The sequence below is a fragment of the Mesorhizobium sp. B2-3-2 genome (assembly GCF_006442295.1).
Lineage (GTDB): Bacteria > Pseudomonadota > Alphaproteobacteria > Rhizobiales > Rhizobiaceae > Mesorhizobium.
Genome location: NZ_VFWA01000017.1, coordinates 1 through 56,189, shown reverse-complemented (window position 1 = coordinate 56,189; position 56,189 = coordinate 1). Strand labels below are relative to the sequence as shown.

Genomic DNA, 56,189 nt, shown 5'->3' with positions numbered 1-56,189 from the left:
AGGTCGAGCAGCGACTTGGGCAACTGGTCGGCCTTGAGCTTGGTGGTATTGTAGGCAAAGACGGTGCTGCGCGCGGCAACGCCAACCCATTTGCCGCTCGCTGCCTGATAATCCTGCGGAACCTGCGCCAGCGTGTCCGCATCGACCGGCGCGAACAGGCCGGCATTCTCGACCAGCACCATGGCCGGCGAATTCTCGGTCAGGAACACGTCGGCGGGCGAGGCGGTGCCCTCCGCGACGATCTGGTTGGAGAAATCGCTATCGCCGCCATTGCGCAACGTGACCTTGATGCCGGTTTCCTTGGTGAAGCCGTCGGCCCATTCCTTGGCGAGGCTCTCGTGCTGGGCATTATAGACGATGATGCCCGTATCCTCGGCCATCGCCTGGCCAGCGATCAGGCTGACCGCCACCGCCGCGGCGCCGGCAAGGGTGGAAAGAGCGTATTTCATGGGCATCGTCCTCGATCTCGTTGAACTGGCACGCAGCACCTACCGATACATGACAGGTGTAGTCAACATTTTTGGCCTGCTTCAATCGGCCGCTGGCGGCATAGGCCCTATGCCAGGTGGACAATTCCGCGTGATGGCCGCGCGGGATCGCGGGAGCGACGGTTCGGGGTCGCCGTCAACGGTCTGCGCGCCCAGCCCGCATTCGTCCGCAATCTTTCGTGACTTGCCGGTAGTTTGCCTTGGACATTATTTCGCCGGCCACGTAACAAATCAGCGCCGAGGCGCGAAGATCGGGGAGTGAACTCTTGTGAGCGGCAAGGACGAGGCCGAGCTTTCCCGGCTGATGCGAGCCGCGATCGCGGGAGATGAAAGGGCCTATGCCGACTTTCTGCACCGGACGGCCGCTCTGGTTCGCGGTTTTGCCAGGCGCAAGATCGTCAAAGGCGGGGTCGATCCCGAGGATGTCGTGCAGGAAACCTTGCTGGCCATTCATGTGAAACGGCACACCTGGCGTCAGGACGCACCTGTGCTGCCCTGGGTCTATGCCATCGCGCGCTTCAAGCTGATCGATGCGTTCCGGCGGCGCGGACGGCGCATCGAGATCGATGTGGACGATATTGCCGAAACCTTCGCCGAGCCGGAAACGGAAACCGTCAGCGAACGCGACATCAACCGGGCACTCGACGGCCTGCCGCCGGCACAGCGCTCCGTGGTGTCGTCCGTGTCGGTGGAGGGGCGCTCGATCGGCGACACGGCGGCCAAGTTCGGCATCAGCGAAACAGCGGTGCGGGTTTCCTTGCATCGCGGACTTGCAGCCATTGCCAAGCGGTTCGGGCAGGGGCGGTTTGGGCGGGAATGACATGAGGACCGAAGATCTCATCAAGGCGCTTGATGCCGACGCCCGCAGCAAGGCGATGCCGCTGCGCTCGGCCTGGTGGCTGGCTGCCGGCGGGGCCGCCGTGATCGCGGGCGCGGTTTTCATGATGACGATCGGTCCGCGCCCCGACTTCATGGCTGCCGCGCATACGATGCGCTTTCTTTCGAAGTTCCTGTTCACCATCGTGCTCGCCGCCAGCGCCTTCGCCTTCGTCAGGGCATTGTCGACACCGGGAGCATCGACAGGCAAGGCGGCGGCCTGGATGGCGGCTGCGCCCGTGCTCGTCGCGGCGGCCGTGGTGCTGGAGCTCTACGCCGTGCCCGAGGCCGACTGGGGCAGGCGGCTCGTCGGTTCCAACATGATGGTCTGCATGGGGCTCATCCCGCTGATCGGCATCGGCCCGCTGGCCATCTTCCTGTGGATGCTGCGCTATGGCGCTCCGACACGGCCGGTGCTGGCCGGCACGGCCGCGGGCCTGCTCGCCGGTGGGCTGGCGGCGACCTTCTATGCCGCGCATTGCTTTGATGATTCGCCGCTTTTCGTCGCCACCTGGTACACGATCGCGATCGCTGCGCTGGCGCTGCTAGGCGCACTCGGCGGCCGGTTTTTCGTGCGCTGGTAGCGCGACGCCCGCTCCTGCATTCCGCGCATACCGATCCTTAATCATGCCGGCAAATGTTTGCCGGCCGGCGACATCCCCGACCCGCGACGCAACCTTTCCTTAAAACCGATCCGTCAGGATTTTCACGGGAAATGCGATTGCCCACGGGGTGGTACAAATCGTGGCAATACGAAGGATCATCGGGCCGGCACCGCACAGACATGCGGGGTTGGCTTTGCTCGTGGGCGGGACAGCGGCGATTGCAGTATCGGTCCTGCTGTCGCGACTCAACCCCGGCGTCGAGACGCTCGAATTATGTGTGCAGGCGTCGGTCGGTGTGGCGGCCGGCGCACTTCTCCTGGCCGGCCTGTTCGCGCGCGTCATCCGCGAAGGCCGCCGTCAGATCGCCGAGAGCGAGCAGCGCTTCCGCCGTGCCATGGAGGATTCCTCGATCGGCGTCGCGATCGTCGGCCTCGACGGGCGCATTATCGAGGCCAACCCTGTCTTCGCCGCCATGCTCGACTACAGCCGCGAAGAGATTGAGGCGCTGACGTTCATTCAGATCACGCATTCCGACGATCATCAGATCGGGCGGGAGACGATGGAGAGCCTGAAGGCCGGCAAGATCGATTCCTTTCATTTCGAGAAACGCTATCTCAAGAAGGACGGCACGCCTGTCTGGGCCCGGCTGGCCGGTTCTGTCATTCGCGACGGGAACAGCGGCCAGCCGCTGTATCTTGTCTCGCAGATAGAGGACATCGACGCGCGCAGGCAGGCAGAGGCGCGCATCGCAGAGGCCGAAACGCGCTGGAACTTCGCGCTGACCAGCGCCGGCCAGGGCGTCTGGGACTTCGATATGCGCAAGGGCGGCACCACCTATTCGGCGACCTGGGTCAAGATGCTGGGTTACGACGATGGCGAACTTGACGGTGACCCCGATCGTTGGCTGGCGATGATTCATCCCGACGACCGCGAGGCCGTGGCCGAGGCGGACCGTATCCATCTCGAAGGCCGCACGCCGTTCTTCGAGGCCGAATTCAGGATGCGCCACAAGGACGGCCACTGGATATGGATCCTCGACCGCGGCAAGGCCCTCGAGCGTGACGAAGAGGGGCGGCTGATCAGGGCGATCGGCAGCCTGACCGACATCACTCGGCGCAAACAGGCCGAAGAACGCCTTACGGTTTCGTCGGCGATGCTGGCCGACGAAAAGGAGCGCCTTAAAGTGACGCTGCAGTCGATCGGCGATGCCGTCATCTGCACCGATGCCGCGAACCGCATCACCTTCATGAATCCTGTCGCCGAAAAGCTGACCGGCGTCTCCTGCAATGATGCCCTCGGCAAGACGCTTGGCCACGTCTATTGGGCAGTCGACGAGGAGACCGGCCACAGGATCGGCGTGGCGCGGCCTGCGATCGGCGGCGAGGCAGCCGACGACCAGAACAGCCGCGCGGTCCTCATCCGGCGCGACGAGACGCGCTGCAGCATCCGGCAGGTCGTGTCGCCGATCATGAACGAGCGCAACGAATTCTGCGGACTGGTCATCGTCTTCCAGGACTTCACCGATGCGCGCGCGCTGCAGCGCCAGCTTGCCCACGCCGCCGCGCATGATGCGTTGACCGGCCTTGCCAATCGCGCGAGTTTCATCCGCGCCATGGAAGACCTGGTCGATCAGGCCCGCAAGGATGGGATCGGACATCAGTTCATGTTCATCGATCTGGATCATTTCAAACTGGTCAACGACACAGGCGGCCACGCGGCGGGAGACGCATTGCTCAAGCGCGTTGCCGAGGCCGTGCGGGGCGTGCTTGGTCCGCAGGACATGGTCGCGCGTCTGGGCGGCGACGAATTCGCGGTCATTTTGAAGTCGGGCTCGGCCGCCGGGGCCAGGATCGCGGCGCGATCCATCATCGATGCGATACAGGGCCTCGACTTCACCTGGGAAGGCCGTTCTCATTCGATCGGAGCCAGCATCGGACTGGCTCCTATCAACGCCGATTGTGGTGCGGTCGACGAGATCATCGCCAGGGCAGACGCCGCCTGCTACGTGGCCAAGGCTGCGGGTCGCGGATGCGTGTCCATGGCGCCGGAGAACGATGCGAAGGACGACAGGGTCGAAATCGAGACGCCCAAGCCCCTGGCCGCCGCGTCGTAAACCCGCGCGGCCAGGCCGTGATCAGTCTGGCGGGTCAGCGTGTCGGAACCGGATGCTCGCCGCGATAATCGTAGAAGCCGCGACCGGTCTTGCGGCCGAGCCAGCCGGCCTCGACATATTTGACCAGCAACGGGCAGGGGCGGTACTTCGAGTCCGACAGGCCGTCATGCAGCACCTGCATGATCGATAGGCAGGTGTCCAGGCCGATGAAATCGGCCAGCTGCAGCGGCCCCATCGGATGGTTGGCGCCGAGCCGCATGGCGGTATCGATCGCATCGACCGTGCCGACGCCTTCATAAAGCGTGTAAATCGCTTCGTTGATCATCGGCAAAAGGATGCGGTTGACGATGAAGGCCGGAAAGTCCTCCGAGACCGTGATCGTCTTGTCGAGCTGCTTCACATAGGTCTTCGCCGCCTCGAAGGTCTGGTCCTCGGTGGCGATGCCGCGCACCAGTTCGACCAGCTTCATCAGGGGAACCGGGTTCATGAAATGGATGCCGATGAAGCGCTCGGGGCGGTCGGTCTGCGCGGCTAACCGCGTGATCGAGATCGACGAGGTATTGGTCGCCAGTATGGCCTCGGGATTGAGCTGCGGACAAAGCTGAGCGTAGATCTTGCGCTTGACCGTCTCGTCCTCGGTCGCCGCCTCGATGACCAGGTCGGCACCGGCGAGATCGGCCATGGACGGTGCCGCGGCGATGCGCGCCATCGCCTGGTTGCGGAGCTTCTCGTCGAGCTTGCCGGACCCCACCTGGCGGGCCATGTTGCCGCTGACGGTGGCGATGCCCTTCTCGATGCGGTCGGGCGATATATCGTAGATCAGCACCTTATAGCCCGAAAGCGCGGAGACATGGGCGATGCCGCCGCCCATCTGGCCCGCGCCGATGATGCCGATCGTTTCGATCTTGCTCATTACACCGATCCCGTCGAAAAAGGCCTTTGCGGCCTGCTTTTTGTGCGGTGCAAACTAAAAGGGCGGGGCGACTTCGTCTACCCCACCCCTCACAATTTAATACGCTTTGCGGCAGGGCGTCAAAGCGCCTTCTGCAACTCCGGCAGGACGACGAAAAGGTCGCCGACGAGGCCATAGTCGGCGACCTGGAAGATCGGCGCTTCCTCGTCCTTGTTGATGGCGACGATGACCTTGGAATCCTTCATGCCGGCGAGGTGCTGGATGGCGCCGGAGATGCCGACGGCGATGTAGAGGTCGGGGGCGACGACCTTGCCGGTCTGGCCGACCTGCCAGTCGTTCGGTGCGTAACCGGCATCGACGGCAGCACGGGATGCGCCGACGGCAGCGCCGAGCTTGTCGGCGACCGGCAGGATGACCTCCTGGAACTTCTCCGAGGAGCCGAGCGCGCGGCCGCCCGAGATGATGATCTTGGCCGAGGTCAGTTCCGGACGATCGGTCTCCGATAGCTTGTTCTCGACGAAGGAGGAGAGGCCCGGATTGGCCGCAGCGCCGACGGTTTCGACAGCGGCCGAACCGCCCTCGGGCGCCGCCTGGAAGGAGGCGGTGCGCACGGTGATGACCTTTTTGGCATCGGTCGACTGTACCGTCTGGATGGCGTTGCCGGCATAGATCGGCCGCTTGAAGGTATCCGGCGAGACCACTTCGATGATCTCGGAGACCTGCGCCACGTCGAGCAAAGCGGCCACGCGCGGCGCGACGTTCTTGCCCGACGAGGTTGCCGGCGCGACGATGGTGTCATAGGAGCCGGCCAGCGACACGACGAGCGCCGCGGTCGGCTCGGCGAGACGCTCGGCAAGCTCGTCGGCTTCGGCGAGCAGCACCTTGCTCACGCCCGTCAGCTTGGCGGCGGCGTCGGCTGCGCCCTTGGCGCCCTTGCCGGCCACCAGCACATGCACGTCCGAGCCGATCTGCAGCGCGGCCGACAGCGCCTTGGCGGTCTGGTCCGAAAGGGTTGCGTTGTCGTGTTCGGCGATGAGGAGAATGGTCATTTTATCTGTTCCTTCCGATCTCAGAGCACGCCGGCTTCGTTCTTCAGCTTGTCGACCAACTCGGCGACGCTCTTGACCTTGACGCCGGCCTTGCGGCCGCCCGGCTCCTCGGTCTTGATGACCTTCAGCCGCGGCTTGACGTCGACGCCGTAGTCGGCAGGGCTCTTCTCGTCGAGCGGCTTCTTCTTGGCCTTCATGATGTTGGGCAGCGAAGCATAGCGCGGCTGGTTGAGGCGAAGGTCGGCGGTGACGATCGCCGGCATCTTCAGCTCAACCGTCTGCAGGCCGCCGTCGACCTCGCGTGTCACCTTGGCCTTATCGCCTTCGAGCACCACCTTGGAAGCAAATGTGCCCTGCGCCCAGCCGAGAAGGGCCGCAAGCATCTGGCCGGTCTGGTTGGAATCATCGTCGATCGCCTGCTTGCCGAGGATGACCAGGCCGGGCTGCTCGGCCTCGACCACGCCCTTCAGCACCTTGGCGACGCCCAGCGGCTCGGTCTGCTCGTCGGTCTTGACCAGGATGGCGCGGTCGGCGCCCATGGCGAGCGCGGTGCGAAGCGTCTCCTGCGCCTGCTGCGGGCCGATCGACACGACGATAATCTCTTCGGCCTTGCCGGCTTCCTTGAGCCGGATCGCCTCTTCCACCGCGATCTCGTCGAACGGGTTCATCGCCATCTTGACGTTGGCCAATTCCACCGCCGAACCGTCGGCCTTGACGCGAACCTTCACATTCGCATCCACAACCCGCTTCACGGGCACAAGGATCTTCATTTTCCTGTCACCTCTCTTGAGATAGTGGGGACGCGCTATAACAGCGTGAACCCCGTCAGAGTTGTCGAAAGCCGACATTCCGGATGGAAATTCTGCTCTTCAACCGCCTAAGGCGGGCGGAGACGCTTCCGTAGTTGCGGCAAACCCGCACGTCAATATGCTACGGCATCGGGCAATTCACTCAAATCGGTTCAGTCGGGCCGGGGGGTACTTCCCCGTCCCCATCGTGGCGCCGGCTGCGCCGCAATCGGTTCGCTCACTGCCGGATCGGCGGCGATGGCGGGCTGGTCGGCCGTCGCGGCCTCTTCGTCCGCGCCCGCAAAAAGCGGCACGCCGCGGCTGCGCAGCACGAGCACCAGCACGGCGCCGGCGATGATGCCGCCTATGTGGCAGGCCCAGGAAATCTGGTCCTCGCCACCGGCGGCGAACATGACGATCTGGAACAGCACCCACAGGACGAGCGGGATGAAGGCCGGGATGCGCAGCGGTATGCGGGCAAAGGCCAGCACCCAGACCTTCACCCTGGGATAGAGGATCAGGTAGGCGACGACCACCCCGGCGATGGCGCCGGAGGCGCCGATCAGCGGAACCTGCGAGTCCCACGCGATGAGGCCCTGGAAGGCGGCTCCGGCGATGGCGCACAGGAGGTAGAAGATGAGATAGCGGATATGGCCGAGCGCGTCCTCGACGTTGTCGCCGAACACCCACAGGAACAGCATGTTGCCGCCAAGATGGAAAATGTCGGCATGCATGAATGAGTAGGTGAGATAGCTCAGGCTTGAGGGAATGACGACAAACCGCGGATCGAGCTCTGCCGTGTCATGCACGACGGAGGGGATGAAGCCGAGGCCGAGCACGGCGGCATTGGTGAAATTCTCGCCGCCGAGCGCGGTGGCGCAATAGACCAGCGCGTTGGCCAGGATCAGCCCGATCGTGACATATTGCAGCCTGATGTGCCGCAGCCTGTTGGTGTCGTAGAGCGGGATGAACATCGGTGCCTGGCCTCTCCCGCCTTGGCATCATTCAGCGGTTCTTGCCGGGAACCCATAACACGTCGGCGCTTCCATTGTCATTGACCGCCCTGGCGGCGACGAACAGGAAATCGGACACGCGGTTGATATATTTCAGCCCGTCGCGGTTGACGTGCTCATCAGGATGCTGTGCGAGCGCCACCATCAGCCGCTCGGCCCGCCGCGCCACCGTGCGGGCGAGGTGGAGCGCGGCGGCGGCCGGCGTGCCGCCGTTCAGCACGAAGGATTTGAGCGGCTGGAGGTCGTTGTTGAGGAGGTCGATGTCGTGTTCGACGCGCTCGGTCTGCGCGGCAATGATGCGCAGCGGTTCGTAGCCGAGCGGTTTGCCGTCGTCGGGCACAGCCAGATCGGCGCCGAGGTCGAAGAGATCATTCTGGATGCGGGCAAGCATGGCGTCAATCGCCGGGTGGCCCGGCGCGGTGTGAACACGAGCCATGCCAATGCAGGCGTTGGCTTCGTCGACGGTGCCGTAGGCGTCTACCCTGAGATCGGACTTCAGCCGCCGCTCACCCGTGCCGAGCCCGGTGGTGCCGTTGTCGCCCGTGCGGGTGTAGATCTTGTTGAGCTTGACCACGTCGCCTCCCGAACGGCCGGTCCTCATTTGCGGGTGAAATACACGGCCAGCAGGATCAGCGCCAGCGCCACGGCCTGCAGCACGACGCGCGTCTGCATCAGCTTGTTGGAGGTGATGCCGGAACCGCCGCGCATCATGTTGATCAGACCCCGGACCAGCACGATCACCACGGCGACCATGACCAGGATGGCAAGGATGTTGAATACGGATGCCATTTGCGTTTCCAGTCCTTTTCTTGTTCAGGCGCGTTTGGCGAGCAGGCGGTGAAGCATCGATGCCGGAAGGATGCGTTTGAGCATGGCGCCGAACCTGGCCGGCACTGTTACCACATAGTGTGGGCGCGGGCGCCGCGACAGAAGTGCATGGCGAAGCGCCTTGTGGACCACTTCCGGGCCGGGCTTCAGCGCCGATTTGCTGCCGCCGGTGCGCATCCGTTCCAACTGCGCCTCATAGTCGGCGCGATGCACGGAATTCTCATGGTCGATATTCCTGAGGAACCAGGCGAGGCCATTGCTGGCGATCTTCGATTTAACCGGCCCCGGCTCGATCAGCGAGACATGCACGCCGCTGCCGGCCAGTTCCTGGCGCTGACAGAGCATCAGCGCCTCCAAAGCGTGTTTGGATGCCGAATAGGCGCCGCGAAAACGTACCGGCACCAGGCCAAGGATCGACGAGCAATGAACGATCCGGCCACCGCCCTGGCGGCGCATCACCGGCACGAGCCGGCGGGTCAGGTCGTGCCAGCCGAAGAAATTGACCTCGAACTGCTCCCGCAAGGCGGCCACCGGCAGATCCTCGACCGCGCCCGCTTGCGCATAGGCGCCGTTGTTGAACAACGCATCGATCCTGCCGCCGGTCCGCTCCAGCACTGAAGCCGCAAGCGCTTCGATGGAGGCAGGTTCGCGATAGTCGAGATAGAACGCCTCGATGCCATCCTTTTCCAGGGCCGCGATGTCCTCGGGCTTGCGGGCCGTGGCGAACACCCGCCAGCCTTCCGCCTTGAGCGCCCGCGCGCAATAAGCGCCTATGCCCGACGACGCGCCGGTGACGATGATGACGCGCAACGCGCGCGCCGGCGGATTCGTCTTATGACCAAGGGTTGCCATTTGCCGCATTCCCTTCCCATATTCGCGGCGTCGAGACAATCGAAGGGGAGCGCGGTTCTTGTTGCGGAATATCGTCGCCCTGCGCCGCGTGCTCTACGACGCGATCGGTCATTTCAACACCGATGACGGCTGGGCGATGGCCAGCCATTTGGCAATCACCTCGCTGATGGCGCTGTTTCCGTTCCTGATCTTCGCCACCACGCTGGCGAGCTTCCTCGGCGCGCAAGCCTTCGCCGACACGGCGGTGCATCTGGTCTTCGACACCTGGCCGGAGCAAATCGCCAAACCGATCGCGCGCGAGGTGCTGAACGTGCTCACCGTGCGACGATCGGATCTGCTCACCTACGGCGTGCTGCTGGCCGCTTATTTCGCCTCGAACGGCATCGAGGCGCTGCGCACCTCGCTCAACCGGGCCTATCGCGTCACCGAGACGCGCGGCATCATCTATCGCCGTGTGCAGAGCATCTTCTTCGTGCTGATCGCCACGGCAGGCTTCCTAGCGATCAGCGTGCTCCTGGTCTTCGCACCATTGCTGGCGCGGCTGGCCGAGGCGCATTTCGAGTGGATAAAACCCTATACGGGCACCATCACGCTGTGGCGCTACGTCATCGCCTCGACCGTCATCGTCGGCGGTCTGTTTTCAGTGCATTACTGGCTGCCGGCCGGCAAGCGCCGTTTCGTCTCGCTGATCCCCGGCATCGTCTTCACGCTCGCCGCATGGCTGATCGGCTCGACCATTTTCGCCACCTATCTCGACCATTTCTCGTCCTATGTGACGACCTATGCCGGGCTTGCCTCGATCATGATCGCGGTGGTCTTTCTTTACATCGTGTCCGCGATCTTCATTCTTGGCGGCGAACTCAATGCAGCGATCAGCCGCTATCTCGAGGCGCGCGCGCGTGTCGGCTGAGTCGATACCGGCCGGATCGAAGAACTGAGGAATTGAAGAACTGGAGAACTGGAGAACTGGAGAATTGAAGAAGAAGGAGCACACAGCGCCAGATATGTCCGCTTTTCCCTCAATTCCTCAGTTCTTCAATTCCTCCCTTGCCCGGCCGGGCAGTAGCCAGACCAACGCCCAACGTGGCAATCGCCATGCCGGCAATCTGAAGCGCGTTGAGCTGCTCGTCGAACAAGGCCCAGGCGATGACGGCCGTCACCGCCGGCACCAGATAGAACAGCGAAGCGACCTTCGACATCTCGCCGTCGCGGATCATCACCATCAGAAGGAAGATGGCGCCGATCGACAGCACCAGCACCAGCCAGGCCATGGCGAAGATCAATTCGCCGTTGATGACGACCGTGCGGGTCTCGAAGGCCAGTGAAGCCAGGATCATCACCGAAGCGCCGCCGACATATTGCCACATGGTCGCGGCGACAAGGTCGCCGCCGGAAGCAAAACGCTTCTGCCATATGGTGCCGGCGCTCATGCCGAGCACCGAGACGAGCGAGGCTGTCAGCGTGGCTGACGTCACGCCGCCGCCGAGCGCACCGAGCTTTGGCCAGAGCACGATGACAACGCCGGCCAGGCCGACCGCGAGACCGGCCCAATGGCGTGGCAGGATCGCCTCGCCGAGAAATTTGCCGGCGAGTACCGCCGTGATCAGCGGCTGCAGGCCGACAATCAGCGCCGACAGCCCGGCGGGCATGCCCCTGTGGATAGCCCAGAAGACCGCGCCGAGATAGACGCCATGCATCAGAATGCCGGCCCCGGTGGCGTGCAATGCCTCTTCGCGGGAGGCTCTCTTGGAGCCAAGCACGACGACCAGGCCGGCGAACAACGCCGCCGCCAGGACGAAGCGCGCGGCCAGGAACGTAAACGGTTCCGCCCACGGCATGGCATAGCGGGCGCCGATGAAGCCGGTTGCCCACAGGACGACGAAAGTGGCGGGGATGAGCCGCTTGACGCTGTGCATTTTCTGGGAACCGCGCTTGATGAGAATTGAGCCGTGGCGAAGCTCTAGTCCGGTTCAAGCCGGCGCGCAAAACGAAACGATTGATCCATGCATCACCGGAATTCAACCGGCCGTGTTTTCTGCAAGCTGCCCCTTCGGCCTTCGTCTGCGTCAGAGACCGACCATCCGCCTGACATCGTGAGCCGACACGCCCGCTTCGCGCAAGACGGCAAGGCCGGTGTCCTTCAGGCTTTTCGACAGCTTGCGTCCGTCGGGTCCCAGGATCAGCCGGTGATGGAAATAGGCTGGCTGCGGCAGGCCAAGCAGTTCCTGAAGCAGCCGCTGTATCCCGGTGGCGGAATAGAGATCCTGGCCGCGCACGACATGGCTCACGCCCTGCAGCGCGTCGTCGACGACGACGGCGAGATGGTAGCTGGTCGGGATTTCGCGGCGCGCCACGATCACGTCGCCCCAATCGCGCGGGCGGGCCTCGACGATGCGCGTCGCGGAGAGCGATTCGTCTGAAAATTCATTCCATGACAAATCCTTGCCGACGCGTGCCATCGCCGTATCGACATCCAGCCGCCAGGCGAAGGGAGCGCCCTCGGCAATGCGGCGCCGGCGTTCCTTCGCCGGCAGCGCCTTGTCGACGGCGGGATAGACCGGCACGCCATCGGGATCGCGCGGCCAGTCGCGCTTTTCGCTGTCGGCGATGAAAGCCCGGATTTCGCTTCTGCTCATGAAGGCGGGATAGACGAGATCCTCCCGGATCAGCCGGTCAAGCACTGTCTCATAACAGGCGAAGTGCTCGGATTGCCGTCGTACAGGCTGTTCCCAGGCAAGTCCGAGCCATTTCAGATCGGTAAAAATGCCCGCCTCGAATTCCGGCGAGCAGCGCGTGGTGTCGATATCCTCGATGCGCAGCAGCAGGCGGCCGCCGACCGCCCGCGCCAGTTTCTGGTTGAGCAGCGCCGAGAAGGCATGGCCGAGATGCAGTTCGCCATTGGGACTGGGCGCGAAACGGAATGTCAGGAGCGTCATCTCTTGAGCGGCAATCGGGTTGTGCGGCGGTTTTGCCAATTGCTACCGTGCGGCCGGTTCAGGAACAAGAAACATGCAACGTATCGCCACATTGGACGACATCGCCCGGGGGCTCGACGCGCTTTGCGCGATCGACCCGAGATTGGAAAAGATCCGCGGCATGGCGGGCGAGGTGCCGCTACGGCTTTCCCAACCGGGATTCTCGAGCCTTGCCTCGATCATCGTCTCGCAGCAAGTGTCGCGCGCCAGCGCCGATGCGATCTTCGGCCGGCTGACGAAACTGGTCGATCCTTTGACGCCGCTGGCGATCCTTGCCGCCGGCGAGGACATGTTTCGCGAGGCGGGCCTGTCTCGACCCAAGCAACGCGGCCTCCTCGCCGCCGCCCGGGCGGTGGCGGACGGCCTCGACCTTCATCATTTGTGTTCGCTTGACGCCGGCGAGGCAATCACGACCATGACTGCCGTGCCCGGCATCGGTCCGTGGACGGCGCAGGTGTATCTGCTGTTCGCCGCAGGCCATCCCGATATCTTCCCGGCGCGCGATGTCGCGCTCCAGACCGCCGTCGGCCATGCGCTCGGCATCGACCCGCGTCCGCCGGAGAAAACACTGATCCACCTCGCCGAATCATGGAGCCCATGGAGAGGTGTCGCATCGCGGCTTTTCTGGTCCTATTATCGCGAATTGAAGGGCAGGGATGCCGCACCCCCGGCCTGAAAGCGCGAAAAAGCATCAAAATCTCGTTTTTTTGTGCCTTCGGACGCGTGACAATCCGCTTCACATCCCTGTCATGTCGGGCTTACAGTATCCGCGCCATTCAGGTTAGAGAACCAAGGAGGCCAACGACGTGACGGTTGCCGTATCTCCGGATGGGCTTCCAGCGCTGGTGCTGAATGCGGATTACCGTCCGCTCAGCTATTATCCCCTGTCGCTCTGGTCGTGGCAGGACGCCATCAAGGCGGTGTTCCTCGAACGGGTGAACATCGTCGCCGAATACGAGCACGCGGTGTCCTCGCCGACCTTCTCGATGAAGCTGCCGAGCGTCGTCAGCCTGAAGGCCTATGTGAAGCCGTCGCGGCACCCCGCCTTCACGCGCTTCAACGTCTTCCTGCGCGACCGCTTCCAGTGCCAATATTGCGGCACGCCCGACGACCTGACCTTCGATCACGTCATCCCCCGCCACCGCGGGGGTGCTACGACGTGGGAGAATGTCGTCGCCGCCTGTTCCCCCTGCAACCTCAGGAAAGGTGGCATGATGCCGGCGCATGCCAAGATGTGGCCGTTGCAGAAGCCCTACCAGCCGACGGTGCACGACTTGCACAATAATGGCCGTCTGTTCCCGCCCAACCATCTGCATGAAAGCTGGATGGATTATCTGTACTGGGATGTCGAACTCGAACCCTGAGATCGTCCGACAATTCGGGAGGCTGGCCGTCTGAAGCGATTGTCTGCGCTTCCGATGCTCACGGACCAAATGTCCGCTCCGCTTCGGTTCTCGACAATCACTCCATACGACTCAGCCTGCCGAATTCTTGAATGATCTCGCGTCGGCGCTTTCGCGCTACCTCAGTCGCGCGAAAGCGCGCTGCGGAAGGCGACGGCGGCGAGCACGAAGCTGGCGATGGCGTTCCAGCCGGCGAGCGACAGGCCGAGGATGCGAAGCGCGGCCTTGTCGCAGGACGGGGGCACGAATTTGTCGAGCGCGTCGAGCACGCCTTTTCCGCCGGTGTCGACCTGGCCCGCGCCCGCGGTGCAATCGGCCGGGCCCTGCCACCAGGCCCACTCCACGCCGGCATGATAGATGCCGAGATAGAGGCCATAGAGCATCAGCAGGCCGCAGATGGCCAGCAAGCCGCGCACAGCCCATGCCGGCGCGTGCAGCGCCGATGCAAGCAGCGCCAGCAGCATCAGCGGCACGCCGATATAGTAGGGCGTGCGCTGTTCCAGGCAGAGATGGCAAGGGATATAGCCGCCGATGTACTGGAAGGCGAGCGCGGAACCGACAGTGGCGGCCATGGCTACGGCAAGGAACAGGGCCGTCATGGCCCGCTGGCGTCCGGTGTTGGCAGTCATGCTCGCAGTCATGGGGTACTCGTCCGTTGTGTTCGCCGCCGGCTCAGTCTTTGGTCCGTATTGCCGCGCTACGCGGCTTGGGCGACATGAATCAGAAGGCGTATTTGACCAGGATATAGAGCAAAATCAGGGCGGCCGCCGCTGCACCTGCGATCAGGCCGAGGCGCTTTTCGATGAACTCGCGGATCGGCTCGCCATAGCGGCGAAGCAGCCAGGCCAGAAGCAGAAAGCGCCCGCCGCGCGCCACGATTGCCAGCGCGATGAACAGAAAAAGATTGACGCCGATGACCCCCGACAGGATCGTCACCACCTTGATCGGCGGCAGATGGGCGGCGCCCGAGGTGATCAGCATCAGGATGATGAAGCCGATGCCCGAAGAGACGCGCAGCGCCTCGAACTCGTCATACTTGCCGTAAAATTCCAGGATCGGCTTGGCCAGCGCGTCATAGGCGTAGTGGCCGATGAACCAGCCGGCGATGCCGCCCAGCACGGAGGCGACGGTGGCGATCAGTGCATAGCGGTAGGCGCGATCCGGCCGCGACAGCGCCATCGGCAGATAAAGCACATCGGCCGGCACCAGGAACACGGAGCTTTCGACGAAGGCGATGAAGGCCAGCCACCATTCGGCGGATTTGCGCGCCGCCAGCGACAAGGTCCAGTCGTACAGTCCGCGAAGCATCGGCTCTCCTAATGTCGTAGATGACTACCGCACGTCGCCCACATGCACGGCGTGGGCATAAGGGCAGGCATGAAACCAGGGCATGGATGAAAACAGGGGCATGCGTGACACCAAGACCCGAAGCGCGCCGCGTTCCTTCTTCCGGACGCCAAGCGCTTCGACACGACGCCTGTCTAGAAAGATTTTCCGCGCCGCACAATGGCAGTGCCCGCAGGAAACCGAAAGGTGCGGTTTGGTCGCGGCTCCGCACGCTATCGGCAACAGGCCAGTTGACGAACAGGCCTCCAACCGTATAGTCCGCGCCATCCAGGCCGCCCGGCCTGAGCCCCTATGGCGGAATTGGTAGACGCGCTCGACTCAAAATCGAGTTCCGCAAGGAGTGCTGGTTCGATCCCGGCTAGGGGCACCATTTCAGTCGCCACTTCGATGCGTCTGCCGCTGCTTTCCCGATCGGCGTTTCGGCAATGCGGATATGGTGTTGGAGTTCGTCGTGAGCGGCCTCAGGCCGATATCGCAAGAGCGACATCCGGGAGCGGCTCGGCCGGGTGCAGGACTGCATCTTCGGCCTGTCGAATGCGGTAGCCGCTTTCGCGCTTCAGGACCTATGTTGGCCCCCTGACCGTCCCTCAATGTGGATATATTCAGGCCTTGAGATTGCCCCTTGCATCAGTTGTCGCTTATCTACCCGGAAAGGGAGGAACTCATGCCGATTCGTCAGAAAGCGCAGGAAGCTGGCGTCTTCGATTCCTCCGAAGTGGCCCTGCTTGGCCGCGTGTTCGACAGGCTGAAGCCTGACGCCCGATCGGCCCAGGAACGTGAAGCGATTTCATCCCGCATAATTGCGAATTACATGGCCGGGATCAGGGATGAGGACGAATTGGTTTCGGCATCCAAACAGCCGCTGGGACGCTAGCGCAATTCAGGTGCAAGTCGCGTCGAAACGATTCATCGACGAGCTTCGGAATTCATCCGGGTTCAACAGGGAAATCCCGCGAAGCTGAATTCGGCGATCGTGCCGTCCTCCGATCTGGTGACCCGAACGAACAGCGCACCTGGAATGCGGGGTTGCATCGGATGCCCGGTTGCCCGTCTGGCAGCCCCGGCGGGACTTGAAGCCGCCACCTCGTGCGTGCCGATAATTCTCTCGCCGAGGATTTCCTCCACCGTGTAGCTGGTCATTTTCCCCTTGGGCGACGATCTTGACTATCCACAGAAGGAGCCCGGCCTGCTTTTGGCGGTAGGTTCGGCACTTGGCGAGCAGGCCGGGCTGTGCTCCGGCCGTCAGGTACCTTGGTGGAGGGCTTAACCGGTGCGAAAGGCAGACTGTCTCCTTCTCCTCGGACCCGCAATTGGGACTGAAGTCCGAAGCATCGACGCATTGGTCCTAAACCCTGAACATAAGCCGCCGTTCCTCATTGGCGTGGAAGCCGTCGAGTAAAGTCCCTTCATCGACGGTCCGTGGACGCCCGCCGTTGCTGCGAGCGGCGGGTGTCCGACCCGGGGGAGAAGAGATGCAGCTTGGCGAGATCATCGCGAACACCTTCGCCGTCCTGCTGCTGATTTGTTTTCTCGCGATCGTGTTCTTCCTGTTTGGAAAGCCGCTGTGGCCGGACCACTATGCCCGTATGTCCATTATTCTCCCGGTCGACGCGATGACGACGGCTTCGGTGAGGCGGGCCGGCGAGCATCCTCACCTGCCGGACACTTTCGACATGGCCCAGGCTCGCCCAAGGCCGTCCCCGTAGGGCTCCGTGGCGGGCCTTTATGGGTCCAGGATTCTGGCGCCGGCCGCTTTCTCGTTGGCGGCTTCCCGTTGAGTGCCCGCTGGTTACGGCAAGCGGATTTCTTGCATTCAGCGCCTGTTCCTCGCGATCCGCGCGCCACCGCCGAAAGCGCCGGGGAAGGAAGAGGACAAGCGACTCAAGTCGGGCCCGGCCCGCCGTTTCAAGTTCCTGAAGAGCAATGAAGATTAGCCTCACACTCGCTGCCGGATTTCGTGAGATGGACCAAAGTCCCAGACTTCTGTCCCAAAGGTCTTATGTTACCACTTAGGTTCCGTGAATGTCCTTTATATGTTCGAATGAATTAGCTAATTCTGATGTCCGCCACGCGGAAAAGCACTGAAGAAAAATGGATGTGCCGTCGGCAAGCGACAGGAATTATACCCAAAATCGCATCACCTTTGTAACGCTTTGTTGAAAAATTACGACCGTTGCTCAAGTAGTCGCTGGTGAATAAACGCTATCAATACAGTGACTGTTTGTCCCATGAAGCAATCAAACGCTCAGGTTTGAAGCAAGCATCCACGCGTCCGGAAGATGCGAGCGCGTCTATCGTCTCTTGAGCAGGCTCTTCATCCGGTTGCGCAGCAGGCGGGCCATGTTGCGGGTCTCCCGGTAGAGATGCAGTTGCGAGGCCGCCTGGCGGGCGAGGCGGTCGGCGTCCGGCGTCAGGCCGATCACCAGCGTGCCCATCGGCTTGCGCTCGGTCCACAGCCTGCTCATCACCGGATGGTCGGGCACGGCACAGGAATCGGTCATCATGATGTTGGGGTCGTCGAGATGCTGCCTGGTTACCTCGATCATCAGCAGCGTGCCTGGCGAATAGCCGGCCAGTGTTTCGTCGTAGGCCGTCTTCCAGGTGTAAGCGACGCCGGCTTCGACGAAGACGATCAGGCACGCAATGGTGCGGCCGTCGAGCGTCAGCGAATGGATGCGACACAGGTCCTGTTCGGCCAGCCTGTGCACGGCCTCGCGGGCGAAGGCGGCGCGGTAGCGGTCGATCGCCATGGCCGTGCGCTCGCGGCCCTTCCAGCCGGCCGCCTCCAGCGTCAGGAAGCTCTCGATGGCGTGACGGATCTCGTCGGGGCCGCGCGCCACGACATGTTCAAGCTTGCCGAGGTCGCCCAGCCGCCGCTTGAGGCGGCGGAACTCGCGGTAATGGTGCGCGCGCAGCGAAGCCTTCAGATAGTCCTCGGCGTCGCGTTCGCTCTCGAGCAGCGGACGCTGGGCGTGACCGGTGGTGACCAGCATCAGGCCACGCGTCTCGGCCACCGTGGCAACCAGGCTCGCCACCGCGCCGTCGAGCCTGATGTCGGGCAGGACGAACACTTTCGGCAGCTTCAGATGCGGGCGCGACAGCATCGAGAAGAAATCCTCGACGACGCCGACCGGATCGTCGCGGTCGACCAGCGGAGTGCCGAGCGGACCGAACGGGCTCGACCATGTGCGCATGACCGGAACCCCGAGCGGCACCACCGGCCGCTCCACCGAGAACGGCACCAGAAGGCGTAGCCGGTTGCGGTATTCATCGCCGTCACGAATGACGGCCAGCCGCACCTCGCGGTCTTCCAGCCGGGGCATTGCGGGCGCCAGGAAACGCGGGTTGAAGAAGATGTTGGGCTCGATGGTGCGGGCGCACAGATAATCCAGCTCCTCGACGAGGTCGAACCCGGCTGACGCCGGATAGATGGCCAGTTTCCGCTCGGGCCGGTTGTTGGCGAGGATCTCGATATGGGCCGGGTCGGTGTCGCGCCCCAGTCCGGCAAGGCCGGACACCATGGCGCCGGCGGGGCCGCCGCTGGTTTCCTCGAGCAAGGGGATGGCGGCCATCACGCGGCTCCTTTGGCTGGCACGAAGATCGCCATGACGATGCCGAGCTTGCGCCAGACCGTGAAAGACAGCGCGCCGGCCTCGAAAATCATGGCGAAGGCGGTGGCCATGGCGGCGCCCCACAGGCCGAAAAGCGGGATCAGCACCACGTTGAGGCCAATGTTGAAGGCCAGCGTCATGGCATAGACGGCGGCGCAGACATTCTGGTTGCCGCTCATGGTGAGCAGGCTTTCGCACGGGCCGACGGCGGCGCGCGCCACGACACCGAAGACCAGCAGGAACAGAAGCGGATAACCCGATGTGAATTCGGGGCCGAACAGCATCAGCATCGGTTTGCCAAGCGCCAGCACCAGCAGCGCCATGGCGAGTGATGGCCAGAAGGTCCACGACACCGTCTCGCGGGCAAAGGCGGCAAGCTTTTCCGGCTCGCCATGGGTGAACTGGGCATAGCGCTGTGCGACGCCGGCCTTGACGGCGAAGTAGACGAAATGCACCAGCGCCAGTGTCTTGACCGTGGCGAAATAGACGGCGACGTCGTTGGGGTCCATATAGGCGCCGACCATCAGCACGTCGGCATTGGTGAGCAGGAAAAAGAAGCTTTCGACCAGGAAGATCGGCAGCGAGACGATGAACCATTGTGCGAAATGCACCTTCATCGGCCCGGCCGGAATCTGCCTTTCCATGCGCCGGGTGACGCCGATAAGCTGGGCGAGCGTGGTGACATAAGTGGCGGCGATCGAGGCGAAGATCGCGGTCTTCGCGTCGGGCGCGCAGCCGGCGAAAAGCATCAGCGCCATGAACAGCAGGATCAGCACAGGCCGTATCAGATAGGTCGGCGCCAGGGCGAACAGCGCCCAGCTGTTCGCCCTGGCCTGGCCTTGCAGCAGATCCGACAGCGCTATCATCGGCAGGCAGATGACGCCGAGGATGAACGGCACGACATAGTAGTTTTCGGTCCATGACGAGGCGAGCCACACGCCGAGCGCGCCGAGTCCGGCGATGACCGTCGAAGCGATCAGGACGAACAGGCGGCTGGCCACGACGATGCCGCGCAACTCGTCGATCAGGCCGCGCTCGCGGTATTCGGGAATGAAGCGGATGACCGAGGTGTGGAAGCCGAGGCAGGCGAGATTGCCGACGATGACCATGGTCACCCAGACAAGGACGAAGATGCCGTATTCGAACGAGCCCATCCAGCGTGCCATCAGCACCTGGCTGACGAAGGCGATGACGGCGCTGACGATCCGGATGGAGAAGGCGATGACCGACATGCGGCCGGCCTCGCCGCGCTCGTCGGCGGGGAACAGCACGGCGTCGACGCGGCCAAGCAACGGCTCCACGCGCAGCGCCAAACGCTGCGGCAAGAACCGCCCGGCTGTCGTGGCCGCGGAAAAGCGCACCCCGATTGTTCTCCGTTTTCCGCTTCTTTTCGGGCTTTGGTGTAGCGGAGACACCTTAAGAAAGGGTGGGTGGGAGAGGCATGCACAATGGGACGACCGGTGTGGGTTCCATGCCGCAAGCAGGAGACAGGCGATCTGTCGTTCCAACTCCCAGCCAAGCCTAAGAGCGGCGGGCTTCGCCGTGAGTTGCGACATAGTCGATCTCGGAACGGCTGATGCCGATGTCTTTCAGCATGAAATCGGGCATGGCCTCCAAGTGACGCCGCTCATGTCGGAGGCGCCGTCCGCGCGCCAGCCAAGCGAGGATGGCCATCAGCCGCCATGGTGGGGTGCGCAGCCTTGCCAGGAAGATAGCGATCTCGGGCATGATTTCTCCTCGCGACACGTGAAAGGCCTGCCGGCACTGTTCCGGCAGGCGGTGCCGTCAGTCGGCCTTTTTCATGGCGTCGCATGAGACATTCGGGTTCATGTCGGCGAAGGCGCCGGTCGGGTTCTGCTTCCAGGCCCAGACATGAAGTTCGTAGAAGGGGCCGAGGCCATAGCGGTTGGGGGCGCTGTCGAAGTTGAACAGCTGGCCTTCGAGCGACGCCGGACCCTTCGCGGTGATATATTCGACGGCCACCAGCTTCAGTGTGCCATCGGCCATCGGCTCGTACATCACGGCTTCCGGCTTGGCGAGGTCGACGGCATCGTCCTTAAGATAGGCGCTGTTGACGTAGTGAATGCCCATCGCGCCACCGGTGATGCCGCTGGCGCAGGGAATCGGCGCATAGCCCTCGGAGGTGGCCGCCGCGACATTCGCGAAGCGGCCGTTGGCCGCCCGCACCTCGGCGGCCAGCCGATTGCCACTCTCCGCAGATGCGGCGGTGGCGGCGATTGCCATAGTGGGCAACGCGGCAAAGCGCCAGAAATTGGCGTTCATTTTATCCTCCATTGGTTGTTGGTGACGCGCAGGCGGGCAGGACCGGCCAGTAAGGCCCTGCTGCCATGCCTGCGCGTTGGATTGGCAATTGCGGGACGGGGTCCGATCCGTCCCTCTCTAACAGGGCGGCGGTCTCATTGATGCCACCACCAGTATTCCCAGTAGTCCCGCCGCATCTCGTGCTCCGGCAGACCGACGTCCCGCCTTAAATAATCGTCTTGCGGTGGCAGGCGCCTGGGCCGGCTTCGCAACGGCGCGAGCAGCGCGGACACAATCCGCGATGCGAGACCAAGCCGGGAGGGTGCATGGTCGAACGCCACGATGGTGGCTGCCGTTTCGGGAGGAAACAGCACGGAATGCCGACACCCATTGTTGCCCAGGACAATCTCACGCTCATTGTTCCATCCTTGGTCCATAGGGTCAGCGATAAAAGTAAGGGTCCAGGACCCTCACCTCCGTGATCTTGTCCACCGGTAGCGAATTCTTCTGCGCCGTGCTGCGGATCGCCTCCGGCGAGGGGGCGTCGTAGATGCAGAAACTCTTGTTCTTGTCGGGCGATACGAAGGAGTGTAGCCAGGTGACCCCCTTCTCGGCGTTGCGCATGATGATGCCGCCGAGCGCCGTTGCGCCGACGTCGTTCGTCGGCACGTTGAGCCCGTCGGGGAATGTCCGTTCGATCAGATAGCGAGGCATGGAGTGTGGCTTCCTTTTGTGACTGATTCACGCTCGAAATGAGCGCGGTTGGAGAAAAATCACGATCGTCGAAAGCGCACATCGGAGCCTTTCCCCATATTGCGCGGGACGATTCCCTATGTTTTCGACGTTTGGTCTGGGAGCCACACTGCGGATACCGAAGCGGGGGTAATTTTGGAGAAGGGTCGAGCGACGACGAAACTTACGGGCCGGTGATGATGCTTCTGGAGCGGCAGGCACAACTCGATCAATTGGAGGAACTGCTCGCGGAGGCCGCGAGCGGTCGCGGCCGCGTGGCGGCATTGCTGGGCGAGGCCGGGGCCGGAAAGACGGCACTCGTCGAGGCGTTCGTGACCGGTGCCGGGCAGCACGTTTCCATATTCCGCAGCGCTTGCGAGGACCTGTCGATTCCCGATCCGCTGGGACCCCTCTATGATCTGGCCCGGGACGCGCAGTGGGCACTCCCCCGGGCAATCGATGACCGCCAAGGTCAGCGGCTGCCCGTGTTTTCAGACGCTCTCGAGGTTTTCGAGGCGAGGTCTCGGCCGGGTTTGCTGGTCATCGAGGATATGCACTGGGCCGACGACGCGACCCTGGATTTCGTCCGTTTCCTGGGCCGGCGCATCACCAACACGCACATGCTGGTGCTGTTCACTGCGCGCACCGACCGCAGCGAAGGGCAGATGCGCGCGCGCCGAGTGCTCGGCGAAATTCCAGCCGGCAATGTCCAGCGCATCGAAGTGCCACTGCTCAGCGAAGCGGCGGTGTTGTCGCTTGCCAAAGCAGCCAACCGCGACGGCAACGCAATCTATCGCGCCACCGCGGGCAACGCCTTCTTCGTCACCGAATTGCTGGCTGCCGAAAGCGAGATGGTCCTGCCGGCCAGCGTCCGCGACGCCGTGCTGGCGCGTGCCGAGCGCCTGTCGCCGGGTGCGCGCTCGATGCTCGACGCGGTGTCGGTGTTTCCACGCCGCGCCGATGCCTGGGCGCTGCGCGGCCTCTGTGGCGTCGCCAGCGCGGGCCAACTGGCGGAATGTGTCTCGAATGGCTTGCTCGACGATCTCGGTGATGGCTACGCCTTCCGGCACGAGATCGCCCGTCGCGCCATCGAGATGGCGCTGACCCCGAGCCATCGGCGCGAATTCAACCAACGCGCGCTTTCCGCACTGCAAGAAAACGCCGGGGTGGCTACCGCGAGGCTTGTGCACCATGCGGTGGAGGCCCAGAATCTGGAAGCGGTGCGCGAGCTTGCCCCGCTCGCAGCGCGCGAGGCCTCCCGCGTCGGCGCGCATCGCGATGCCGCCGGCTATTACGAAGTCGCCTTGCGGCATGCCGACAGCCTGCCGATGAGCGAGCGGGCGAGGCTTTACGAAGGATATGCGTTTGAATGCCATCTGATCGGCCGCATCGATGCGGCCATCGAGGCGCAGGGCCAGGCACGGCGATTGCAGCAGGCGCTGGGCGACACGCTCAGGGAGGGCGACAGCCTCAGATGCCTGTCGCGCTTCGCCTATCTGGTGGGTGACCGCGAACAAGCGGACCTGTTCGGGGCGCAGGCCGTGGAACTGCTGGAACAGGCGCCTGCCAGTCCGGAGCTTGCCATGGCCTATTCCAATCTCTCGCAGTTGGCGATGCTGGCCGAGAAGCTCGACGAAACACTGCTGCTCGGCGGCAAGGCAGTCGCTTTGGCCGAACGGTTGAACAAGCCGGAGATAATCTGTCACGCGCTGAACAATCTTGGCTCGGCCGAGCAGTGGCTTGACCTGGCCAAAGGTCGGCTGCATCTCGCCCGCAGTCTTGAAATCGCGCTCGTGCAGAATTTCCAGGAGCACGCGGCACGCGGCTTCACCAATTGCGCCTGCGCCGAAATGAACCAGCTCGATCTTGTGCGGGCGCAATCCTTTCTCGATCGCGGCATTGCCTATTGTGTTGAGAATGACCTCGCGACCTGGCGCGACTATATGCGGGGCGTGCAGGCGCAGCTGCTTTTGCGACGCGGCCTTTGGGACGATGCGGCCGCCATGGCTCTCGACGTCATCGACGATGGCGCAACGACGGCTCTGGTGCGTTACCCCTCCTTGGTCGCGCTGGCGAAACTGCGCATAAGGCGAGGCGATCCGGCTGGGCCGGTGCTGGAGGAAATGAAGCGGTTCCTGGATAGGGGAATGGAGCTGCAGCGGCTGGCACCTTACACGGCGTCGATGGCCGAACTGGCATGGCTTGGGCAAGGCGACGCCACTGAGGCGCTTCGCCTGATCGATCTGGCAGAACGCCTGTCGCCGACGAGGGCGATGTTCGCCGAGCTGGCCGTCTGGCGGCTGCTCTTGTCGCCTGAAAGCGACCCTGGCGATACGACCGGCATGGCGGAGCCTTATCGCCTGCTGCTCGCCGGCGACTGGAACGGTGCCGCAACGCTGTGGGCCCGGCTGGGCGCTCCGTTCGAACAGGCGCTCGCCCTGTTGCACGGCGACGAGCCGGCCCTACGCTTGGCCCTGGACATATTCGAAGGCCTCGGTGCCCGGCCGGTCGCCCAGCACGTCCGCGCCGTCATGCGGCAGAATGGCGTCAATAACATCGCAAGGGGACCGCGGCAGAGCACGCGCGCCAATCAAGCTGGCCTGACGCTGCGCCAGATGCAGGTTCTGCAGCTGATCGAACGCGGTTTCTCCAACAAGAGGATAGCCGAGCACCTGACCATCTCACCGAAAACCGTCGATCATCATGTCTCGGCGGTGCTGGGCAAGCTGGACGCCATTTCGCGTGGCGAGGCGACCGCCGCCGCGCGCGATTCCGGGCTGATCTGAGCAGGTAGGAATCGCGCCCGGATCAGAAACCCGGGAACGTGAGCCCCGCAGGTTTTCCTTACGCGAAAGCGCCGTGGCAGTGCTTGTATTTCTTGCCGGAGCCGCAGGGGCACGCTTCGTTGCGGCCGACCTTGCCCCAGGTGGCGGGGTTGTTGGGGTCGCGGTCTTCAGGGGCGACGATGGCGTTGCTTTCCTGGCGCACCAGAAGGGCGGTTTCGCCGCCTTCGAAATCGTTCTCGCCGGTGGTGCCGTCAATGTGGGTGCCGAACATGTCGGGGGCTTCCGGCGGCGGGGCCTCGGCAGCCTGGCGGACCAGCTCGACGCGCATCAGCTGCGCGGTGACGGCCTGGCGCAGATTGCCCAGCATCGCCTGGAACAGCTCGAACGCCTCGCTCTTGTATTCCTGCAAAGGATCGCGCTGGGCGTAGCCGCGGAAGCCGACGACCGAACGCAGATGGTCGAGGTTGACGATGTGCTCGCGCCACAGATGGTCGAGCGTCTGCAGCACCACCGAACGCTCGACATAGGTCATCACCTCGGGCCCGAAGCGCTCGGCGCGCTCCTTGGCGGCGGCGTCGGCGGCTTGCGTGATGCGCTCGCGAATGTCATCCTCGGCGATGCCTTCTTCCTTGACCCACTCCTCGATCGGAAGGTCGAGATTGAGGAATTCGGCGACCTCGGCCTTCAGGCCAGCGACATCCCACTGCTCGGCATAGGCGTTCTCGGGAATGGCCTTGGCGACGATCTCGTCTATGACGCCTTCGCGCATCTCGGCAATGGTCTCCGACAGGCCTTCGCCGTCCATCAATTCGATGCGCTGTTCGAACACAACCTTGCGCTGGTCGTTCGAGACGTCGTCATATTTCAGAAGATTCTTGCGGATGTCGAAGTTGCGCGCCTCGACCTTCTTCTGCGCCTTTTCCAGGGCCTTGTTGATCCAGGGATGGATGATGGCCTCGTCTTCCTTGAGGCCGAGCTTCTGCAGCATGCCGTCCATGCGCTCGGAGCCAAAGATGCGCATCAGATCGTCCTGCAGCGACAGGAAGAATTTCGAGCGGCCGGGATCGCCCTGGCGACCGGAGCGGCCGCGCAACTGGTTGTCGATGCGGCGTGATTCATGGCGTTCGGTGGCCAGCACGTAGAGGCCGCCGGCGGCCAGCGCCTTTTCCTTCAGGCGCTCGACGTCGGCATAGATTTCCTTTTCCCGCGCCTCGCGCTCGGGCCCTTCAGGCATGTCGCCCAGTTCCTCCGCGATGCGCATCTCGGCATTGCCGCCGAGCTTGATATCGGTGCCGCGGCCGGCCATGTTGGTGGCGATGGTGATGGCGCCGGGCTTGCCCGCCTGGGCGACGATCGCCGCCTCGCGCTCGTGATGGCGGGCGTTGAGCACCTCGAAATCCTTAAAACCTTCCTTGCGCAGCCGCTCGGCCAGTTGCTCGGACTTCTCGATCGAGGTGGTGCCGACCAGCGTCGGCTGGCCTTTGGCGCTGGCTTCGCGGATCTCCTTGACGATCGCCTTGTATTTTTCCTCGACCGTCCGGTAGACCTCGTCGTCCTCGTCCTTGCGGATGACCGGCAGGTTGGTCGGGATCTCGGTGACTTCGAGGCCGTAGATGTTGCCGAATTCCTCGGCCTCGGTCAGCGCCGTGCCGGTCATGCCGGAAAGCTTCTTGTAGAGGCGGAAATAGTTCTGGAAGGTAACGGAGGCGAGCGTCTGGTTCTCCGGCTGGATCGCCACATGCTCCTTGGCTTCGAGCGCCTGGTGCAGGCCTTCCGAATAGCGGCGGCCGGGCATCATGCGGCCGGTGAACTCGTCGATGATGACGATCTCGCCGTTGCGCACGATATAGTCCTTGTCGCGCTGGAACAGGCGGTGCGCCTTCAGCGCATTGTTGACGTGATGGACGATGGCGACGTTCTCGACGTCGTAGAGCGACTCGCCCTTGAGCAGGCCGGCGTCGCGCAGCAGGTTCTCGAGCTTCTCGGTGCCTTCCTCGGTGAAGATGGAGGTCTTCTGCTTCTCGTCGATCTCATAATCCTGCGGCTGCAGCTGGATGATGAAAGTGTCGATGGTGTTGTACATTTCCGAACGGTCCTCGAGCGGACCGGAAATGATCAGCGGCGTGCGCGCCTCGTCGACCAGGATGGAATCGACTTCGTCGACGATCGCGTAGTTGTGACCACGCTGCACCATCTGGGCGCGCTCGTATTTCATGTTGTCGCGCAGATAGTCGAAGCCGAGTTCGTTATTGGTGGCATAGGTGACGTCGGCGGCGTAGGCGACGCGGCGCTCCTCGTCGGACAGGCCATGGACGATGACGCCGACCGAGAGGCCGAGGAACTTATAGACGCGGCCCATCCATTCGGAGTCGCGGGTGGCAAGATAGTCGTTGACGGTGACGACGTGGACGCCATTGCCGGCCAGTGCATTGAGGTAGACGGGCAAGGTCGCGACCAGCGTCTTGCCCTCACCGGTGCGCATCTCGGCGATGCCGCCATTGTGCAGCACCATGCCGCCGATCAGCTGGACGTCGAAGGGGCGCATGCCGAGCACACGGCGCGCCGCCTCGCGGGCGGTGGCGAAGGCCGGGACCAGCAGGTCGTCGAGGCTGGCGCCGTTGGCAATGTCCTGGCGGAATTTTTCGGTGCGGCCGGCGAGTTCTGCATCGGAGAGCGCCCGCATCTCGTTTTCCATGGCGTTGATCGCCTCGACACGAGGCCGGGTCGACTTGACCCTGCGGTCGTTGGAGGAGCCGAAAACCTTACGGGCGAGACCGCCGAGACTGACCATCCAATGGTCCTTTCGATAGAATTCTCAATCTTGAGACGAGCGCCGGCCGGCCCCATCAAATCCACGTGAATGCGCCGCCTGAATACGGGCAACGCAAAAAGCGCCCGGAAAACGGTTCTGGACGCAAAGTCGTTGGACAGATAAGAGGGGGCTCAACTGATGTCAACGCCGCGCCGGCCCTGCCGGTCGCGCCAAATTCGGCCACAATCTGGCTGATCTGGAAGCCTCCCGTCCTTCACATCCTCATCGGAGTCATCTTAATGTCCTTGTTGTTCCGCCGTGCGTCGCTCGCCAGCCTCGGCTTGGCCGTCGGCCTGTCGGCTCTTTGCCTGTCGCCGCTGATGGCGCAGGAAACCGCACCGGCCCAGCCGGCACCGGCCGCACCGGCGGCACCGGTCGATCCGAATACCGTGGTCGCAACCGTCAACGGCCAACCCCTCACCGAAGCAGATCTCGTGCTTGCCGAAGGCGAGCTGTCGCAGCAGTTCGCGCAACTCCCGGCCGAGCAACGCCGCGCCGCGGCGCTTTCGGCCGCAATCGAGATACGCGTCATGGCCGCCCAGGCCGTCTCGACCGGTCTCGACAAGGATCCCGATTTCCAGCGCCGCATGGCCTTCCTGCAGCAGCGCGCGCTGCATGGCGAGATGGTCGAGAAAGGCGTCGTCGACAAGGTCACCGACGCCGAGATCCGCGCCCGCTACGACCAGGAGATCGCCAACACGCCGCCGGTCAACGAGGTGCATGCCCGTCACATCCTCGTGAAGACGAAGGAAGAGGCCGAGGCGATCATCAAGCAACTCGACGGCGGCGCCGATTTCCAGAAGCTCGCCAACGAGCACACATCGGATCCGAGCGGCAAGAACAGCGGCGGCGATCTCGGCTGGTTCGGACCTGGCCAGATGGTGCCGGAATTCGACAAGGCCGCTTTCGCGCTTGAGGTCGGCAAATACACCGAACAGCCGGTGCAGTCACAGTTCGGCTGGCATGTCATCAAGCTCGAGGACAAGCGCACCAAGCAGCCGCCGGCCTTCGACGACGTCAAGGACCAGGCCAAGCAGGCGGTCATCCGCGACAAGTATTTCGCGCTGGTCAAGTCGCTGCGCGCCGATGCCAAGGTGGAAATTCCCGACGCCAATTTGAAGAAGGCCGTCGATACGATGGAAAGCGCCAAGTAAGCCAGAACGGTTTCGAAAAAGGGCGCGGTTGCCAAAGGGCACCGCGCCCTTTTTGCGTCAGTTCAGCCGTTGGGCCCTTCTATGCCTCGCAGGAGGTAGGCGACCACCGTGCGGATCGTCGCCTCGTTCTCGTCGAGCCGGTTGGTCAGGAGCTGCCGCCAGGCATAGGAAGCCACCAGGTCGGCGGCCACACCCGGATCCACATAGGCCGCGACCTCGCCCCTTGCCTTGGCGCGCTCGATGATCTGGCCGGTGTAGGCCCGGCGCCCGCCTGTATAGCCGGCAAGGGCCGCGGCCGCCGTTTCGTCCGACTGCGCCTCGGCGATCAGCGACCTGAACACGCTGCCCGACGACGTCTCGCGCCAGTGCGCGAACAGGTTCTTGAGGAAGCCGACGAGATCCTCTTCCAGCCTTCCAGTATCGGGAACATCGACGCGTTTCTGGCGCTGGTAGACCTCCAGCAGCAGCGAGGCCTTGCTCGGCCACCAGCGATAGATGGTCGGCTTGCCGGCACGCGCCCGCCGCGCCACGGCCTCGATCGAGAAGCCGGCATAGCCGGCCTCGACCAACACCGCCTCGGCGGCATCGAGAATGGCTTCCGCGCTGTCGGGATTGCGCCGCGCACCAATGGATTTACGCGCCGTATCCGCCTCTTCGGCCATCCTGTCGCCCTCGCCGTCGGTTAGGCTGGCAATATAAGTGATCCGAGGATGAAACGAAACGGCTCGTTCTTGGCGGCTAACGCAGGAACATTTTGCCTGCCATGTCTCCTGCACGATGCGCAGGCGGTCATCGGTGCTGCCCAACTCCTGCCGCGCGCCCGCGCCGAGTCGCAACGGCTCCCAGAATACCAGGGCCAGGGTCAGAAGCTGCCCTTGGGAGGGATCGCAACCTGGGCAGGGCGGCGCCAACGAACTGCAACGGAGCCGGCTGCGAACCGGTCAAGGCCAATTCCGGTCCTCACGCGGCCACCAAAACGCCTTGCGCGGGCGCGCCGTATCGGGCAAACCGGCGTTTCTCCGCCGACTTTTCCCGTCCGAGGTTCCATGTCCACGACGATTTCGCCGCTCGCGCCGAAGAAATACCCCAAGATGCCTGAGATCGAGGGGGTGCGCATCGCCACCGCCGAAGCGGGGATAAAATACAAGAACCGCACCGATCTCCTGGCCATGGTCTTCGAGCCCGGCACGGCGGTCGCCGGCGTGTTCACAAAGTCGAAATGCCCCTCGGCGCCAGTCGATTTCTGCCGGCAGAACCTTGCCGCGGGCAAGGCCCGGGTGCTCGTCGTCAATTCCGGCAACGCCAATGCCTTCACCGGCAAGAAGGGCCGGGACTCCACCGCGCTGACGGGCGAAGCGGCGGCCAAGGCTGCCGGCTGCACGCCAGGCGAGGTGTTCCTGGCCTCGACCGGCGTCATCGGCGAGCCGCTTGACACAACCAAGTTCAGCCATCTGCTGGCTGGTCTGGTCAGCAACGGCAAGCCCGACCTGTGGACCGAGGCGGCCAAGGCCATCATGACCACGGACACTTATCCGAAGGTGGCGACGCAGACCGTCAAGCTCGGCGACACCGATGTCACCATCAACGGCATTTCCAAGGGCGCCGGCATGATCGCACCCGACATGGCCACGATGCTGTCCTTCGTCGCCACCGATGCGCCGATCGCCGCCTCCGTGCTGCAGGATCTGCTGTCGCGCGGCACGGCCAAGACCTTCAACGCGGTGACCGTCGACAGCGACACCTCGACCAGCGACACGCTGCTGCTCTTCGCCACCGGAAAGGCCGCCAAACGCGGCGCGCCGGAGATAACCGATCCCAAGGACGCCCGCCTGGGCGCATTCCGCCGTGCGCTCGGCAAGGTGCTGAAGTCGCTGGCGCTGCAAGTGGTGCGCGACGGCGAGGGCGCCCGCAAGCAGGTCGAAGTCACCGTCACCGGCGCGAAGTCGGCACGCTCGGCCAAGCGCATCGCACTCTCGATCGCCAATTCGCCGCTGGTCAAGACCGCGGTCGCTGGCGAGGACGCCAATTGGGGCCGCGTGGTCATGGCTGTCGGCAAGGCCGGCGAGCCGGCCGACCGCGACCGCCTGTCGATCTGGTTCGGCGATAACAGGCTGGCGCATGAGGGCGAGCGCGATCCGGCCTATTCGGAGGAAGCGACCTCGGCCTATATGAAGCGCGACGACATCCGCATCCGCGCCGATATCGGCATCGGCCGCGGCAAGGCGACCGTGTGGACGTGCGACCTTACCAAGGAATACGTCGCCATCAACGGCGACTACCGGAGCTGACGGACTTGGTTTCCAAACATCCGGCCAGCATGCTGGCGACAGTGCGCCGCTATGAGGCGGCCGGGTTTCGCGCCTGGCCCGCGGCGGCAGTCCATTATGATGGCACCTGGGTGGTGCGGCTGACGGCCGGACATCCGGCCAAGCGGCTGAACTCGGTCAATCCGCTCGATCCCGGCGACACCCAGCACATCGCTGACCGCATCGGCCGCGCCAGCCGCCGTTTCGATGCCTATGGCAGGCCGCTGACCTTCCGCATGTCGCCGCTATCGGGTCCGGATCTGGCCAGCCATCTCGACCGCGAGGGTTGGAGCCGGTTCGACGAATCGCTGGTGATGCGGCTGCCGCTGGCGGATGCGCAGCTCGACGCCGCCATGGACCAGATCCCGTTGAAGGACATCAGCCGCTTCATCGGCGCGTCGCTCAAGGTCAGCGGCTCGGACGCGTCGCTGCGGCCAGGCCTGTCGGAGATCATCGGCGCCATCCAGCCCGAGGCCGGGCTGTTCGCGCTCGAGGCTGGAGCGGAACCACTGGCGACGCTGATCTGTGTCCATGATGGCGATCTCGCCGGCCTGTTCGAGGTCGCCACCGACAAGTCGGCGCGCAACAAGGGCCACGGCCGCAATCTGATCCTGTCAGCGCTGAAATGGGCGCGGCTGCGCGGCGCGCGGGAAGCCTGGCTGCAGGTCGAGGCCGGCAATGTGCCGGCGCTGGCGCTCTATCATTCGCTCGGCTTCAACGAAGTCTATCGCTATCATTACCGCCGGCCGCCTGTTCATGGGTGAAATCGGGCATGGATGATGTGATGATCGCCGGCAAGCGCCTGCTCCTGGTCGCCGCCTGCGCCCTGGTCGACGCCGACGGGCGCGTGCTCCTGGCGCAGCGGCCCGAGGGCAAGCAGCTTGCCGGGCTTTGGGAGTTTCCCGGCGGCAAGGTCGAGCCCGGCGAGACGCCGGAGCAATGCCTTATCCGCGAACTCTATGAGGAGATCGGCATCGAGACCGAGATCCCGTGCCTGGCGCCGCTCACCTTCGCCAGCCATAGCTACGACGATTTCCATCTTTTGATGCCGCTGTTCATCTGCCGCCGCTTTCGCGGTATCGCCCAGCCGAAGGAGGGGCAGGCGCTGAAATGGGTGCGGCCCAAGCAGATGCGCGACTACCCGATGCCGCCGGCCGACGCTCCGCTGATCCCGTTCCTGATCGACCTTCTGTAGGCGAAACAGACCCCCGCCTGCGGCCGAGCGGCGCTGCGGGCCGCAACAGCCAGCATTGCCGCATGACCGGTATTAATGGAAGATTTATCTCATCATGAAAAATTGATGCAAGGCTGCCTCGTCGCGGCCGTGCCGGCGATTTTCTGGGGAGCGACAGCATGAGCCTTGAAAGGGAATGGGACTCTATCCGGCCCGACCGCAGCTTTCGCGCCGCGGATGCGGGCATGGGCGTGCTGCGCGTCACGCTGCTGTTCGGTTCGGCCGCGGTGGCGCTGGCCCTGGTCGCAACGCCTTTCCTCGACAGCCAGCCGCGCCCGAAACCCATCCGCGACTTTGCCGGCGGTCTCGACATGACAGCCACTGGTTCGATCACTCGTCGCGAAATCTATACCGTACGCCGCAGCGTGCTGCAGCCGCAGCCCGATTCGGTCTGCATCATCCGATCCGACGGCGGGACCAGCGGCGACTGCTGATCGGGTCCAAGACATTTTCAGAGGCGGCGGTTTCATCGCCTATTAAGCCTGTGCCGTTAACCTTTCTTAACAGGTCGGCGCTATGGTTCCGGCAAGAGGGATCGACGTGATGAAAACAGTGCTGCTGCGTTTCCTGAACGATGAAAAGGGCGCCACGGCCGTCGAATACGGCTTGATCGTCGCCGTACTGTCGCTGACGATCGTCGGCGGCATCAGCCAGGTCTTCAACGCGATCACCTGGCTGTTCAGCGACAATGGCAGCAGGCTTGCCAACGCTTTCGCACCCTGATCTGGCTGCCTGCGTCCGCGGACACTGTCATTGCCCCTTGGGCTGCTCCAACACAGTCTTCAGCGAGATCTTGGCCGAACCCGGCTTGAGCGGCTTTTGCTGCGATGCATCGGGCGCCCAGCCGGACATCCAGACCATGGAAAAGCTTGCGCGGATGCGGCCGTCGGGATCCGAAAACCGCTCGGCGTAGATTTGCGCGGCGCGGGCGAACAGCTGGCGTGTGCCCGGCCGCCGGCTGCGATCGGCAAGCGCGCTGGTTTCGCCCATGGCGCGCAAATCGGCCATCAGGTTGAAAAGGCTGTCATAGCGCACCGTCACCGTCTCGACATCGGCGACCGGCAGAGCGAGGCCGGCGCGCTGCAGCAGCGCTCCCGCGTCGCGAACGTCGGTGAACGGAATGACGCGCGGGCTGGCGCCGCCGTAAAGCTCGGTCTCGGCCGCCAGCAGGCTTTCACGCAATTCGCCGAGCGTGCCGGCGCCGGCGAAGGCGCCGAGGAAAAGCCCGTCCGGACGCAGCGCACGGCGGATCTGCACCAGCATGCCGGGAATGTCGTTCATGGCCTGCAGCGACAGAAGCGACACCGCCAGATCGAGGCTTTGCGGCTCGAAGGGCACGGTTTCCAGCGGCGCGATCAAGCCGGCGGAATCGCCCAGGAAAGCCGCATCCGCCTCGACCCGGACGATATCCGCCACCTTGCCGCTCGCGGCGAGGATGTCGGCCGCGGCCGACGTCTGGCAAAACAGCACCGCTGCCTTGCTAAACCTGCGCTCGACGGCACCCAGCCGGTCGGCAAGATCGTCGGCACTGCGCCGCATCAGGAAATCCGCGCCACCGACCGGATGATCGAGCGCGCGCCGCTTGTGCGCCAGCCACAGTGAGGTTTCCATTATCGGCAGCAAACGGGAAGATCCTTGTTTGTCCATTCCCCGATGGAGTTGATATAGTCGCGCGCAGTACCCACCACGTGGCCGATCCCATGCCCAAGATCAAGCCTCTGGACATCAGGAACCTTGCACGGTCGGCGGCGAGCTGGCCGGCGCGCATGCTGTTCCCGCCGGTCTGTGCCGGCTGCCGCAGGCATGTCTCGCAGCCCGGCGTTCTGTGCGGGGTCTGCTGGCCGAAGCTGCGCCTCCTGGAGCGGCCCTGGTGCCCGGTGATGGGCACGCCCTTCACCCACCATATGGGAGAGGGCTTCCTGTCCGCCGAGGCGATCGCCGATCCGCCGCCCTTCGAGCGGGCGCGGGCGGCCGTCGCCTATTCCGGTGTCGCCCGCCAGATGGTGCAGGGGCTGAAGTACCAGGATCGCACCGACCTGGCGCCGTGGATGGCGCGCTGGATGCTGCGCGCGGGCGCCGACCTCATTGCCGAGGCGGATGTGGTGGTGCCGGTGCCGCTGCACTGGCGGCGTTTTTTCAGGCGGCGCTTCAACCAGTCGGCCGAACTGGCGCGCGCCGTTTGCGAATTGAGCGGCCTGTCTTTCGCACCTTCCGCCATGCGGCGGGTGAAACTCACCCGCCAGCAGGTCGGGCTGGAGCGGCAACAGCGCGAGGACAATGTACGGGCCGCCTTTCGCGTGCCCGCCGAAGCGGAAATCGAGATCGCCGGCCGCCGCGTGCTTTTGATCGACGACGTCTACACCACGGGCGCCACGGTTCGCGCCGCCAGCAAGGCGCTGAAAAAAGCAGGGGCCGGCGCCGTCGACGTGTTGACCTTCGCTCGCGTGCTGCCGGGGGACTTTCGGGCCGACGAGTCCACGACTATATAAGTCGGCGACAAACAGTGGAAATTCGTCATGGTCGACGTCACCATCTATACACGCATGATGTGCGGCTACTGCACGGCCGCCAAGCGGCTGCTCGAGCGCAAGGGCATCGCCTATACGGAGCATGACGCGTCGTTTTCACCGGAACTGCGCCAGGAGATGATTTCGCGCGCCCACGGCCGCACGACCTTTCCGCAGATTTTCGTCGGCGACACGCATGTCGGCGGCTGCGACGACCTCCACGAGCTGGAGGCGCAAGGCCGGCTGGACAAGTTGCTCGCCAATGGCTCGACGAATTGAGGATATGACGATGGGTGTTTTCAAGGCGGCCGCGATCCAGATGCGTTCGGGCGAGAGGCCGGAGCGCAACGCAATCGAGCTCGAGCGGCTGGTGCGCGAGGCAGCCGGCCAGGGGGCCAGCTACATCCAGACACCGGAAATGACCGGAGCACTGGTGCGCGACAAGAAGGCCGCGTCTTTCACCTCAGAGGACAAGGACATCATCGTCGCGACCGCGCGCAGACTGGCGCGCGAACTTGGCGTCCACCTGCATATCGGCTCGACCGCCATCCTGCGCGCCGACGGCAAGCTCGCCAACCGCGCGCTGCTGTTCGGTCCGGACGGCGCCACACTCGCGTCCTATGACAAGATCCACATGTTCGACGTCGATCTCGACAATGGCGAGAGCTGGCGCGAATCCGCGACCTACGAGCCCGGCACCGAGGCGGTCGTCACGGCCCTCGAAGGCGCCAAGCTGGGCTTTGCCGTCTGTTATGACCTGCGGTTTCCGCAACTGTTCCGCGCCGAGGCGCTGGCCGGCGCCGACCTGCTTTCCGTGCCCGCCGCCTTCACCCGCCAAACCGGCGAGGCGCATTGGCACGTGCTGCTCAGGGCCCGCGCCATCGAGAACGGCGCCTATGTCGTGGCCGCTGCGCAAGGCGGCCTTCACGAGGACGGTCGCGAAACCTATGGCCATTCGCTGATCGTCGATCCCTGGGGCCGCGTCATCGCGGAGGCGGCGCACAATGAGCCGGCGGTGATCGTCGCCGAGATCGACCCGGCGCAGTCGCTGGCAGCGCGCAAGAAGATCCCCAATCTGAGAAATGCGCGGGATTTCGCTGTCAACGCCGGTTCGTCCGAGACATCGCGTCTCAGGGGAGCGGCCTCTTGATCCGCTTCTCCCTGACCTGCGAAAACGAGCACGAGTTCGAGGGCTGGTTCCGCAGCAATGACGATTTCGACACGCAGAAGAAGCGCGGCTTTGTCGATTGCCCGAGCTGCGGCTCGCACAAGGTGGAGAAAGCCTTGATGGCGCCGGCCGTGTCGACGGCGCGCAAGCAGGAAACGATAGCGCTCGCCATGGGCGAGGCGCAGAAGCAGGCGCTGGCGCAACTGAAGGCAATGGCCGAGAAGGTTCGCGAGAATGCCGATTATGTCGGCGACAAATTCGCCGAGGAAGCGCGCAAGATCCATTTCGGCGAGACCGACCCGCGCGGCATCTATGGCGAGGCGACGCTGGAGGAAGCCAAGAGCCTGGCCGAGGACGGCGTCGAGTTCATGCCGATCCCGGTGTTTCCGGAGGATCGGAACTGAGCGGTCAGCTCACGCTGCCGATCAATTTTTCAAGCAGGCGCGAAAGCGTTTCCCGTTCGGCTTGCGTCAGGCCGGAAAGAATCTCGTGCTCGTTGGCGACATGGGCAGTAACGGCCTCGTCGATCAAAGCGAGACCTTTTTCAGTCAGCCGCACGACGACGCCGCGCCGGTCGTTGGGGTGCGGACCGCGCACGATCAAGCCTGAGGTTTCGAGCCGGTCGAGCCGGTTGGTCATGGCGCCCGAGGTCACCATCGTCGCCTCGTAAAGGGCGGTCGGGGTCAGCGCGTAGGGCGCGCCCGAGCGGCGCAACGTAGCCAGCACGTCGAATTCACCGGCCTGCAACCCATAGCGCGCAAACAACGGCGCGAGGCGCTCGCGGGCAATCAGCGAGGATGCTTCATTCAACCGCCCGATCACGCCCATCGGCGAGACGTCAAGGTCCGGCCGCTCCCTGTTCCATTGCTCGATCGCTTTTGCCGCCCTGTCCATCTGTTCCGCCATGTATCTTGACGTTAAGAATCTTTCTGGTATCTTATCGGAAAATGAAGTGGCGGCCAAGTGCCGGCGACGATGACGAGGACCATCAGATGAAATTTCTCTGGGATTCGGCACTTGGCCTGCTGGTCGTGACAGGCGGCCTGCTTGGCCTGACGCTGCCGTTCGGCAAGCTGGCGACCGCCGCCGGCGTTCCGGCCATGGTCTGGGCCTTCGTCATTTCGCTCGGCGCCGGCGGCGTGCTGTTGCTGGCTCTCCTGCTGCGTGGCGAGCGCATCAAGCTTACGGCGCGCAAGCTGCGCTATTTCTTCGTCACGGCGGCAGTGTCCTATGCCTTTCCAAACCTCCTGATGTTTTCGGCCATCCCGCATCTCGGCGCGGGATACACGGGCATCATGTTCACGCTGTCGCCGGTGATCACGCTTGTATTCTCGATCTTGCTTGGCGTGCGGCGCCCCAACCTGCTCGGCGTGATCGGCATTGCCGTCGGCTTCATCGGTGCGGTCATGGTCGCGCTCACACGCGGCGAGGCCGGCCAACCGGCCGATTATTTCTGGGTGACGATCGGATTGCTGATCCCGGTCAGCCTTGCCGCGGGCAACATCTACCGCACCGTCGACTGGCCCGAAGGAACCGGCCCGATCGAGCTTGCCGTGGGCAGCCATCTGGCGTCGGCGACCTTGCTTCTCGTCGGCATCCTGACGCTTTTCGGCTGGCAAGCGTTTGTTCCGCTGGGCGCGGTACCGCTTGTGGTCGTCGCGCAGATGGCGTCGGCTTCGGCAATGTTCGCGTTCTTCTTCCGGCTCCAGGCGGTGGGCGGCCCGGTCTATCTCAGCCAGATCGGCTATGTGGCGGCGGCCGTCGGGCTGTTTGCCGGCACGATCTTCCTCGGCGAGCACTATCAGCTGCTGACCTGGGCAGGCGCTGTCATCATCACGGCCGGCGTGTTCATCACCACCAAGGCGCAAAGCCGGACCAGCGCGAGGGCGCAGAGTCAGGCGGCGTAAGCCGGTTCAGACCGTACCTTTTTCCGCCAGCACCATGTAGTTGACGTCCATGTCTTTCGACCGCTGCCAGCGGTCGGCGAGCGGGTGGTAGACGACGCCGGTGCGGTCGAGGACGGTCAGGCCCGCGCCGCCGAGCGCCTTTTCCAGCTCTTCCGGGCGCACCAGCTTGCCGAACTGATGAGTGCCGCGCGGCAGCCAGCGCAGCACATATTCGGCGCCGATGATGGCCAGCCCTAGCGCCTTCAGCGTGCGGTTGATCGTGGCCACGAACATGATGCCGCCGGGCTTGACCATCTCGCCGCATTTGGCGACGAACAGGTCGATGTCGGCGACATGCTCGACCACTTCCATATTGAGGATAACGTCGAATTTTTCGCCGGCGTCGGCCAGGTCCTCGGCCGTGGTGGCGCGGTAGTCGATCGTCACGCCGACTTCGGCGGCGTGCAATTTAGCCACTTCGATATTGGTGGCGGAAGCATCGGCGCCGACTACTTCGGCGCCAAGCCGCGCCATCGGTTCGCACAGCAGGCCGCCGCCGCAACCGATGTCGAGAAAGCGCAGACCTTCGAATGGCCGTGCCGCGCGCGGATCGCGGCCGAAGCGCGCTGCCACCTGGTCGCGTATATAGGCAAGACGGACCGGGTTGAACTTGTGCAGCGGCCGGAACTTGCCGTTCGGGTTCCACCATTCGGCGGCAAGGGCGGAAAAGCGCTCCACTTCTCCGGCATCGATCGTCGATCGTCGGGGTTCTGGCATCGATTGGTCTCCTCGGACGCTAGCAAGTCGGGCGTGGGGGAGGGAAAGTCAAGGCTGCATTTTCGCCTGCTGACAGTGCGAGGCCGGCACCGCAGACAAGCGCCCTGTATTGCCGGCGGCTCTCTGTCAGGACATGTCAGCTCGGGGGCACCTCGGCCGAAACAAAAAAGCGGCGGCGTGCGAAAAAAGGAAAATCGTGTGGAAAAAAGGAGATGGCCGTGATTCAGACCGCATCGATCCTTTGGCGCAGGCTCGACCTTGAAGGTCACGATTCCTGCATGCTCTCGCAGCGGCCCGGCGGGCACGGCCTGAAGGGGCAGGCCATCTTCCTGCAAAACGACAAGCCGTGTTGCATCGCATATGAGGTGGATTGCGATGCCGGCTGGCATACGCGCTCGGCACGGGTCGAGGGCTTTCTCGGCCCGCAAGAGCTTTCCCTGGGGATCGAGCGCCATACTGACGGCTCCTGGGCGCTGGATGGCGAGCCGCAGCCGGAGGTGGCCGGCCTGATCGACGTCGACCTCGGCTTCACGCCGGCTTCGAACCTCCTGGCGATCCGCCGGTTCGCGCTCGCCGTCGGCGAGGCCACGCCCGCGCCGGCCGCCTATCTGGCCTTTCCCGAGCTCAGAATGACGCGGCTCGACCAGACCTACAGGCGCCTCGACGCGGCCCGCTATGCCTATGCCGCGCCGGCGTTCGGCTATGAGGCGGTTCTGGAGGTCTCTCCACTCGGCTTCGTGCTCGACTATCCACATTTGTGGAAAAGCATCGTGCGCCCGGGCTGACGCCCGTCGCCGTGTGGGCGTTGCCGGTTGGGCCCTGCGCAAAATGAAGTTAAAGCCCAGCCCGCGCGCGGCGCTCTTCTTATGAGCCGTCGCTTCTTATGAGCCGTCGCTTGCGAAGCCTGGATGTTTTGGCTAAGGAGGCCGCGCATTCAGCGGCCGGCGCCAGCCGGGCGCTTTCCTCGGGTTTTCGGCCCAGAGCCGGCTTCAGTCAAAGGCATTTCGCTTCCATGGCGCGTATCGTGATGAAATTCGGCGGAACCTCCGTCGCCGACATCGCCCGCATCCGCAATGTGGCGCGTCACGTCAAACGGGAGGTCGATGCCGGTCACGAGGTGGCGGTGGTAGTCTCGGCGATGGCCGGCAAGACCAACGAACTGGTCGGCTGGACGCGCGAAGCCTCGCCGATGCACGACGCGCGCGAATATGATGCCGTCGTCGCGTCCGGCGAGCAGGTGACGGCAGGCCTCCTGGCGATCACCTTGCAGAACATGGGCGTGCACGCCCGCTCCTGGCAAGGCTGGCAGATCCCGATCAAGACCGACAACGCGCATGGCGCGGCACGCATCCTCGACATCGACGGCGCCTTCCTGGTCAAGCGCTTCGGCGAGGGCCAGGTGGCTGTCATCGCCGGTTTCCAGGGCATCGGACCGGACAACCGCATCGCAACGCTTGGCCGCGGCGGCTCCGACACCAGCGCGGTCGCGATCGCGGCCGCCGTCAAAGCCGACCGTTGCGACATCTATACCGACGTCGACGGGGTCTACACCACCGATCCGCGCATCGAGCCCAAGGCGCGGCGGCTGGCCAAGATATCGTTCGAGGAAATGCTTGAAATGGCCTCGCTCGGCGCCAAGGTTCTTCAGGTGCGTTCAGTCGAGCTTGCCATGGTGCACAGGGTGCGTACCTTCGTGCGGTCGTCCTTCGACGATCCCGACGCGCCCGGAATGGGGGATTTGCTCAATCCGCCCGGAACGCTTATTTGCGACGAGGAAGAGATCGTGGAACAGCAGGTCGTCACCGGAATTGCCTATGCCAAGGACGAGGCGCAGATTTCGCTGCGCCGTGTCGGCGACCGGCCGGGCGTCGCCGCCGGCATCTTCGGGCCGCTGGCCGAGGCCAACATCAACGTAGACATGATCGTCCAGAACATTTCCGAGGACGGCAAGCTTACCGACATGACCTTCACGGTGCCCTCCGGAGACGTGGACAAGGCGCTGGCCGTCCTCGACCGGCTGAAGGCCGATATCGGCTACGACGTCGTCCAGTCGGAAGCAGGCATGTCGAAGGTCTCGGTCATCGGTATCGGCATGAGAAGCCATGCCGGCGTCGCCGCCACCGCCTTCAAGGCGCTGGCCGACAAGGCGATCAACATCCGCGCCATCACCACCTCCGAGATCAAGATTTCGATACTGATCGACGGTCCTTACACGGAACTCGCGGTTCGCACTTTGCATTCCGTCTACGGTCTGGATAAGCAGTAGCAGACTGAATCAGTTGTTGCGTGCGTGCCGGCGGCGGCCGAAACTGCGCCGGCAGGAAGCCTATTGGAGAAGAAGCCGCGATGCGTGACCCGGCCAGTGGCCCGCGCGTTCTGCTGAAACGGCTCCGCGAGCTCATGCAGGAGCCGCTGGAGCCGCAGGAGCGGCTCGACCGCATCGTGCGCGACATTGCCTCCAACATGGTCGCCGAAGTGTGCTCGCTCTATGTGCTGCGCGCCGATTCCGTGCTCGAACTCTACGCCACCGAAGGCCTGAACCCGAACGCGGTGCACCTGGCGCAGCTCAGGCTGGGGCAAGGCCTGGTCGGCACGATCGCCGCCAGCGCGCGGCCGCTCAACCTGTCCAATGCTCAGGAACATCCGGCCTTCGCCTACCTGCCGGAAACCGGGGAAGAGATCTACAATTCCTTCCTCGGCGTGCCGGTGCTCAGGGCAGGGCGCACGCTGGGCGTGCTGGTGGTACAGAACAAAACCATGCGCCATTACCGCGACGACGAGGTCGAGGCGCTGGAAACCACCGCGATGGTGATCGCCGAGATGATCGCCACCGGCGATCTGGCGCGGCTGACGCGGCCCGGCCTCGAGCTCGATCTGCGCCGCCCGGTCAGCTTCACCGGCCTGTCCTTCAACGAGGGCGTCGGGCTCGGGCATGTCGTGCTGCACGAGCCGCGCATCGTCGTCACCAACCTGTTCAACGAGGACAGCGAGGAGGAAGTCCGCCGGCTTGAGGCCTCGCTCGGATCGCTCAGGCTTTCCATCGACGACATGCTTGAACGCCGCGATGTCGCCTTCGAGGGCGAACATCGCCAGGTGCTGGAAGCCTACCGCATGTTCGCAAATGACCGCGGTTGGGTACGGCGGCTGGAAGAGGCGATCCGTAACGGCCTGACGGCGGAAGCCGCGGTCGAAAAGGTGCAGAGCGACATGCGCGCCCGCATGCTGCACATGACCGATCCTTATCTGCGCGAGCGGATGAGCGATTTCGACGATCTCGCCAACCGGCTTCTGCGCCAGCTGATGGGACGCGGGCCTGATGATGTCGCCGCCTCGCTGCCGAAGGATGCCATCATCGTCGCCCGCTCGATGGGCGCCGCCGAACTGCTCGATTATCCCCGGGACAAATTGCGCGGGCTGGTGCTCGAGGATGGCGCCGCCACCAGCCACGTCGTCATCGTCGCGCGCGCCATGGGCATTCCCGTCGCCGGGCAGATGAAGGGCGCCGTTTCCATGGCGGAAAACGGCGATGCCATCATCGTCGACGGCGAGGAAGGCGCGATCCATCTTCGTCCGCAGTCGGATCTTGAAGCCGCCTATGCCGAAAAGGTGCGGTTCCGGGCGCGCCGGCAGGAAGTCTACCGCGAACTGCGCAAGAAGCCGTCGGTGACCAAGGACGGCGTTGCGGTCGACCTTCTGATGAATGCCGGGCTTGCCGTCGACCTGCCGCAACTGGCCGAGTCGGGTGCCGCCGGGATCGGCCTGTTCCGCACCGAATTGCAGTTCATGGTCGCCTCGACCTTTCCCCGTGCCGAGGCGCAGGAGCGGCTCTACCGCGACGTGCTCGATGCCGCGCGCGGCAAGCCGGTTACCTTCCGCACCATCGATATCGGCGGCGACAAGGTGCTGCCCTATTTCAAAGGCGCCATCCAGGAGGAGAACCCGGCCCTCGGCTGGCGGGCGATCCGCCTGACGCTGGACCGTCCGGGATTGTTGCGCACCCAGATCCGCGCCCTGCTGAAAGCCTGCGGCGGGCGGGAGCTCAAGCTGATGCTGCCGATGGTCACCGAGCTCGGCGAGATCGCCCAGGCACGCGAAATCATCGACCGCGAGGTGCGGCATCTGTCGCGCTTTGCCCATCATTTGCCGACCAGCCTCAAGCTCGGGGCAATGCTGGAGGTGCCGTCCCTCCTGTTCCAGCTCGACGAGTTGATGAAGGCGGTCGACTTCGTCTCGGTCGGTTCGAACGACCTGTTCCAGTTCGTGATGGCGGTCGACCGCGGCAACACGCAGCTTTCCGACCGCTTCGATACGTTGTCGGCGCCGTTCCTGCGGGTGCTCAAGACCATCGCCGATGCCGGCGCCCGCAACCACACGCCCGTCACACTCTGCGGCGAACTCGCCGGCAAGCCGATCTCGGCAATGGCGCTGGTCGGCCTTGGTTTCCGCTCCATCTCGATGTCGCCCGCTTCGATCGGTCCGGTCAAGGCGATGCTGACCGAACTGCCGCTGGAGGCGTTGAAAGCGTTCTTCGACGACAATCTGATGGCGCCGGCCCAGGGGCTGCCGATGCGGGCGCTGCTGCAGGCCTTTGCCGACGACCGCTCAATTCCGTTATAGCACCTTTACAATGATCTCCCTTCCCCGCGATCGCATGGATCAAGTCGTCAAGCGTTTCGAAATGCTCGAAGCGCAGATGTCGGCCGGCCCAACGCCGGATGCCTATGTGAAGATGGCATCGGAATATGCCGAGCTCCAGGATATGGTTGCCAAGGTCAGAGCCTTGCGCTCGGCCGAGCACGAGCAGGCCGATCTCGAGGCGATGCTCGCTGACAAGGGCACCGATGCCGAGATGCGGGCGCTCGCCGAGGCGGATCTGCCAGGGGTCGAGGAGCGCATCGAGGCGTTGCAGAAGGACATCCAGATCCTGCTCTTGCCCAGGGATGCGGCCGACGACAAGAACGCCATCCTGGAAATCCGCGCCGGCACCGGCGGCGACGAGGCGGCACTGTTCGCCGGTGACCTGTTTCGCATGTATGAGCGCTATGCCGCTTCGCGCGGGTGGCGGTTCGAGACGGTGTCGGCCAGCGAGGGCGACGCCGGCGGCTATAAGGAAATCATCGCCACGGTTTCCGGCAAGGGAGTTTTCGCGCATCTGAAATTCGAGTCCGGGGTCCACCGGGTGCAGCGCGTGCCCGCGACCGAGGCCAGCGGACGCATCCACACCTCGGCGGCGACGGTGGCCGTGCTGCCGGAGGCGGAGGACGTCGACATCGACATCCGGGCCGAAGACATCCGCATCGACACGATGCGCGCGTCGGGTTCGGGCGGCCAGCACGTCAATACCACCGATTCGGCGGTGCGCATCACCCATCTACCGACAGGCATCATGGTGGTGCAGGCGGAGAAATCGCAGCACCAGAACCGGGCCAAGGCCATGCAGATCCTGCGGGCCCGGCTCTACGACCTGGAACGCAGCAGGGCCGACGAGGAGCGCTCGGAATCGCGCAAGTCGCAGGTCGGCTCCGGCGACCGCTCGGAGCGCATCCGTACCTACAATTTTCCGCAAGGCCGCGTTACCGATCATCGCATCAACCTGACGCTCTACAAGCTCGACCGGGTGATGATGGGCGAACTCGACGAAGTCATCGACGCGCTGATCGCCGATCACCAGTCGAAGCTGCTCGCCGATATCGGTCTTGATGGCTGATCCTTTGCCCCAGGCGCTGGGGCCGCTGCTGCGGGCAGCGCGAGCGCGCCTGGCCGCCGCGGTCGATGATCCCGCGCTCGATGCAAGACTGATCGTGGAGCACTTTTCAGGCACGACCCGCACGCAGGCCATTGCCGATCCCGAACATGCGGTCGATGCCGCCGCTCTTGTCCAGATCGACAGCGCCTTGAAGCGCCGCGCGGGCGGCGAGCCGGTGCACCGCATCCTGGGCTACCGGGAGTTCTACGGGTTGCGGCTGTCGCTGTCGCCGGAAACGCTTGAGCCGCGGCCCGACACCGAAACGCTGGTCGAGGCCATACTGCCCTTCGTCAGGGCAACCGTCATGCGCGAGGGCGAGTGCCGCATCCTCGATCTGGGAACCGGCACCGGGGCCATCGCGCTGGCGCTGCTCAGCGCCGTGCCGGCAGCGATTGCCACCGGGGTCGACCTTTCGGAAGGGGCGTTGAGGACGGCAACGCGCAATGCCGCGCAATTGGGGCTTGGCGACCGGTTCACGGCGCTTCTGTCCGACTGGTTCGAAAAAGTTTCTGGCCGATACCATGTAATTGTCGCAAACCCTCCCTATATACGGTCGGAAGACATCGGAAATCTGCAGGATGAAGTCCGCAATTTCGACCCGCGCCTGGCCTTGGATGGCGGCGCGGATGGGTTGGCCCCTTACAGGGTCATCGCCGCTGAGGCGGCTAAGTTTCTGGAAGCCGGAAGTAGGATTGCGGTCGAGATCGGCTACACACAGCACATCGAGGTCACCGCTATATTTCGCTCGTTCGGCTATACGCTCGCCGGTGCGTTCGGCGACCTCGGCGGAAACGACAGGGTTCTTGTCTTTCAACGGGGAAAGCCTTGACGCAGTGCGAAAAAACCGCTTGGCAATGCCGGGGAATGCGGCTAGGGTCGCCTTAACCGGATGAGACGAAGCAGGCAGTGCTCTTAGCGATTCGGTTTTCCTTGGAAATAGCTGCCTTCTTGCGCAAACGACGCCCAAGCTTCGTGCGGGAATCGTCCGGCAAGTGATGTAACCGGAACAGGATGGCACGTGGCGCCAACGCAATTGATGCGGGCGAACGCCGGTGAAGAAACGAAACGGCTGGCTGCATGAGCGCCACCGTTCGTGAAGAGTTTTCGAAAATTTCAATATGAAGAGAGTCGAATGAGGCCACAACAGCAGAACAGGCGCATGCGCGGTCGCAACAACAATGGCGGCGGCGGCAACAACAATAACAACAACCGCAAGGGGCCAAATCCCCTGACGCGCAACTACGAGAGCAACGGCCCGGACGTAAAGATCCGCGGGTCTGCTCAGCAGATCGCTGAAAAATACGCCACCCTTGCCCGTGATGCGCAAAGCTCCGGCGACCGGGTGATGGCGGAGAACTATCTCCAGCACGCCGAGCACTATAATCGCATCATTGCCGCCGCGCAGGCGCAGATGCCGATCCAGAACGTCCAGCAGAATCGCGACGAATTCGACGATGATGGCGATGAGGATCGCGACGAGTTCGACAATGCCGGTAACAGCGGGGCCGGCAACACCGGCAACAACGTTGCGGATGCGCCGGTTCCGGTGATCAACCACGGCGCGGGTCCGCAGCCGGTTATCGAAGGCATGCCGGCCGAAGTCGCGCTGAACCGGGAAAACGGTCGCGATCGTGATAATCGCGATCGTGATAATAATGGCGGTCGCAACAGTGGCGGCCGCGACAATAATGGCGGGCGCCACCGCGACCGCCGCCCCAATGGCGGCTATGGCCAGAACAGCCAGCGCGGCGATTATGGTTCGCCCGCCGAGCAGGGTGCCCAGCAGCAGCGCAACGAGACGGCCGAACAGGCCGAGACCGCCGAATCCGTCGCACCAGTCGAGCAGGCGGCGCCGCTGTTCGAGAACCTGTCGCCGGCCGGGCTCGCAGCCCAGGCCGAACTCAATGCGACGGCCGCGGAGACTGGTCCCAGCCGTCGTCCGAGGCGTCCGCGCCGTCCGCGCGGCACTGCCGACCAGATCGCCGGCGGCAACGACAATGCCGACGCTGGCGAGGTGGCCGCGGCACCGACGGACAATGGCAACGCCGACACCGCGGTCGCCGACATCGACAACTGAGCGGCGACGCTTCCATGCATTGAACGGCGGAGAGAAATCTCCGCCGTTTTCGTTTTGCGCGGCTGCGGAATATTATGCTTTCGCAGCCATCGAGACGTCTTGAGGGTTCGCGGGTTGCGCACCATATCAGCCTCAACTGGACCCGGCTCTAACGGGCGGGTCCGTCACCGCAATCTGATCCGGTGCCGCAAAGCGGGCCGGTGATGGAAGGAGACAGGTATGAATATCGAGAAATACTCGGAGCGCGTGCGCGGCTTCATCCAATCCGCGCAGACCATGGCGCTCTCGCGAAACCACCAGCAATTTACCCCCGAACATATCCTGAAAGTGCTCGTCGATGACGATGAGGGTCTGGCTGCGTCGCTCATCGAGCGCGCCGGCGGCAGCGTCCGCGACGTCAAGCTCGGCATCGAGACGGCACTCGAAGCGATGCCCAAGGTGGAGGGCGGCAACGGCCAGCTCTATCTGGCGCAGCCGCTGGCCAAGGTGTTTTCGACGGCCGAGGAACTGGCCAAGAAGGCCGGTGACAGCTTCGTTACGGTCGAAAGGCTGCTGACGGCGCTGGCGGTCGAGAAATCAGCCAAGACATCAGACATACTGGCCAAGGCCGGCGTCACCGCGCAGGCACTCAATCAGGTCATCAACGATGTCCGCAAGGGTCGCACCGCCGATTCGGCGAACGCCGAACAGGGCTATGACGCGCTGAAGAAATATGCGCGCGATCTCACCGCCGATGCCCGCGCCGGCAAGCTCGATCCGGTCATCGGCCGCGACGACGAGATCCGCCGCACCATCCAGGTGCTGTCGCGCCGCACCAAGAACAACCCGGTGCTGATAGGCGAGCCGGGCGTCGGCAAGACGGCGATCGCCGAAGGCCTGGCGCTGCGCATCGTCAATGGCGACGTGCCGGAATCGCTGAAGGACAAGCAGCTGATGGCGCTCGACATGGGCGCGCTGATCGCCGGCGCCAAATATCGCGGTGAGTTCGAGGAGCGGCTGAAGGCCGTGCTTTCCGAGGTCACTGCCGCTGCCGGCGGGATCATCCTGTTCATCGACGAGATGCACACCCTGGTCGGTGCCGGCAAGGCGGACGGCGCCATGGATGCGTCCAACCTTCTGAAGCCGGCGCTGGCGCGCGGCGAGCTGCACTGCGTCGGCGCCACCACGCTCGACGAATACCGCAAGCATGTGGAGAAGGATGCCGCGCTCGCCCGCCGCTTCCAGCCGGTCTTCGTCGAGGAGCCGACGGTGGAGGACACGGTCTCGATCCTGCGCGGCCTGAAGGAGAAATACGAACAGCACCACAAGGTGCGCATTTCCGATTCGGCGCTGGTCGCGGCGGCGACGCTGTCCAACCGCTACATCGCCGACCGGTTCCTGCCGGACAAGGCGATCGACCTCGTCGACGAAGCCGCTTCGAGGCTTCGCATGCAGGTCGATTCCAAGCCCGAAGCGCTGGACGAGATCGACCGCCGCATCATGCAGCTCAAGATCGAGCGCGAAGCGCTGAAGGTCGAGAAGGACGAGGCTTCGAAGGACAGGCTTGCCCGGCTCGAGAAGGATCTCGCCAGCCTCGAGGAGGAATCGACCGAGATGACCTCGAAGTGGCAGGCCGAGAAGCAGAAGCTCGGGCTCGCCGCCGATCTCAAGAAGCAGCTTGACGAGGCGCGCAACGAGCTGGCCATCGCCCAGCGCAAGGGCGAGTTCCAGCGCGCCGGCGAGCTTGCCTACGGCAGGATTCCGGAACTGGAGAAGAAGCTGAAGGAAGCCGAGGCTCAGGACGGCAAGGCCGGCATGGTCGAGGAAGTGGTCACGCCCGATCATGTCGCCCACATCGTCTCGCGCTGGACCGGAATTCCGGTCGACAAGATGCTGGAGGGCGAGCGCGACAAGCTGTTGCGCATGGAAGACGAGATCGGCAAGCGCGTCGTCGGCCAGGGCGAGGCGGTGCAAGCGGTTTCCAAGGCAGTGCGGCGCGCCCGCGCCGGCCTGCAGGACCCGAACCGGCCGATCGGCTCGTTCATGTTCCTCGGCCCGACCGGCGTCGGCAAGACCGAACTGACCAAGGCGCTGGCGAACTTCCTGTTCGACGACGAGAGCGCGATGGTGCGCATCGACATGTCGGAGTTCATGGAGAAGCATTCGGTTGCCCGATTGATCGGCGCGCCTCCCGGCTATGTCGGTTATGAGGAAGGCGGCGCGCTGACCGAAGCGGTGCGGCGCCGGCCCTATCAGGTCGTGCTGTTCGACGAGATCGAGAAAGCGCATCCCGACGTGTTCAACGTGCTCCTGCAGGTGCTCGACGACGGCCGGCTCACCGATGGGCAGGGCCGCACGGTCGACTTCCGCAACACGCTGATCATCATGACGTCGAATCTCGGCGCCGAATACCTGGTCAATCTCGGCGAAGACCAGGATGTCGACCAGGTTCGCGACGAGGTGATGAACGTCGTCAAGGCGTCGTTCCGGCCGGAGTTCCTCAACCGCGTCGACGAGGTGATCCTGTTCCATCGGCTGCGCCGGCAGGATATGGGCCGCATCGTCGAAATCCAGCTCAAGCGGCTGGAAAACCTGCTGGTCGACCGCAAGATCACGCTGTCGCTGGACCAGGAGGCGATCGACTGGCTGGCATCCAAGGGTTACGACCCTGCCTATGGCGCGCGGCCGTTGAAGCGGGTGATGCAGAAAGACTTGCAGGATCCGCTGGCTGAGAAGATCCTGCTCGGCGAGATCCTCGACGGCTCGACCGTCAAGGTGACCGCCGGCTCCGACCGGCTGAACTTCCGTTCGAAGCCGACGGTCGTCGCGACCGAAGCGGCAGCCTGATCGAACGCCGCGCGCCCGGCCTGGGCGCGCGGCCTTTTCATGCCATTCGGCAGGAGCACGCATGACGCTGGACGACTATAACGGCTTCTGCGCCTCGCTGCCCGCCACATCGCATGTCGTCCAGTGGGGCGGCGCCCATGTCTGGAAGGTCGGCGCCAAGGTCTTTGCCATCGGCGGCTGGAGCGAGGGTCGCGACCCTTTCATCACCTTCAAATGTTCCGATATTGCCTATGATGTGCTGAAGGAGCAGCCGGGCTTGCGACCCGCACCCTACCTTGCCTCGCGCGGCATGAAATGGATCCAGCGCCAGACAAGCCAGAGCATGGATGATGGCGCGCTGAAGGATTATCTGCGCGAGAGCCATCGTCTTGTCGCCCTGAAGTTGACGAAGCAGGCGCGAAAGGAACTGGGACTTGCCTGAGGCTAGAGCGCGTCACGTTCGACGGATCCAGGCGACGCGCTTTAGCTCTTTGTTCCATGCATATCGTTCGCCCCAAACCGGGCCGCTTTTGGACGATGTGCATCTAGCTGATATTCCTCGATGCGCCGGAAAACCGCCATCTTCATGCCCGGTTCATATTGGAACCTTATGGTCGGGCGGTGGTTCGCTGGCGAAGGACTCGCTACGCGCGAAAGCCGCCGGCGACGGCAATTACGGACCGGAGAGTTTGCCCACCATGTTGCGGACGATCTTCACCCTTTCGGCACTTGCGGCCGGACTGGCGTTTTCAAGCGCGTTCGCCGCGCCGACCGAGGACGCTTCGCCGCGGGTCGTCCGCCCCGCTGATGACGGCGGCATCCTGCTGGCCCAGGACGGCAATCTCGACATCTATTACGACGCCAGGGGCAACCGCGTCATCGTCGATGCCGACACGGGCAAGGTCATCGCCATCCAGCCGCCGCAGACCAGGCTCGACCGGCGCGCGCTGCGCCGCGAGACACGGCTGCGCGAACTCGGCCGCGTTCCCGCCGACGACGACCGCTACTATCTCGACGATCCGGAAGACATGGCACGCTTCCGCCGCAGGCAGATGGAAGACGAAGGCCGGGTCATCGCGCCTCCGGTTCGCGAAGACGACCCCTATGGCGACAATTCCGTCGAGGCCTATCCGCCAGCGCCGCAGGATGATGGCGGCTACGACGACAATTATCCGGAAGCGCCGCAGCCGGCGACGCCGCGCCCCATCGAGCGCCAGCCGCTGAACGAAGCCTCGATAGAACCTGTCCAGCCCGCGGCTCCCGCGGGGCCCGCCGACCAGGCGGCATTGCCGCCGAAGGCGGGAGGCAAGACCGTGGTCGACCCGTCGCTTTCGCTGGGAGCACGCCAGGATGTCGCGGCTCTGCAGGTGCTGCTTGATCGCGGCGGCGCTTCGCCTGGCGTCATCGACGGGCGCTTCGGTTCGAATGTCGACAAGGCGCTGGCGGCCTACAACCAGATCACCGGCAGCAATCTGCGATCGACCGACGCGGTCGGCATCCAGGCGGCCCTTGCACAATCGGGCGGCGATGCCTTGGCCAACTACACGATCACGCCAGAGGATGCGGCCGGCCCCTATGTCGCGTCGATCCCGGAAGATTACAGCCAGAAGGCGCAGCTCGACCGCATGGGCTATACGTCCGTCGCCGAAGCGCTTGCCGAGCGCTTCCACATGGACGAGAACTATCTCAAGGCGCTCAACCCGGAAGCCAATTTCAACCGTCCCGGAACGATCATCAAGGTCGCCAATTTTGGCAGGCTGGTGTCGACGTCGGTGGCTCGCATCGTCGCCGACAAGGGCAAGAAAGAGGTCTTTGCCTATGATGCGGCGGGCAAGCTGGTCGCGGCCTATCCCGCCACCATCGGCTCGTCCGACACGCCGTCGCCGTCCGGCATTCATGCCGTGTCCCGTGTCGCGCTCGATCCGAACTACACCTACAATCCCAACATCAATTTCAAACAGGGCGAGAACAACAAGATCCTGACCATTCCGCCCGGCCCGAACGGCCCTGTCGGCTCGGTGTGGATCGCCTTGGACAAGCCGACTTACGGCATCCATGGCACGCCGGACCCCTCGAAGATCGGCAAGACCGAAAGCCATGGTTGCGTGCGGCTGACCAATTGGGATGCCCGCGAACTGGCCAAGCTGGTTTCGCCCGGCGTGACGGTGGAATTCGTCGACTGAGACGATGCGGCGTTCGTCGCCGGTTAGAGCGGTTTAGCGTTCGATAGACTGCCGAGCCGCTCCAGCGCGGTGCGCTTTTGCCGGGAAACCGCCACGTTTTTCCTGGAATTGCTCTACCCGATTATGCTGCGCAACCATTTCGCACTCGGTGTCGCGGCATAAATCAGCTGCACCACGAGAATGAAGCCGACGCTGAGCAGCGGGGTAACCAGACAGAGCAGGGCGCCGACCGCCCACAGAAGCTGCGCCTTGACGATGCGCAAGTGGACCGTGCGTTTCGTTTCGGCGTCGACGTCATCCGCCAGAAAGCCCTTTTTCTCCGCATAGCGCCAGCTGGCGATCAGGGTGACGCCGAGCATCAGCAGATTGAGCCAGTAGACGACGACCGCGGTTCTGAATTCGAGGAAGTCGGCCAGGAGATCGGTCGAGAACGGCAACAGGGCGATAAAGGCGAGAAAGCACAAATTGAGCGTCGCCAGCCGCCTGTCGGATCTGGTGATCAACCCATGCTGCGCCTGCTGGCCGAACCAGAAGATGGTCAGGGTCAGGAAGGAAAGCGCATAGGTCAGGAAGCGCGGCGCCAACGCCAGGACGGCGTCGATGAGATCGCCTTCGGAATGGATCGCCTCGTGCGTCGGTACACGAATCTCCAGAACGATCAGGGTCAGCGCGATGGCGAAGACGCCGTCAGTCAGCCCGACGACTCGGTGGAGCCCGGACTGGGATGGTTCGAGCGGTCGCTTCATCGATTTTCTCCCCTGTCTGATCGGCTCCCGTCCGATGCCGCGTGAAAGCTTAGCATGCCGGCGCTTGTTTGCACCTGCGTGGGCCGGCACCTGCCAATGCGGCCAGGTCGCAGCGTAGCTGGTTTCAACGACCGGGACCGCTGGCTGGTTGTTGCGGGCGCGCCGCGGGTTTATGCAGGTTGCATGCATTCACCGAGCAAAGCCGCAGCCGTCCCGCCGCCGACCGCCAACGGTACGTTCTGCCCGCAGTCGCAGCGGCACTATGTGCTGATCGCCGCGATCCTGGCTTCAGCGCTTGGTTTCATCGACGGTTCGATCCTTGCCATCGCCACGCCGGCGATCCGCGTCGATCTCGGCGCCAGCCTGGCGCAAGCGCAGTGGATCTCCAATGCCTATGCGCTGACGCTTTCGGCGCTCATCCTCGCCGGCGGTGCTGCCGGCGACCGCTTCGGCCTGCGCCGCGCCTTCGTCGTCGGCATCGCGCTGTTCATCGCCGCTTCGCTGGCCTGCGCGCTGGCGCCCAATCCGGCGGTGCTGATCGCGTTCCGTGCAATCCAGGGCATCGGCGCGGCGATCATGGTGCCGGGCAGCCTTGCGATCATCGCAAAAGCCTATCCGAAAAAGGAGCGCGGCCGCGCAATCGGCATCTGGGCCGCCGCTTCGGCGTTGACCACGGCACTCGGTCCGGTGCTGGGCGGCTTCGTGCTGTCGACTTTCGGCAATGGAATCTGGCGTGCGATATTTGCGATCAACCTGCCGCTTGGGCTGGTTTCGATCTACCTGCTGCTCGCCAAGATCCCGGCGGATCGGCCGACCGAAAAGCGCAGCCTCGATCTTGGCGGCGCGGCGTTGGCGACACTGGCCTTCGGGTTGCTGGCTTACGGGCTGACGGCGATGAACGCGGAGGCTGCCGGATTCATGTCGGGTTCGGCAATCATTGCCGGCGTGGTCCTGCTTTTCGTCTTCATTTTCTACGAGCGCCGGCAGCGCGAGCCGATGATCGATCTCAATCTGTTTCGCATCGGCGCCTTCGCCGGCGCCAATCTCGCGACCTTCTTCCTCTATTTCGCGCTGTCGGCCAATCTTTTCTACCTGCCCATGCTTTTGATCGCCGGCTGGGGGCTGAGCACGGCCGAGGTCGGCTTCATCTTCCTGCCGCTGTCCGCATTGATCGCACTGCTGTCTGGGCCTGTCGGCCAGTGGTCCGACCGGATCGGACCGCGTTTTCCGATCGCCAGCGGCAGTCTGGTGGTTGCCTTCGCCTTCGCCGGGCTTGGCTTGTTGACATATGCCGGTATCCACAATTTCTGGACCGGAACATTTCCGCTGATGGCGCTGATGGGGTTCGGCATGGCGCTGGTGGTGTCGCCGCTGTCGACCGCGATCATGACGGCAGTGGAAGACAAGGATACGGGCGCGGCCTCCGGTATCAACAATGCCGTCTCGCGCATAGGCGGCCTGATCGCGGTTGCTGCTATGGGGTCGCTTGCCGCCTGGGTCTACGCGAAGGTCCTGGATGGCAACACTGTTCCCGGCGTGCCGGGGTTCGGTGAACCGGCGACGACCGGACTGGCCCCGGCTGTCGACGCCGCACGGCTTGCCGCCAGCGACGCCGCATTCTCGGCTGTTTCCTTTGTAACGGCGCTGCTTTGCCTGCTTTCGGCTGTCATCGCCTGGCTGACGGTTTCAGGCGAATCATTGCCATGGCGCCGGCCCGCCGAAAACCCTCGCGACTGAGGGGTGGATCGAAGGAACTATCCTTCGATCTTGGCGCTCGCGACCTTCAGCGAATCACTGTCTTCCTGCTTCAGCAGGTCGTCGATGCGCTCGCGTTCACGCTTGAAGGCGACAAGGTCGTCGCCCTTCAGCACCTTACCGACCGGCAGGCGGACGCGCATCGGATCGACCTTGGTGCCATTGACGATCAGCTCGTAGTGAAGATGCGGGCCGGTGGCGAGGCCGGTCTGGCCGAGATAGCCGATGGTCTGGCCCTGGCGGACGTGAACGCCCGGTTCGATGCCTTTGGCAAAGGCGCTCTGGTGATTGTAGGAGGTCTCATAGCCGTTGGCATGGCGGATGATGATCTGCTTGCCATAGCCGCCGGCCCAGCCGACCTTCTCGATGACGCCATTGCCGGCGGCGATGATCGGCGTGCCTATGGGGGCTGCCCAGTCGACGCCGGTATGCATGCGGACATAGCCGAGGATCGGGTGCCTGCGCGCGCCAAAGCCGGAGCGGAACTTTCCGGCGGGCAACGGATTGCGCAGCAGGAACTGCTGGGCGCTCGAGCCGTCCTCGTCGAAATAATCCGTGCTGCCGTCCTCCATCTGGAAGCGGTAGAAATTGCGCGTCTGCCCGCCGAAGGTCGCCGAGACGTAAAGCAGTTCGGAATTGTCCGAGGTCTGGTCGTCGCCGTCGGGCTGCGAGAACAGCACTTCGAGGCGGTCGGCCGGATTGAGGCGGGACTGGAAGTCGACGTCTGAGGCCAACAGCTTGATCAGCCGCTGCGTCATGGCCTTGGACATGCCGTAGGAATAGGCGGCGCGGTAGATACCGTCATAGACGTTGGGCAGGTTACCGCGCACCACCACCGGCGCCGACGAATCATCGAACGCCGTCAGCAACTCCGGATTGGGCTCCGGTTCCTGCGCGGGCACATACTGGCCGCGATCGTCGAGCGCTATGGTGACGATATGCTGGGTCCGGTCGTAGACGCTGGTTCGCACGACCTTGGCGGCGTCGCCATGAACCTCGAGACCGACACGAAGCACGGTTCCAGCCTTGAGCGCGGGGGCGTTCAAGAGCTTGGTGATCGCCTCGGCCATGCCGGCGGCGTCCTCGCCCGTATAGCCCGAATCTGCGAAGGCTTCCGTGATGGCGAGATCCTTGGTGAAAGGGATGATTTCCTCGGCGAAGGCCGGTGCCTGGTCGTCGGCGTTGGCACGCGGCGCGACCGAAACGTTTTCCGGCACGATCCTAACGTCGTAGGAGCCGGCCATGCTCTCGGCAAAGGCCTCGCCAAATCGCTGCGGGTCGACATAGTGGAGAGAAGCGACCTGGACGGCGCCGTCGCTAAGATCGGTGCCGGCCTCGCGCACCACCTTTTCCACCTCGTCGGCGGAAAGGTCGCTCTTTTCATCGAAGGAAGCCGTTTCAATGGGAAAATCGACGGTCTTCAGGCTCATTTCGCTTTCGACCTTGGTGCCGTAGATCTGGCCCGGCGTAGCGGCGGCCGTCGCCGGTTGCGCCGATGCGTCGTCACCGTCGTCGCCGAACACCTGCATCGGATCGAAGGGCGGGTATGGCCGGTTGGTGGTATGGCCGGCCGCCAATGCCATCTTGATCTGCACGAAGGGCATGGTGTGGATGACATCGCGGTCGCCGACCTTTGTGACCATCGACACTTCCATGCGCCGGCGGTCCTTGGCCTTGGCGATCTGGCGCGGCGCCACCAGCCTGGTGGTCTTGGCCATCTCGCCCGAATCGCCATTGCCGGCAAGGCCGATCAGTTCGGCGATCTCGGGTGGCGTCGCAAGTTGCTGGCGCCCGTCGAGGGCGGCGAACAGCGCCACGCCCATCAGCACGCTTGAGGTCACGCCGGTCAAAAACGTCCCCGACAGCCAGCGCGCGGAAACCTCGCGCCGATCGGGGGGACCACTGCGGCCGTCCGCAATAAGCGGCGGCTCGTTGCCGAGTTCGGCTATGACATCTTCCGTATCTGGCATCCAGAAAGGCTGCTTTTTCCCCGGGCGGAACGGCTTGTCGCTTTTGTTGTGGCCATGACATTTGCCTGTCACGGCAGGTTAAGTCAACGAAGCCTCGGGCCCCGGTCGAATTCCCCTCGCGCGCTTCTCTTATAGAGCGCTCTGCAAAGAGGGCGGCGTTCCCCCTCTCGAGGCTCTCAAAAGAGGCACCGCGCCGCTGCGTTGCGCCCGCTTTGTCGGTTCTGGTGTCGAACGGCAATGCGGCGGCAATAGGGCTCCTTCGTGGCTGGATACTCCTTGGGATCCTGTTCCCCAACGGCAGCCGGCTATCGACAAATCGGGCCCGAAATTTCTGTCGCAAAAAATTCAAAAACTTCTTGGATCGGTGTTGACAGTTTGTCTGGGTGGCGACTATATACGCCTCACGAACGAGGGCGGTGCGC

The 56,189-nt window shown here is 64.0% G+C and carries 55 protein-coding genes and 1 tRNA gene (1 of these 56 running past the window's edge); 31 read left to right on the top strand and 25 right to left on the bottom strand.

Annotated features, from left to right (window positions below):
• Positions 1-449, bottom strand: the beginning of a protein-coding gene (locus tag FJ964_RS26455; protein WP_140553251.1) for an iron ABC transporter substrate-binding protein. The gene continues 559 nt to the left of window position 1, outside the view; the window shows 449 of its 1,008 coding nt (coding positions 1-449); its start codon is at positions 447-449; its stop codon lies beyond the left edge, outside the window.
• A 307-nt stretch (positions 450-756) separates the two neighbouring features.
• Between FJ964_RS26455 and FJ964_RS26450 the strand changes: the two genes are divergently transcribed.
• From FJ964_RS26450 to FJ964_RS26440, 3 genes are all read left to right on the top strand, one after another.
• On the top strand, positions 757-1,308 hold the full coding sequence (locus FJ964_RS26450; RefSeq protein WP_140513867.1) for a sigma-70 family RNA polymerase sigma factor: 552 nt from the start codon (positions 757-759) through the stop codon (positions 1,306-1,308).
• Between the two features lies 1 nt (position 1,309).
• Positions 1,310-1,948 carry an NrsF family protein gene (locus FJ964_RS26445; RefSeq protein ID WP_140553249.1) on the top strand — a complete coding sequence of 213 codons (639 nt, stop codon included), beginning with the start codon at positions 1,310-1,312 and terminating at the stop codon, positions 1,946-1,948.
• Between the two features lie 208 nt (positions 1,949-2,156).
• On the top strand, positions 2,157-4,082 hold the full coding sequence (locus FJ964_RS26440; RefSeq protein WP_224713219.1) for a PAS domain S-box protein: 1,926 nt from the start codon (positions 2,157-2,159) through the stop codon (positions 4,080-4,082).
• Between the two features lie 34 nt (positions 4,083-4,116).
• Here FJ964_RS26440 and FJ964_RS26435 read toward each other — a convergent pair whose 3' ends face one another.
• The 7 genes from FJ964_RS26435 to FJ964_RS26405 all read right to left on the bottom strand — a co-directional run bounded on the left by FJ964_RS26435 (position 4,117) and on the right by FJ964_RS26405 (position 9,525).
• Positions 4,117-4,995: a 3-hydroxybutyryl-CoA dehydrogenase gene (locus tag FJ964_RS26435; RefSeq protein WP_140500869.1), complete on the bottom strand. Its 879-nt coding sequence runs from the start codon at positions 4,993-4,995 to the stop codon at positions 4,117-4,119.
• A 119-nt stretch (positions 4,996-5,114) separates the two neighbouring features.
• On the bottom strand, positions 5,115-6,044 hold the full coding sequence (locus tag FJ964_RS26430; RefSeq protein ID WP_140553246.1) for an electron transfer flavoprotein subunit alpha/FixB family protein: 930 nt from the start codon (positions 6,042-6,044) through the stop codon (positions 5,115-5,117).
• A gap of 20 nt (positions 6,045-6,064) precedes the next feature.
• Complete coding sequence (locus FJ964_RS26425; RefSeq protein WP_140553244.1) at positions 6,065-6,814, bottom strand: electron transfer flavoprotein subunit beta/FixA family protein; 750 nt, start codon at positions 6,812-6,814, stop codon at positions 6,065-6,067.
• A 191-nt stretch (positions 6,815-7,005) separates the two neighbouring features.
• Positions 7,006-7,806, bottom strand: coding sequence for a rhomboid family intramembrane serine protease (locus tag FJ964_RS26420; protein WP_140553242.1), 801 nt, complete (start codon positions 7,804-7,806; stop codon positions 7,006-7,008).
• 31 nt (positions 7,807-7,837) lie between these two features.
• Positions 7,838-8,419, bottom strand: a complete 582-nt coding sequence (locus FJ964_RS26415) for a cob(I)yrinic acid a,c-diamide adenosyltransferase (protein ID WP_140553240.1) — start codon at positions 8,417-8,419, stop codon at positions 7,838-7,840.
• 23 nt (positions 8,420-8,442) lie between these two features.
• Complete coding sequence (locus FJ964_RS26410) at positions 8,443-8,634, bottom strand: twin transmembrane helix small protein (protein ID WP_140553239.1); 192 nt, start codon at positions 8,632-8,634, stop codon at positions 8,443-8,445.
• A gap of 24 nt (positions 8,635-8,658) precedes the next feature.
• Entirely contained in the window at positions 8,659-9,525 is an 867-nt protein-coding gene (locus FJ964_RS26405) for an SDR family oxidoreductase (RefSeq protein WP_140553237.1), read from the bottom strand.
• A 58-nt stretch (positions 9,526-9,583) separates the two neighbouring features.
• Between FJ964_RS26405 and FJ964_RS26400 the strand changes: the two genes are divergently transcribed.
• A complete protein-coding gene (locus FJ964_RS26400) occupies positions 9,584-10,435 on the top strand; it encodes a YihY/virulence factor BrkB family protein (RefSeq protein ID WP_140500876.1) in 852 nt (283 codons plus the stop codon).
• A 109-nt stretch (positions 10,436-10,544) separates the two neighbouring features.
• Here the strand turns inward: FJ964_RS26400 and FJ964_RS26395 are convergent, their stop codons facing one another.
• The gene (locus tag FJ964_RS26395; RefSeq protein ID WP_140553235.1) at positions 10,545-11,441 is read right to left on the bottom strand and encodes a DMT family transporter; all 897 of its coding nucleotides are present in this window, start codon (positions 11,439-11,441) and stop codon (positions 10,545-10,547) included.
• 150 nt (positions 11,442-11,591) lie between these two features.
• On the bottom strand, positions 11,592-12,461 hold the full coding sequence (gluQRS, locus tag FJ964_RS26390; protein ID WP_140553233.1) for a tRNA glutamyl-Q(34) synthetase GluQRS: 870 nt from the start codon (positions 12,459-12,461) through the stop codon (positions 11,592-11,594).
• A 73-nt stretch (positions 12,462-12,534) separates the two neighbouring features.
• Between gluQRS and FJ964_RS26385 the strand changes: the two genes are divergently transcribed.
• Both FJ964_RS26385 and FJ964_RS26380 read left to right on the top strand, forming a co-directional pair.
• The gene (locus FJ964_RS26385; protein ID WP_140553231.1) at positions 12,535-13,176 is read left to right on the top strand and encodes a DNA-3-methyladenine glycosylase; all 642 of its coding nucleotides are present in this window, start codon (positions 12,535-12,537) and stop codon (positions 13,174-13,176) included.
• A 130-nt stretch (positions 13,177-13,306) separates the two neighbouring features.
• Positions 13,307-13,864, top strand: a complete 558-nt coding sequence (locus tag FJ964_RS26380; RefSeq protein WP_023677956.1) for an HNH endonuclease — start codon at positions 13,307-13,309, stop codon at positions 13,862-13,864.
• 161 nt (positions 13,865-14,025) lie between these two features.
• Here the strand turns inward: FJ964_RS26380 and FJ964_RS26375 are convergent, their stop codons facing one another.
• On the bottom strand, positions 14,026-14,544 hold the full coding sequence (locus FJ964_RS26375; protein WP_140553229.1) for a disulfide bond formation protein B: 519 nt from the start codon (positions 14,542-14,544) through the stop codon (positions 14,026-14,028).
• Positions 14,545-14,623: 79 nt separating this feature from the next.
• Positions 14,624-15,211 (bottom strand): YqaA family protein, encoded by a 588-nt coding sequence (locus FJ964_RS26370; protein ID WP_140553227.1) that lies wholly within the window; start codon positions 15,209-15,211, stop codon positions 14,624-14,626.
• Positions 15,212-15,535: 324 nt separating this feature from the next.
• On the opposite strand from FJ964_RS26370, the gene FJ964_RS26365 reads away from it, so the two are divergent.
• A tRNA-Leu gene (locus tag FJ964_RS26365) sits at positions 15,536-15,620 on the top strand.
• A gap of 294 nt (positions 15,621-15,914) precedes the next feature.
• The gene (locus FJ964_RS26360; protein WP_140553353.1) at positions 15,915-16,124 is read left to right on the top strand and encodes a hypothetical protein; all 210 of its coding nucleotides are present in this window, start codon (positions 15,915-15,917) and stop codon (positions 16,122-16,124) included.
• A gap of 62 nt (positions 16,125-16,186) precedes the next feature.
• Here FJ964_RS26360 and FJ964_RS26355 read toward each other — a convergent pair whose 3' ends face one another.
• Positions 16,187-16,390 carry a hypothetical protein gene (locus FJ964_RS26355; RefSeq protein WP_140553226.1) on the bottom strand — a complete coding sequence of 68 codons (204 nt, stop codon included), beginning with the start codon at positions 16,388-16,390 and terminating at the stop codon, positions 16,187-16,189.
• A gap of 332 nt (positions 16,391-16,722) precedes the next feature.
• On the opposite strand from FJ964_RS26355, the gene FJ964_RS26350 reads away from it, so the two are divergent.
• Complete coding sequence (locus FJ964_RS26350) at positions 16,723-16,956, top strand: polymerase (RefSeq protein WP_140553224.1); 234 nt, start codon at positions 16,723-16,725, stop codon at positions 16,954-16,956.
• Positions 16,957-17,541: 585 nt separating this feature from the next.
• Here FJ964_RS26350 and FJ964_RS26345 read toward each other — a convergent pair.
• The 5 genes from FJ964_RS26345 to FJ964_RS26320 all read right to left on the bottom strand — a co-directional run bounded on the left by FJ964_RS26345 (position 17,542) and on the right by FJ964_RS26320 (position 21,837).
• Complete coding sequence (locus FJ964_RS26345; protein WP_140553222.1) at positions 17,542-18,822, bottom strand: GNAT family N-acetyltransferase; 1,281 nt, start codon at positions 18,820-18,822, stop codon at positions 17,542-17,544.
• Positions 18,822-20,222, bottom strand: a complete 1,401-nt coding sequence (locus FJ964_RS26340) for a lipopolysaccharide biosynthesis protein (protein WP_140553221.1) — start codon at positions 20,220-20,222, stop codon at positions 18,822-18,824. Before FJ964_RS26340 ends, FJ964_RS26345 begins: the two co-directional genes overlap by 1 nt.
• A gap of 160 nt (positions 20,223-20,382) precedes the next feature.
• Positions 20,383-20,589, bottom strand: a complete 207-nt coding sequence (locus tag FJ964_RS26335) for a DUF1127 domain-containing protein (RefSeq protein ID WP_140553219.1) — start codon at positions 20,587-20,589, stop codon at positions 20,383-20,385.
• 57 nt (positions 20,590-20,646) lie between these two features.
• Positions 20,647-21,144, bottom strand: coding sequence for a hypothetical protein (locus FJ964_RS26330; RefSeq protein ID WP_140553217.1), 498 nt, complete (start codon positions 21,142-21,144; stop codon positions 20,647-20,649).
• Positions 21,145-21,564: 420 nt separating this feature from the next.
• Positions 21,565-21,837: a DUF4242 domain-containing protein gene (locus FJ964_RS26320; protein ID WP_140553214.1), complete on the bottom strand. Its 273-nt coding sequence runs from the start codon at positions 21,835-21,837 to the stop codon at positions 21,565-21,567.
• Positions 21,838-22,052: 215 nt separating this feature from the next.
• Here FJ964_RS26320 and FJ964_RS26315 point away from each other — a divergent pair, with 215 nt between their 5' ends.
• Positions 22,053-24,641 (top strand): AAA family ATPase, encoded by a 2,589-nt coding sequence (locus tag FJ964_RS26315; RefSeq protein ID WP_224713224.1) that lies wholly within the window; start codon positions 22,053-22,055, stop codon positions 24,639-24,641.
• 58 nt (positions 24,642-24,699) lie between these two features.
• Here the strand turns inward: FJ964_RS26315 and secA are convergent, their stop codons facing one another.
• Entirely contained in the window at positions 24,700-27,432 is a 2,733-nt protein-coding gene (secA, locus tag FJ964_RS26310) for a preprotein translocase subunit SecA (RefSeq protein WP_140553212.1), read from the bottom strand.
• A gap of 260 nt (positions 27,433-27,692) precedes the next feature.
• Between secA and FJ964_RS26305 the strand changes: the two genes are divergently transcribed.
• Positions 27,693-28,607 carry a peptidylprolyl isomerase gene (locus FJ964_RS26305; protein ID WP_140553210.1) on the top strand — a complete coding sequence of 305 codons (915 nt, stop codon included), beginning with the start codon at positions 27,693-27,695 and terminating at the stop codon, positions 28,605-28,607.
• 62 nt (positions 28,608-28,669) lie between these two features.
• Here FJ964_RS26305 and FJ964_RS26300 read toward each other — a convergent pair whose 3' ends face one another.
• A complete protein-coding gene (locus FJ964_RS26300; protein WP_140553209.1) occupies positions 28,670-29,269 on the bottom strand; it encodes a TetR/AcrR family transcriptional regulator in 600 nt (199 codons plus the stop codon).
• Positions 29,270-29,653: 384 nt separating this feature from the next.
• Between FJ964_RS26300 and argJ the strand changes: the two genes are divergently transcribed.
• From argJ to FJ964_RS26275, 5 genes are all read left to right on the top strand, one after another.
• Positions 29,654-30,895 (top strand): bifunctional glutamate N-acetyltransferase/amino-acid acetyltransferase ArgJ, encoded by a 1,242-nt coding sequence (gene argJ / locus FJ964_RS26295; protein ID WP_140553207.1) that lies wholly within the window; start codon positions 29,654-29,656, stop codon positions 30,893-30,895.
• Between the two features lie 29 nt (positions 30,896-30,924).
• Positions 30,925-31,677: a GNAT family N-acetyltransferase gene (locus tag FJ964_RS26290; protein WP_140553350.1), complete on the top strand. Its 753-nt coding sequence runs from the start codon at positions 30,925-30,927 to the stop codon at positions 31,675-31,677.
• 8 nt (positions 31,678-31,685) lie between these two features.
• Positions 31,686-32,108, top strand: coding sequence for a (deoxy)nucleoside triphosphate pyrophosphohydrolase (locus FJ964_RS26285; protein ID WP_140553205.1), 423 nt, complete (start codon positions 31,686-31,688; stop codon positions 32,106-32,108).
• A 158-nt stretch (positions 32,109-32,266) separates the two neighbouring features.
• Positions 32,267-32,581 (top strand): hypothetical protein, encoded by a 315-nt coding sequence (locus FJ964_RS26280; RefSeq protein WP_140553203.1) that lies wholly within the window; start codon positions 32,267-32,269, stop codon positions 32,579-32,581.
• 109 nt (positions 32,582-32,690) lie between these two features.
• The gene (locus FJ964_RS26275; RefSeq protein ID WP_140500916.1) at positions 32,691-32,870 is read left to right on the top strand and encodes a Flp family type IVb pilin; all 180 of its coding nucleotides are present in this window, start codon (positions 32,691-32,693) and stop codon (positions 32,868-32,870) included.
• A 27-nt stretch (positions 32,871-32,897) separates the two neighbouring features.
• Here the strand turns inward: FJ964_RS26275 and FJ964_RS26270 are convergent, their stop codons facing one another.
• Complete coding sequence (locus tag FJ964_RS26270; protein ID WP_140553201.1) at positions 32,898-33,770, bottom strand: methyltransferase domain-containing protein; 873 nt, start codon at positions 33,768-33,770, stop codon at positions 32,898-32,900.
• A 65-nt stretch (positions 33,771-33,835) separates the two neighbouring features.
• On the opposite strand from FJ964_RS26270, the gene FJ964_RS26265 reads away from it, so the two are divergent.
• The 4 genes from FJ964_RS26265 to FJ964_RS26250 are packed head-to-tail and all read left to right on the top strand — an operon-like array spanning position 33,836 to position 36,226.
• Entirely contained in the window at positions 33,836-34,636 is an 801-nt protein-coding gene (locus tag FJ964_RS26265) for a ComF family protein (RefSeq protein ID WP_140553199.1), read from the top strand.
• 27 nt (positions 34,637-34,663) lie between these two features.
• A complete protein-coding gene (gene grxC / locus FJ964_RS26260) occupies positions 34,664-34,933 on the top strand; it encodes a glutaredoxin 3 (RefSeq protein ID WP_140500918.1) in 270 nt (89 codons plus the stop codon).
• Positions 34,934-34,943: 10 nt separating this feature from the next.
• Positions 34,944-35,804 carry a carbon-nitrogen hydrolase family protein gene (locus FJ964_RS26255; RefSeq protein WP_140553197.1) on the top strand — a complete coding sequence of 287 codons (861 nt, stop codon included), beginning with the start codon at positions 34,944-34,946 and terminating at the stop codon, positions 35,802-35,804.
• On the top strand, positions 35,801-36,226 hold the full coding sequence (locus FJ964_RS26250; RefSeq protein WP_140553196.1) for a DUF1178 family protein: 426 nt from the start codon (positions 35,801-35,803) through the stop codon (positions 36,224-36,226). Before FJ964_RS26255 ends, FJ964_RS26250 begins: the two co-directional genes overlap by 4 nt.
• Before the next feature lie 4 nt (positions 36,227-36,230).
• Here FJ964_RS26250 and FJ964_RS26245 read toward each other — a convergent pair whose 3' ends face one another.
• Positions 36,231-36,716, bottom strand: coding sequence for a MarR family transcriptional regulator (locus FJ964_RS26245; RefSeq protein WP_140553194.1), 486 nt, complete (start codon positions 36,714-36,716; stop codon positions 36,231-36,233).
• A gap of 98 nt (positions 36,717-36,814) precedes the next feature.
• On the opposite strand from FJ964_RS26245, the gene FJ964_RS26240 reads away from it, so the two are divergent.
• Complete coding sequence (locus tag FJ964_RS26240; protein ID WP_140553193.1) at positions 36,815-37,729, top strand: DMT family transporter; 915 nt, start codon at positions 36,815-36,817, stop codon at positions 37,727-37,729.
• Positions 37,730-37,735: 6 nt separating this feature from the next.
• Here the strand turns inward: FJ964_RS26240 and ubiG are convergent, their stop codons facing one another.
• Entirely contained in the window at positions 37,736-38,485 is a 750-nt protein-coding gene (ubiG, locus tag FJ964_RS26235) for a bifunctional 2-polyprenyl-6-hydroxyphenol methylase/3-demethylubiquinol 3-O-methyltransferase UbiG (RefSeq protein ID WP_140553191.1), read from the bottom strand.
• Between the two features lie 212 nt (positions 38,486-38,697).
• Between ubiG and FJ964_RS26230 the strand changes: the two genes are divergently transcribed.
• The 9 genes from FJ964_RS26230 to FJ964_RS26190 all read left to right on the top strand — a co-directional run bounded on the left by FJ964_RS26230 (position 38,698) and on the right by FJ964_RS26190 (position 51,296).
• Positions 38,698-39,270, top strand: coding sequence for a putative glycolipid-binding domain-containing protein (locus FJ964_RS26230; protein WP_140553190.1), 573 nt, complete (start codon positions 38,698-38,700; stop codon positions 39,268-39,270).
• Positions 39,271-39,497: 227 nt separating this feature from the next.
• Complete coding sequence (locus FJ964_RS26225; RefSeq protein WP_140553188.1) at positions 39,498-40,751, top strand: aspartate kinase; 1,254 nt, start codon at positions 39,498-39,500, stop codon at positions 40,749-40,751.
• A gap of 80 nt (positions 40,752-40,831) precedes the next feature.
• Positions 40,832-43,102 (top strand): phosphoenolpyruvate--protein phosphotransferase, encoded by a 2,271-nt coding sequence (ptsP, locus tag FJ964_RS26220; RefSeq protein WP_140553186.1) that lies wholly within the window; start codon positions 40,832-40,834, stop codon positions 43,100-43,102.
• A 10-nt stretch (positions 43,103-43,112) separates the two neighbouring features.
• Positions 43,113-44,192 (top strand): peptide chain release factor 1, encoded by a 1,080-nt coding sequence (gene prfA, locus FJ964_RS26215; protein WP_140553185.1) that lies wholly within the window; start codon positions 43,113-43,115, stop codon positions 44,190-44,192.
• Complete coding sequence (gene prmC, locus FJ964_RS26210) at positions 44,185-45,060, top strand: peptide chain release factor N(5)-glutamine methyltransferase (protein WP_140553183.1); 876 nt, start codon at positions 44,185-44,187, stop codon at positions 45,058-45,060. Before prfA ends, prmC begins: the two co-directional genes overlap by 8 nt.
• 303 nt (positions 45,061-45,363) lie before the next feature.
• The gene (locus tag FJ964_RS26205; protein ID WP_140553181.1) at positions 45,364-46,308 is read left to right on the top strand and encodes a DUF4167 domain-containing protein; all 945 of its coding nucleotides are present in this window, start codon (positions 45,364-45,366) and stop codon (positions 46,306-46,308) included.
• A gap of 219 nt (positions 46,309-46,527) precedes the next feature.
• The gene (gene clpB, locus FJ964_RS26200; protein ID WP_140553179.1) at positions 46,528-49,134 is read left to right on the top strand and encodes an ATP-dependent chaperone ClpB; all 2,607 of its coding nucleotides are present in this window, start codon (positions 46,528-46,530) and stop codon (positions 49,132-49,134) included.
• 61 nt (positions 49,135-49,195) lie between these two features.
• Complete coding sequence (locus tag FJ964_RS26195; RefSeq protein ID WP_140500941.1) at positions 49,196-49,555, top strand: MmcQ/YjbR family DNA-binding protein; 360 nt, start codon at positions 49,196-49,198, stop codon at positions 49,553-49,555.
• 256 nt (positions 49,556-49,811) lie between these two features.
• Positions 49,812-51,296 (top strand): L,D-transpeptidase family protein, encoded by a 1,485-nt coding sequence (locus FJ964_RS26190; RefSeq protein WP_140553177.1) that lies wholly within the window; start codon positions 49,812-49,814, stop codon positions 51,294-51,296.
• 113 nt (positions 51,297-51,409) lie between these two features.
• Here the strand turns inward: FJ964_RS26190 and FJ964_RS26185 are convergent, their stop codons facing one another.
• Positions 51,410-52,042: a TMEM175 family protein gene (locus FJ964_RS26185; RefSeq protein WP_140553176.1), complete on the bottom strand. Its 633-nt coding sequence runs from the start codon at positions 52,040-52,042 to the stop codon at positions 51,410-51,412.
• Between the two features lie 183 nt (positions 52,043-52,225).
• On the opposite strand from FJ964_RS26185, the gene FJ964_RS26180 reads away from it, so the two are divergent.
• Positions 52,226-53,779: an MFS transporter gene (locus tag FJ964_RS26180; RefSeq protein ID WP_140553175.1), complete on the top strand. Its 1,554-nt coding sequence runs from the start codon at positions 52,226-52,228 to the stop codon at positions 53,777-53,779.
• Between the two features lie 17 nt (positions 53,780-53,796).
• Here the strand turns inward: FJ964_RS26180 and FJ964_RS26175 are convergent, their stop codons facing one another.
• Complete coding sequence (locus FJ964_RS26175) at positions 53,797-55,767, bottom strand: M23 family metallopeptidase (RefSeq protein WP_181172627.1); 1,971 nt, start codon at positions 55,765-55,767, stop codon at positions 53,797-53,799.
• Positions 55,768-56,189: the final 422 nt, after the last annotated feature.

Coding starts and splice junctions, on each gene's coding strand:
- FJ964_RS26445 (WP_140553249.1), top strand. CDS start 1,310: ATGAGGACCGAAGATCTCATCAAGGCGCTTGATGCCGACGCCCGCAGC.
- FJ964_RS26435 (WP_140500869.1), bottom strand. CDS start 4,995: ATGAGCAAGATCGAAACGATCGGCATCATCGGCGCGGGCCAGATGGGC.
- FJ964_RS26430 (WP_140553246.1), bottom strand. CDS start 6,044: ATGACCATTCTCCTCATCGCCGAACACGACAACGCAACCCTTTCGGAC.
- FJ964_RS26425 (WP_140553244.1), bottom strand. CDS start 6,814: ATGAAGATCCTTGTGCCCGTGAAGCGGGTTGTGGATGCGAATGTGAAG.
- FJ964_RS26420 (WP_140553242.1), bottom strand. CDS start 7,806: ATGTTCATCCCGCTCTACGACACCAACAGGCTGCGGCACATCAGGCTG.
- FJ964_RS26410 (WP_140553239.1), bottom strand. CDS start 8,634: ATGGCATCCGTATTCAACATCCTTGCCATCCTGGTCATGGTCGCCGTG.
- FJ964_RS26405 (WP_140553237.1), bottom strand. CDS start 9,525: ATGGCAACCCTTGGTCATAAGACGAATCCGCCGGCGCGCGCGTTGCGC.
- FJ964_RS26395 (WP_140553235.1), bottom strand. CDS start 11,441: ATGCACAGCGTCAAGCGGCTCATCCCCGCCACTTTCGTCGTCCTGTGG.
- gluQRS (WP_140553233.1), bottom strand. CDS start 12,461: ATGACGCTCCTGACATTCCGTTTCGCGCCCAGTCCCAATGGCGAACTG.
- FJ964_RS26385 (WP_140553231.1), top strand. CDS start 12,535: ATGCAACGTATCGCCACATTGGACGACATCGCCCGGGGGCTCGACGCG.
- FJ964_RS26375 (WP_140553229.1), bottom strand. CDS start 14,544: ATGACTGCGAGCATGACTGCCAACACCGGACGCCAGCGGGCCATGACG.
- FJ964_RS26370 (WP_140553227.1), bottom strand. CDS start 15,211: ATGCTTCGCGGACTGTACGACTGGACCTTGTCGCTGGCGGCGCGCAAA.
- FJ964_RS26360 (WP_140553353.1), top strand. CDS start 15,915: ATGCCGATTCGTCAGAAAGCGCAGGAAGCTGGCGTCTTCGATTCCTCC.
- FJ964_RS26355 (WP_140553226.1), bottom strand. CDS start 16,390: ATGACCAGCTACACGGTGGAGGAAATCCTCGGCGAGAGAATTATCGGC.
- FJ964_RS26350 (WP_140553224.1), top strand. CDS start 16,723: ATGCAGCTTGGCGAGATCATCGCGAACACCTTCGCCGTCCTGCTGCTG.
- FJ964_RS26345 (WP_140553222.1), bottom strand. CDS start 18,822: ATGGCCGCCATCCCCTTGCTCGAGGAAACCAGCGGCGGCCCCGCCGGC.
- FJ964_RS26335 (WP_140553219.1), bottom strand. CDS start 20,589: ATGCCCGAGATCGCTATCTTCCTGGCAAGGCTGCGCACCCCACCATGG.
- FJ964_RS26330 (WP_140553217.1), bottom strand. CDS start 21,144: ATGAACGCCAATTTCTGGCGCTTTGCCGCGTTGCCCACTATGGCAATC.
- FJ964_RS26320 (WP_140553214.1), bottom strand. CDS start 21,837: ATGCCTCGCTATCTGATCGAACGGACATTCCCCGACGGGCTCAACGTG.
- FJ964_RS26315 (WP_224713224.1), top strand. CDS start 22,053: ATGATGCTTCTGGAGCGGCAGGCACAACTCGATCAATTGGAGGAACTG.
- secA (WP_140553212.1), bottom strand. CDS start 27,432: ATGGTCAGTCTCGGCGGTCTCGCCCGTAAGGTTTTCGGCTCCTCCAAC.
- FJ964_RS26305 (WP_140553210.1), top strand. CDS start 27,693: ATGTCCTTGTTGTTCCGCCGTGCGTCGCTCGCCAGCCTCGGCTTGGCC.
- FJ964_RS26300 (WP_140553209.1), bottom strand. CDS start 29,269: ATGGCCGAAGAGGCGGATACGGCGCGTAAATCCATTGGTGCGCGGCGC.
- argJ (WP_140553207.1), top strand. CDS start 29,654: ATGTCCACGACGATTTCGCCGCTCGCGCCGAAGAAATACCCCAAGATG.
- FJ964_RS26290 (WP_140553350.1), top strand. CDS start 30,925: ATGCTGGCGACAGTGCGCCGCTATGAGGCGGCCGGGTTTCGCGCCTGG.
- FJ964_RS26285 (WP_140553205.1), top strand. CDS start 31,686: ATGGATGATGTGATGATCGCCGGCAAGCGCCTGCTCCTGGTCGCCGCC.
- FJ964_RS26280 (WP_140553203.1), top strand. CDS start 32,267: ATGAGCCTTGAAAGGGAATGGGACTCTATCCGGCCCGACCGCAGCTTT.
- FJ964_RS26275 (WP_140500916.1), top strand. CDS start 32,691: ATGAAAACAGTGCTGCTGCGTTTCCTGAACGATGAAAAGGGCGCCACG.
- grxC (WP_140500918.1), top strand. CDS start 34,664: ATGGTCGACGTCACCATCTATACACGCATGATGTGCGGCTACTGCACG.
- FJ964_RS26255 (WP_140553197.1), top strand. CDS start 34,944: ATGGGTGTTTTCAAGGCGGCCGCGATCCAGATGCGTTCGGGCGAGAGG.
- FJ964_RS26245 (WP_140553194.1), bottom strand. CDS start 36,716: ATGGACAGGGCGGCAAAAGCGATCGAGCAATGGAACAGGGAGCGGCCG.
- FJ964_RS26240 (WP_140553193.1), top strand. CDS start 36,815: ATGAAATTTCTCTGGGATTCGGCACTTGGCCTGCTGGTCGTGACAGGC.
- ubiG (WP_140553191.1), bottom strand. CDS start 38,485: ATGCCAGAACCCCGACGATCGACGATCGATGCCGGAGAAGTGGAGCGC.
- FJ964_RS26230 (WP_140553190.1), top strand. CDS start 38,698: ATGGCCGTGATTCAGACCGCATCGATCCTTTGGCGCAGGCTCGACCTT.
- FJ964_RS26225 (WP_140553188.1), top strand. CDS start 39,498: ATGGCGCGTATCGTGATGAAATTCGGCGGAACCTCCGTCGCCGACATC.
- ptsP (WP_140553186.1), top strand. CDS start 40,832: ATGCGTGACCCGGCCAGTGGCCCGCGCGTTCTGCTGAAACGGCTCCGC.
- prfA (WP_140553185.1), top strand. CDS start 43,113: ATGATCTCCCTTCCCCGCGATCGCATGGATCAAGTCGTCAAGCGTTTC.
- prmC (WP_140553183.1), top strand. CDS start 44,185: ATGGCTGATCCTTTGCCCCAGGCGCTGGGGCCGCTGCTGCGGGCAGCG.
- FJ964_RS26205 (WP_140553181.1), top strand. CDS start 45,364: ATGAGGCCACAACAGCAGAACAGGCGCATGCGCGGTCGCAACAACAAT.
- clpB (WP_140553179.1), top strand. CDS start 46,528: ATGAATATCGAGAAATACTCGGAGCGCGTGCGCGGCTTCATCCAATCC.
- FJ964_RS26195 (WP_140500941.1), top strand. CDS start 49,196: ATGACGCTGGACGACTATAACGGCTTCTGCGCCTCGCTGCCCGCCACA.
- FJ964_RS26190 (WP_140553177.1), top strand. CDS start 49,812: ATGTTGCGGACGATCTTCACCCTTTCGGCACTTGCGGCCGGACTGGCG.
- FJ964_RS26185 (WP_140553176.1), bottom strand. CDS start 52,042: ATGAAGCGACCGCTCGAACCATCCCAGTCCGGGCTCCACCGAGTCGTC.
- FJ964_RS26180 (WP_140553175.1), top strand. CDS start 52,226: ATGCATTCACCGAGCAAAGCCGCAGCCGTCCCGCCGCCGACCGCCAAC.
- FJ964_RS26175 (WP_181172627.1), bottom strand. CDS start 55,767: ATGCCAGATACGGAAGATGTCATAGCCGAACTCGGCAACGAGCCGCCG.